This window comes from Zhengella sp. (assembly GCF_041397485.1).
GTDB lineage: Bacteria > Pseudomonadota > Alphaproteobacteria > Rhizobiales > Rhizobiaceae > Zhengella.
Genome location: NZ_JAWKWO010000001.1, coordinates 1,006,219 through 1,060,848, shown reverse-complemented (window position 1 = coordinate 1,060,848; position 54,630 = coordinate 1,006,219). Strand labels below are relative to the sequence as shown.

At 65.1% G+C, this 54,630-nt stretch carries 57 protein-coding genes, 1 tRNA gene and 1 pseudogene (2 of these 59 cut by a window edge); 21 read left to right on the top strand and 38 right to left on the bottom strand.

Annotated elements, in window-relative coordinates; translation table 11 throughout:
- From napA to R3D65_RS05015, 9 genes and pseudogenes are all read right to left on the bottom strand, one after another.
- A protein-coding gene (gene napA / locus R3D65_RS05055; RefSeq protein WP_371274140.1) for a periplasmic nitrate reductase subunit alpha crosses the window boundary here: on the bottom strand, positions 1–2,413 show its 5' portion. It extends 89 nt beyond the left edge of the window; the window shows 2,413 of its 2,502 coding nt (coding positions 1–2,413); the start codon lies at positions 2,411–2,413; its stop codon lies off the left edge, out of view.
- Positions 2,410–2,670, bottom strand: coding sequence for a chaperone NapD (locus R3D65_RS05050; protein WP_371274139.1), 261 nt, complete (start codon positions 2,668–2,670; stop codon positions 2,410–2,412). The genes napA and R3D65_RS05050 overlap by 4 nt, the downstream gene beginning before the upstream one ends.
- On the bottom strand, positions 2,663–3,154 hold the full coding sequence (locus R3D65_RS05045) for a ferredoxin-type protein NapF (RefSeq protein WP_371274138.1): 492 nt from the start codon (positions 3,152–3,154) through the stop codon (positions 2,663–2,665). The genes R3D65_RS05050 and R3D65_RS05045 overlap by 8 nt, the downstream gene beginning before the upstream one ends.
- 9 nt (positions 3,155–3,163) lie before the next feature.
- Entirely contained in the window at positions 3,164–3,349 is a 186-nt protein-coding gene (gene napE, locus R3D65_RS05040) for a periplasmic nitrate reductase, NapE protein (protein WP_371274137.1), read from the bottom strand.
- Between the two features lie 333 nt (positions 3,350–3,682).
- A tRNA-Arg gene (locus R3D65_RS05035) sits at positions 3,683–3,759 on the bottom strand.
- Positions 3,760–3,879: 120 nt separating this feature from the next.
- A complete protein-coding gene (locus R3D65_RS05030) occupies positions 3,880–5,025 on the bottom strand; it encodes an osmoprotectant NAGGN system M42 family peptidase (RefSeq protein ID WP_371274136.1) in 1,146 nt (381 codons plus the stop codon).
- Position 5,026: 1 nt separating this feature from the next.
- Positions 5,027–6,832 carry an N-acetylglutaminylglutamine synthetase gene (ngg, locus tag R3D65_RS05025; RefSeq protein WP_371274135.1) on the bottom strand — a complete coding sequence of 602 codons (1,806 nt, stop codon included), beginning with the start codon at positions 6,830–6,832 and terminating at the stop codon, positions 5,027–5,029.
- Positions 6,829–8,603, bottom strand: a pseudogene (locus R3D65_RS05020) (N-acetylglutaminylglutamine amidotransferase). The gene ngg and the pseudogene R3D65_RS05020 overlap by 4 nt, the downstream one beginning before the upstream one ends.
- Before the next feature lie 191 nt (positions 8,604–8,794).
- Positions 8,795–9,964, bottom strand: coding sequence for a M20 aminoacylase family protein (locus R3D65_RS05015; RefSeq protein ID WP_371274134.1), 1,170 nt, complete (start codon positions 9,962–9,964; stop codon positions 8,795–8,797).
- Between the two features lie 155 nt (positions 9,965–10,119).
- On the opposite strand from R3D65_RS05015, the gene R3D65_RS05010 reads away from it, so the two are divergent.
- Both R3D65_RS05010 and R3D65_RS05005 read left to right on the top strand, forming a co-directional pair.
- On the top strand, positions 10,120–11,328 hold the full coding sequence (locus tag R3D65_RS05010) for a serine hydrolase (RefSeq protein WP_371274133.1): 1,209 nt from the start codon (positions 10,120–10,122) through the stop codon (positions 11,326–11,328).
- Positions 11,329–11,339: 11 nt separating this feature from the next.
- Positions 11,340–12,473 (top strand): GTP-binding protein, encoded by a 1,134-nt coding sequence (locus R3D65_RS05005; protein WP_371274132.1) that lies wholly within the window; start codon positions 11,340–11,342, stop codon positions 12,471–12,473.
- Positions 12,474–12,488: 15 nt separating this feature from the next.
- On the opposite strand, the gene R3D65_RS05000 is transcribed toward R3D65_RS05005, so the two are convergent.
- From R3D65_RS05000 to R3D65_RS04980, 5 genes are all read right to left on the bottom strand, one after another.
- Positions 12,489–12,719, bottom strand: a complete 231-nt coding sequence (locus tag R3D65_RS05000) for a sulfurtransferase TusA family protein (RefSeq protein WP_371274131.1) — start codon at positions 12,717–12,719, stop codon at positions 12,489–12,491.
- Positions 12,709–13,872 carry a hypothetical protein gene (locus R3D65_RS04995; RefSeq protein ID WP_371274130.1) on the bottom strand — a complete coding sequence of 388 codons (1,164 nt, stop codon included), beginning with the start codon at positions 13,870–13,872 and terminating at the stop codon, positions 12,709–12,711. Before R3D65_RS04995 ends, R3D65_RS05000 begins: the two co-directional genes overlap by 11 nt.
- A gap of 195 nt (positions 13,873–14,067) precedes the next feature.
- Positions 14,068–15,018 (bottom strand): acetyl-CoA carboxylase carboxyltransferase subunit alpha, encoded by a 951-nt coding sequence (locus tag R3D65_RS04990; RefSeq protein WP_371274129.1) that lies wholly within the window; start codon positions 15,016–15,018, stop codon positions 14,068–14,070.
- 110 nt (positions 15,019–15,128) lie between these two features.
- Complete coding sequence (locus R3D65_RS04985; RefSeq protein WP_371274128.1) at positions 15,129–16,034, bottom strand: site-specific tyrosine recombinase XerD; 906 nt, start codon at positions 16,032–16,034, stop codon at positions 15,129–15,131.
- The gene (locus R3D65_RS04980) at positions 16,031–16,180 is read right to left on the bottom strand and encodes a histidine kinase (protein WP_371274127.1); all 150 of its coding nucleotides are present in this window, start codon (positions 16,178–16,180) and stop codon (positions 16,031–16,033) included. The genes R3D65_RS04985 and R3D65_RS04980 overlap by 4 nt, the downstream gene beginning before the upstream one ends.
- A 169-nt stretch (positions 16,181–16,349) precedes the next feature.
- Here R3D65_RS04980 and R3D65_RS04975 point away from each other — a divergent pair, with 169 nt between their 5' ends.
- Genes R3D65_RS04975 through R3D65_RS04965 form a run of 3 tightly spaced genes read left to right on the top strand, consistent with a single transcriptional unit; the run spans position 16,350 to position 19,350 of the window.
- Complete coding sequence (locus R3D65_RS04975) at positions 16,350–16,946, top strand: shikimate kinase (RefSeq protein WP_371274126.1); 597 nt, start codon at positions 16,350–16,352, stop codon at positions 16,944–16,946.
- Complete coding sequence (gene aroB, locus R3D65_RS04970) at positions 16,943–18,073, top strand: 3-dehydroquinate synthase (protein WP_371274125.1); 1,131 nt, start codon at positions 16,943–16,945, stop codon at positions 18,071–18,073. Before R3D65_RS04975 ends, aroB begins: the two co-directional genes overlap by 4 nt.
- Positions 18,070–19,350 carry an HlyC/CorC family transporter gene (locus tag R3D65_RS04965; protein ID WP_371274124.1) on the top strand — a complete coding sequence of 427 codons (1,281 nt, stop codon included), beginning with the start codon at positions 18,070–18,072 and terminating at the stop codon, positions 19,348–19,350. Before aroB ends, R3D65_RS04965 begins: the two co-directional genes overlap by 4 nt.
- A gap of 21 nt (positions 19,351–19,371) precedes the next feature.
- Here R3D65_RS04965 and R3D65_RS04960 read toward each other — a convergent pair whose 3' ends face one another.
- Entirely contained in the window at positions 19,372–19,674 is a 303-nt protein-coding gene (locus tag R3D65_RS04960) for a BolA family protein (protein WP_371274123.1), read from the bottom strand.
- 160 nt (positions 19,675–19,834) lie between these two features.
- On the opposite strand from R3D65_RS04960, the gene R3D65_RS04955 reads away from it, so the two are divergent.
- The 4 genes from R3D65_RS04955 (at position 19,835) to R3D65_RS04940 (ending at position 24,429) form a co-directional block, all read left to right on the top strand.
- Positions 19,835–20,446, top strand: coding sequence for a J domain-containing protein (locus tag R3D65_RS04955; RefSeq protein ID WP_371274122.1), 612 nt, complete (start codon positions 19,835–19,837; stop codon positions 20,444–20,446).
- A 71-nt stretch (positions 20,447–20,517) separates the two neighbouring features.
- Complete coding sequence (gene cobS, locus R3D65_RS04950; protein ID WP_371274121.1) at positions 20,518–21,504, top strand: cobaltochelatase subunit CobS; 987 nt, start codon at positions 20,518–20,520, stop codon at positions 21,502–21,504.
- A 13-nt stretch (positions 21,505–21,517) separates the two neighbouring features.
- Positions 21,518–23,434: a cobaltochelatase subunit CobT gene (gene cobT, locus R3D65_RS04945; protein ID WP_371274120.1), complete on the top strand. Its 1,917-nt coding sequence runs from the start codon at positions 21,518–21,520 to the stop codon at positions 23,432–23,434.
- Positions 23,435–23,451: 17 nt separating this feature from the next.
- Positions 23,452–24,429: an esterase-like activity of phytase family protein gene (locus R3D65_RS04940; protein ID WP_371274119.1), complete on the top strand. Its 978-nt coding sequence runs from the start codon at positions 23,452–23,454 to the stop codon at positions 24,427–24,429.
- Positions 24,430–24,435: 6 nt separating this feature from the next.
- On the opposite strand, the gene R3D65_RS04935 is transcribed toward R3D65_RS04940, so the two are convergent.
- Both R3D65_RS04935 and rpmB read right to left on the bottom strand, forming a co-directional pair.
- Positions 24,436–25,062: a queuosine precursor transporter gene (locus R3D65_RS04935; RefSeq protein WP_371274118.1), complete on the bottom strand. Its 627-nt coding sequence runs from the start codon at positions 25,060–25,062 to the stop codon at positions 24,436–24,438.
- Between the two features lie 103 nt (positions 25,063–25,165).
- On the bottom strand, positions 25,166–25,459 hold the full coding sequence (gene rpmB / locus R3D65_RS04930; RefSeq protein ID WP_371274117.1) for a 50S ribosomal protein L28: 294 nt from the start codon (positions 25,457–25,459) through the stop codon (positions 25,166–25,168).
- A 248-nt stretch (positions 25,460–25,707) separates the two neighbouring features.
- On the opposite strand from rpmB, the gene R3D65_RS04925 reads away from it, so the two are divergent.
- From R3D65_RS04925 to R3D65_RS04915, 3 genes are read left to right on the top strand one after another with little or no spacing between them, the layout of a single operon-like run.
- Positions 25,708–26,493 (top strand): DUF3108 domain-containing protein, encoded by a 786-nt coding sequence (locus R3D65_RS04925; RefSeq protein WP_371274116.1) that lies wholly within the window; start codon positions 25,708–25,710, stop codon positions 26,491–26,493.
- Positions 26,494–26,540: 47 nt separating this feature from the next.
- Positions 26,541–27,431, top strand: coding sequence for a DMT family transporter (locus R3D65_RS04920; protein ID WP_371274115.1), 891 nt, complete (start codon positions 26,541–26,543; stop codon positions 27,429–27,431).
- The gene (locus R3D65_RS04915; protein ID WP_371274114.1) at positions 27,428–28,114 is read left to right on the top strand and encodes a lysoplasmalogenase family protein; all 687 of its coding nucleotides are present in this window, start codon (positions 27,428–27,430) and stop codon (positions 28,112–28,114) included. Before R3D65_RS04920 ends, R3D65_RS04915 begins: the two co-directional genes overlap by 4 nt.
- Here R3D65_RS04915 and R3D65_RS04910 read toward each other — a convergent pair.
- Entirely contained in the window at positions 28,097–28,552 is a 456-nt protein-coding gene (locus R3D65_RS04910) for a cupin domain-containing protein (RefSeq protein WP_371274113.1), read from the bottom strand. The genes R3D65_RS04915 and R3D65_RS04910 overlap by 18 nt on opposite strands.
- 3 nt (positions 28,553–28,555) lie before the next feature.
- Complete coding sequence (gene gloB, locus R3D65_RS04905; RefSeq protein ID WP_371274112.1) at positions 28,556–29,323, bottom strand: hydroxyacylglutathione hydrolase; 768 nt, start codon at positions 29,321–29,323, stop codon at positions 28,556–28,558.
- Between the two features lie 104 nt (positions 29,324–29,427).
- Here gloB and R3D65_RS04900 point away from each other — a divergent pair, with 104 nt between their 5' ends.
- The 3 genes from R3D65_RS04900 (at position 29,428) to R3D65_RS04890 (ending at position 32,364) form a co-directional block, all read left to right on the top strand.
- Entirely contained in the window at positions 29,428–30,195 is a 768-nt protein-coding gene (locus tag R3D65_RS04900) for a methyltransferase domain-containing protein (protein ID WP_371274363.1), read from the top strand.
- A gap of 92 nt (positions 30,196–30,287) precedes the next feature.
- On the top strand, positions 30,288–31,400 hold the full coding sequence (gene hisC / locus R3D65_RS04895) for a histidinol-phosphate transaminase (RefSeq protein ID WP_371274111.1): 1,113 nt from the start codon (positions 30,288–30,290) through the stop codon (positions 31,398–31,400).
- Positions 31,401–31,443: 43 nt separating this feature from the next.
- Entirely contained in the window at positions 31,444–32,364 is a 921-nt protein-coding gene (locus tag R3D65_RS04890; protein ID WP_371274362.1) for a prephenate/arogenate dehydrogenase family protein, read from the top strand.
- Positions 32,365–32,373: 9 nt separating this feature from the next.
- On the opposite strand, the gene R3D65_RS04885 is transcribed toward R3D65_RS04890, so the two are convergent.
- Positions 32,374–33,375 carry a DUF2125 domain-containing protein gene (locus R3D65_RS04885; RefSeq protein ID WP_371274110.1) on the bottom strand — a complete coding sequence of 334 codons (1,002 nt, stop codon included), beginning with the start codon at positions 33,373–33,375 and terminating at the stop codon, positions 32,374–32,376.
- 61 nt (positions 33,376–33,436) lie between these two features.
- Between R3D65_RS04885 and R3D65_RS04880 the strand changes: the two genes are divergently transcribed.
- Entirely contained in the window at positions 33,437–33,958 is a 522-nt protein-coding gene (locus tag R3D65_RS04880) for a gamma-glutamylcyclotransferase (protein WP_371274109.1), read from the top strand.
- 8 nt (positions 33,959–33,966) lie between these two features.
- Here R3D65_RS04880 and R3D65_RS04875 read toward each other — a convergent pair whose 3' ends face one another.
- From R3D65_RS04875 to ftsE, 4 genes are all read right to left on the bottom strand, one after another.
- Positions 33,967–34,770: a lysophospholipid acyltransferase family protein gene (locus R3D65_RS04875; protein WP_371274108.1), complete on the bottom strand. Its 804-nt coding sequence runs from the start codon at positions 34,768–34,770 to the stop codon at positions 33,967–33,969.
- Positions 34,771–34,843: 73 nt separating this feature from the next.
- A complete protein-coding gene (locus R3D65_RS04870; protein WP_371274107.1) occupies positions 34,844–35,518 on the bottom strand; it encodes a YdcF family protein in 675 nt (224 codons plus the stop codon).
- 121 nt (positions 35,519–35,639) lie between these two features.
- Positions 35,640–36,683 carry a cell division protein FtsX gene (locus R3D65_RS04865; RefSeq protein WP_371274106.1) on the bottom strand — a complete coding sequence of 348 codons (1,044 nt, stop codon included), beginning with the start codon at positions 36,681–36,683 and terminating at the stop codon, positions 35,640–35,642.
- A complete protein-coding gene (gene ftsE, locus R3D65_RS04860; RefSeq protein ID WP_371274105.1) occupies positions 36,676–37,335 on the bottom strand; it encodes a cell division ATP-binding protein FtsE in 660 nt (219 codons plus the stop codon). Before ftsE ends, R3D65_RS04865 begins: the two co-directional genes overlap by 8 nt.
- Before the next feature lie 198 nt (positions 37,336–37,533).
- Here ftsE and R3D65_RS04855 point away from each other — a divergent pair, with 198 nt between their 5' ends.
- The 3 genes from R3D65_RS04855 to R3D65_RS04845 are packed head-to-tail and all read left to right on the top strand — an operon-like array spanning position 37,534 to position 39,079.
- Complete coding sequence (locus tag R3D65_RS04855) at positions 37,534–38,163, top strand: hypothetical protein (RefSeq protein WP_371274104.1); 630 nt, start codon at positions 37,534–37,536, stop codon at positions 38,161–38,163.
- Positions 38,163–38,705: a hypoxanthine phosphoribosyltransferase gene (hpt, locus tag R3D65_RS04850; RefSeq protein ID WP_371274361.1), complete on the top strand. Its 543-nt coding sequence runs from the start codon at positions 38,163–38,165 to the stop codon at positions 38,703–38,705. The genes R3D65_RS04855 and hpt overlap by 1 nt, the downstream gene beginning before the upstream one ends.
- An 8-nt stretch (positions 38,706–38,713) precedes the next feature.
- Positions 38,714–39,079 carry a response regulator gene (locus R3D65_RS04845; RefSeq protein WP_371274103.1) on the top strand — a complete coding sequence of 122 codons (366 nt, stop codon included), beginning with the start codon at positions 38,714–38,716 and terminating at the stop codon, positions 39,077–39,079.
- 42 nt (positions 39,080–39,121) lie between these two features.
- Here R3D65_RS04845 and R3D65_RS04840 read toward each other — a convergent pair whose 3' ends face one another.
- From R3D65_RS04840 to argH, 4 genes are all read right to left on the bottom strand, one after another.
- Positions 39,122–41,752: a TIGR02302 family protein gene (locus tag R3D65_RS04840; RefSeq protein WP_371274102.1), complete on the bottom strand. Its 2,631-nt coding sequence runs from the start codon at positions 41,750–41,752 to the stop codon at positions 39,122–39,124.
- A gap of 130 nt (positions 41,753–41,882) precedes the next feature.
- The gene (gene lysA / locus R3D65_RS04835; RefSeq protein ID WP_371274101.1) at positions 41,883–43,148 is read right to left on the bottom strand and encodes a diaminopimelate decarboxylase; all 1,266 of its coding nucleotides are present in this window, start codon (positions 43,146–43,148) and stop codon (positions 41,883–41,885) included.
- A gap of 31 nt (positions 43,149–43,179) precedes the next feature.
- Positions 43,180–43,392: a hypothetical protein gene (locus tag R3D65_RS04830; protein ID WP_371274100.1), complete on the bottom strand. Its 213-nt coding sequence runs from the start codon at positions 43,390–43,392 to the stop codon at positions 43,180–43,182.
- Positions 43,393–43,466: 74 nt separating this feature from the next.
- A complete protein-coding gene (gene argH, locus R3D65_RS04825) occupies positions 43,467–44,867 on the bottom strand; it encodes an argininosuccinate lyase (protein ID WP_371274099.1) in 1,401 nt (466 codons plus the stop codon).
- Between the two features lie 32 nt (positions 44,868–44,899).
- Between argH and R3D65_RS04820 the strand changes: the two genes are divergently transcribed.
- Positions 44,900–45,568 carry a TlpA disulfide reductase family protein gene (locus tag R3D65_RS04820; protein ID WP_371274098.1) on the top strand — a complete coding sequence of 223 codons (669 nt, stop codon included), beginning with the start codon at positions 44,900–44,902 and terminating at the stop codon, positions 45,566–45,568.
- A gap of 17 nt (positions 45,569–45,585) precedes the next feature.
- Here the strand turns inward: R3D65_RS04820 and R3D65_RS04815 are convergent, their stop codons facing one another.
- The 9 genes from R3D65_RS04815 to R3D65_RS04775 all read right to left on the bottom strand — a co-directional run bounded on the left by R3D65_RS04815 (position 45,586) and on the right by R3D65_RS04775 (position 53,670).
- The gene (locus R3D65_RS04815) at positions 45,586–46,764 is read right to left on the bottom strand and encodes a carboxynorspermidine decarboxylase (RefSeq protein ID WP_371274097.1); all 1,179 of its coding nucleotides are present in this window, start codon (positions 46,762–46,764) and stop codon (positions 45,586–45,588) included.
- Positions 46,765–46,768: 4 nt separating this feature from the next.
- Entirely contained in the window at positions 46,769–48,019 is a 1,251-nt protein-coding gene (locus tag R3D65_RS04810) for a saccharopine dehydrogenase family protein (protein ID WP_371274096.1), read from the bottom strand.
- A 186-nt stretch (positions 48,020–48,205) separates the two neighbouring features.
- Complete coding sequence (locus R3D65_RS04805) at positions 48,206–49,084, bottom strand: 3-hydroxybutyryl-CoA dehydrogenase (RefSeq protein ID WP_371274095.1); 879 nt, start codon at positions 49,082–49,084, stop codon at positions 48,206–48,208.
- Between the two features lie 177 nt (positions 49,085–49,261).
- The gene (locus tag R3D65_RS04800) at positions 49,262–50,191 is read right to left on the bottom strand and encodes an electron transfer flavoprotein subunit alpha/FixB family protein (protein ID WP_371274094.1); all 930 of its coding nucleotides are present in this window, start codon (positions 50,189–50,191) and stop codon (positions 49,262–49,264) included.
- Positions 50,192–50,217: 26 nt separating this feature from the next.
- Complete coding sequence (locus tag R3D65_RS04795) at positions 50,218–50,967, bottom strand: electron transfer flavoprotein subunit beta/FixA family protein (RefSeq protein ID WP_371274093.1); 750 nt, start codon at positions 50,965–50,967, stop codon at positions 50,218–50,220.
- Between the two features lie 208 nt (positions 50,968–51,175).
- The gene (locus tag R3D65_RS04790) at positions 51,176–51,952 is read right to left on the bottom strand and encodes a rhomboid family intramembrane serine protease (protein ID WP_371274091.1); all 777 of its coding nucleotides are present in this window, start codon (positions 51,950–51,952) and stop codon (positions 51,176–51,178) included.
- 28 nt (positions 51,953–51,980) lie between these two features.
- Positions 51,981–52,562 carry a cob(I)yrinic acid a,c-diamide adenosyltransferase gene (locus tag R3D65_RS04785; protein WP_371274090.1) on the bottom strand — a complete coding sequence of 194 codons (582 nt, stop codon included), beginning with the start codon at positions 52,560–52,562 and terminating at the stop codon, positions 51,981–51,983.
- A 25-nt stretch (positions 52,563–52,587) separates the two neighbouring features.
- Positions 52,588–52,782 (bottom strand): twin transmembrane helix small protein, encoded by a 195-nt coding sequence (locus tag R3D65_RS04780; protein WP_371274089.1) that lies wholly within the window; start codon positions 52,780–52,782, stop codon positions 52,588–52,590.
- Between the two features lie 54 nt (positions 52,783–52,836).
- Positions 52,837–53,670 (bottom strand): SDR family oxidoreductase, encoded by an 834-nt coding sequence (locus R3D65_RS04775; protein WP_371274088.1) that lies wholly within the window; start codon positions 53,668–53,670, stop codon positions 52,837–52,839.
- 72 nt (positions 53,671–53,742) lie between these two features.
- Between R3D65_RS04775 and R3D65_RS04770 the strand changes: the two genes are divergently transcribed.
- Complete coding sequence (locus R3D65_RS04770; RefSeq protein ID WP_371274087.1) at positions 53,743–54,627, top strand: YihY/virulence factor BrkB family protein; 885 nt, start codon at positions 53,743–53,745, stop codon at positions 54,625–54,627.
- Here R3D65_RS04770 and R3D65_RS04765 read toward each other — a convergent pair.
- Positions 54,554–54,630 carry the final stretch of a DMT family transporter gene (locus tag R3D65_RS04765; protein ID WP_371274086.1) on the bottom strand. 820 nt of this gene lie beyond the right edge of the window, so 77 of the gene's 897 nt are visible here — the last part of the coding sequence; its start codon lies beyond the right edge, outside the window; it ends in the stop codon at positions 54,554–54,556. The two genes, R3D65_RS04770 and R3D65_RS04765, sit on opposite strands and share 74 nt — an antisense overlap.

Genomic DNA, 54,630 nt, shown 5'->3' with positions numbered 1-54,630 from the left:
GCTTGGAGGCATCGAACCAGGGCACGAAGACGACACCCCTCGGCATGCGGTTGCGCCCGCGCGTCTCGACGCGAAGCCGCACTTCGCCGCGCCGCGAGATCACGCGCACTTGCGATCCCTGGTTGAGCCCCCGGTCGCGCGCATCAGCGGCATTCATGAACAGCACGGCGCCGGGAACGGCCTTGTAGAGTTCGGGCACGCGCATGGTCATGGAACCGGAGTGCCAGTGTTCCAGCATGCGCCCTGTCACGAGCCAGAACTCATACTCTTCATCAGGGCTTTCGGCCGGCGGTTCGTAGGGCACCGCAAGAATGACCGCGCGGCCATCCGGCCGGCCGTAGAACTGGACGCCGGCGCCGGGAGCGACATAGGGATCGTAGCCTTCGCGGAAACGCCAGCGTGTCTCTTCGCCATTGACGACGGGCCAGCGCAATCCGCGCACTTCGTGATAGACATCATAGGGCGCCAGATCGTGCCCGTGGCCACGCCCGAAGGCGGCATATTCCTCGAACAGGCCCTTTTGCAGGTAGAAGCCGAAATGCTCTGCCTCGTCATTGGCATAGCCGGGATCGACATCGCTCGCGGGGAAGGCATTCACCTGGCCGTTCTCGTAGAGCACCTGGTAGATCGTCTTGCCCCGGTAGTCCGGATTGGCGTCGAGGATTTCTGCCGGCCAGACCTCGTCGGTGGTGAAGCGCCTTGAGAATTCGACGAGTTGCCAAAGGTCGGAGCGGGAGTCTCCCGGCGCATCGACGAGCTGGTGCCAGGCATGGGTGCGCCGCTCGGCATTGCCGTAGACGCCTTCCTTCTCCACCCACATGGCCGCGGGCAGGATGATGTCGGCCGCCAGCGCGGTGACGGTCGGATAGGCATCCGAAACCACGATCAGGTTGTCGGGGTTGCGATAGCCGGGATAGGTCTCGTTGGAGATGTTCGGCGCGGCCTGAAGATTGTTGTTGACCTGTATCCAGTAGAAATTGATTTCGCCATCCTTGAGCTTGCGATCCTGCTGGACGGCATGAAATCCGGATTTCGTGTTCAAAAGGCCATGCGGCAGTTTCCACAGTTCCTCCGCATGGGCCACATGTTCGGGATTGGTCACGACCATGTCTGCGGGCAGGCGGTGGGCGAAGGTGCCGACTTCGCGCGCGGTGCCGCAGGCCGACGGCTGGCCGGTCAGCGAGAAGGGCGAATTCCCCGGCTCCGAGATCTTGCCCGTCAGCAGATGCAGGTTGTAGGCCATCTGGTTGGCCCAGACGCCACGCACATGCTGGTTGAAACCCATCGTCCAGAGCGACATGACCTTGACGTCCGGATCGGCATAGAGTTCGGCGAGTTCCTCCAGGAAACCCGGTTCGACGCCCGAGAGTTCGGAAACATAGTCGAGCGTGTAGGCGGCCACATGCTCCTTGAATGCCTCGAAATCCGACGTCTCCATCAGGCCGGCATTGCCGGCGCCGGTTGCCGCGAGTTCGAGAGGGTGATCCTCGCGCAACCCGTAGCCGATGTCGGTGGCCCCTTTCATGAAGGTGGTGTGGTTGCGGACGAATTCCTCGTTCACCGCGCCTTTCTCGATGATGTAATTGGCAATGTAGTTCAGGATGGCGAGGTCGGTGCCCGGCTTGAAGACGATGGGAATGTCGGCCAGATCCATGGACCGGTGGGTGAATGTCGAAAGCACGGCGCATTTGACGCCCGGCGTGCCCAGCCTCCGGTCGGCAAGGCGCGTCCACAGGATCGGGTGCATCTCGGCCATGTTGGAGCCCCAGAGCACGAAGGCATCGGCGTGCTCGAAGTCGTCGTAACAGCCCATCGGCTCGTCGATCCCGAAGGAGCGCATGAAGGCAGTCGCGGCAGAGGCCATGCAGTGGCGCGCATTCGGTTCCAGATTGTTGGAGCGCAACCCGCCGCGCATGAGCTTTGAAGCGGCGTAGCCTTCCAGCACCGTCCATTGACCGGAGCCGAACATGCCGATGGCTTCCGGCCCTTTCTCGGCCAGCACGGACTTCACCTTTTCGGCCATCACGTCGAAGGCCTCGTCCCAGCTCACCGGCTCGAAGTCACCTTCCTTGTCGAAGACGCCGCCACGCTTGCGCATCAGCGGCGTTGTCAGCCGGTCGGCACCATACATGATCTTGGACAGGAAATAGCCCTTGACGCAGTTGAGGCCGCGATTGACCTCGTGCTGCATGTCGCCATGGGTGGCGACAACCTTGCCTTCCTTGACGCCGACCATGACGCCGCAGCCGGTGCCGCAGAACCGGCATGGCGCCTTGGACCACTTGATCTGGAGCGCGTCCACGCCGCCGCGCACGGGTTGGGCATGGGCGGGCAGGCTCACTCCCGCCGTCGCGGCCGCGACGGCCGCAGCCTGCGCCTTCAGGACGTTGCGCCTGTTCATCGTTTCGCTCATGGCCGCACCTCCTCCTTTTCGGAAAGTTCGAAGACCATGTTTGCCGCGACGACACCGTCCATGACGGATATGGCGTTCAGCCGGTCGCCAAGTTCGCCGGTGCTGTGGCCTTCAATGGTGATGATGATCCGGGTGTCCTCGGCGGCGTGGACCTCGACGCCCTGAACCGCCGGGAGTGCCGCGAGCACGGCCTGCCTGCTTTCGGGCGCCACCGACACAACCGCGCTGGACACATGGTAGGAACGCTTGTCAGGCATGGGCGGCCTCTCTCTTGCGCGTGGTGATGGCACCGGCCGGGCAGGGCGCGATGCAGGCGCCGCAGCCCGTGCAGGCCTGGGCGGCGAGCAGGGGCTGGAAGGGCCGGCCGAGGCGCGGCAGGAAACGGATCGCCTCTTGCGGACAGGCATCGCGGCAGGTCATGCAGGCAATGCCGGCATGCACGAAACAGGCATCCGAAATGGCCGCCACATGCGCCATGACACGGCTTCCGGTGAAGACCGGCTCCGGACAGGCATCTTCACAAGAGCTGCAAAAGGTGCATTCGCCGCCGCTGAAATCGACCGCGACCTTGCCGTTCGCCAATGTCAGGATGCATTCCGGGCAGGCGGCCATGCAGGCTTCGCAGCCCGTACAGGCGTCAAGGGTTGCGGAGGTCACGCCCGGAGGGCGCGGCCGTTCCTGCTCCGGCCGGCCGGCTGTCAGCAATTGCCTGCGATTGAGTTGTCCGGCCGATCCTCCCATGGCCGCGCCTCAATGTCCGGGCGGACCGGGCGGACCGGCCAGGATCTGGTACATCCACACGAGGAAACCGTAGCCGCCGACCACGCCAACGGCGACAATCGGCCAGATTCCGAATGCGAGAATGAAGAAAGTCAGCAATTCCCTGCGCCGCGATGCGCCGGCTGCCTTCCATTCGCCACCTTGTTGTTCGGCCATGTCCTGCCTCTCCGGGGTTGGAACAGATGCTGCACGAGGCATTTCTCGAGGGTAACAAGCCGGTGCCGGCTCACATATCTGAGTTAAAGTACCCGCTAATTCTTGTACGCGCGGGCTTCGCCGGTGTTCCAACGCACGCGAAAAAAAGCGGGTTGAAGGCAAAACGTCGCGCCGGACACGGGAAACCGCGAGGCGTCCTGCCTGGAGAGGATCATCGGAAGGCGCGATTGCCGGGGGCGGTCGCAACCGGAAAGGTCCGATCCGGCGTGAGGATGATGGTGTCAGGGAAGGGCCCATGCACCGGAAACGTGCCTGAATCGGGCAGGATGGCCCTGGTGATCCCGGCAGGATTCGAACCTGCGACCCTCAGATTAGGAATCTGATGCTCTATCCTGCTGAGCTACGGGACCACTGGAGCATCTGATAGCAGACCGCGCGCGGTTTTCAAACGCCAGATTTGCACCAGAAGGCCGTGCGTGAAGGGGCGCTGCCGGCCGGCGGTCTACCCGCCCGTGCGGTTTCGCAAGCCCTCACTTGCCGGCGGGCGTCAACTCCTGTTCAGCCTCTTCGGTCGGCTGGCGGGTGAAGCCCGCCATGTCGGCCGTCTCCTCGAAATCGCGCTTGATGTGGACCGGGCTGACCGCGTAGGCCGTGAGCAGTTCGGCGAGCGACCGCAGGGCGTGCATGTGGATGCGCTCGTAGCCATGCGAGGCATCGACGCCAAATGTCAGGAGCGCGGTGCGCACATCATGGCCGGCCTCGATGGCGGAGGCCGAATCCGAACGGTAATAGCGGAAGATGTCCTTCTGGTAGCGTATGTCGTTCTCGACGCACAGTTCGGCCAGTTTCTTGGTCAGGTGATAGTCAAACGGCCCGGTCTGGTCCGCCATGCAGATCGTCACGCCGAACTCGCTGGAATTCTGGCCCGGCGCCGAGGTGCCATTGTCCACCGCGATCATCGAGGCCACATCGTGATTGACCACGGACGTGGCGCCCACACCCACTTCCTCGGCGATGGTGAACAGGAAATGGATGTCGACCGGCGTCACCACGTCCGCTTCCTGCATGGCTTTCAGCGCCGCCAGTTTCAGTGCCACGCCGGCCTTGTTGTCGAGATGGCGGGAGACGATGAACCCGTTGTCGAGAAATTCGGGCTGCGGATCGACCGCAACGATATCGCCGATCTCGATGCCGAGCCGCTCCAGTTCGACCACGCTGCGGGCAAGGGCATCGATGCGCAGTTCCACATATTGCCAGCCCACCGGCAGCGAATCGACCTCGTCGTTGAAGGTGTGACCGGACGCTTTCAGGGGCAGGATGGAGCCCCGGTAGCCGCCCTTTCGGGAATAGACGGTCACGCGGGCGCCTTCGGCAAAGCGGGCCGACCAGTGGCCGATCGGCACCAGTTCCAGCCGGCCATTGGCCTTCAGCGCCTTGACCTGCGCACCCAGTGTATCGACATGGGTGACGATGGCGCGCGCGCCCTCCGGGCGCTTGCCGGGGCGGATGGCGCGAATGGCGCCGCGCCGGGTCAGTTCCACATCGAGGCCGAGCGCCTTCAATTCGCGCGAGACATGGCGAACGACGGTGTCGGTGTAGCCGGTCGGGCTGGGTATCTCCAGCAGATCCTTCAGCGTGCGGGCGAGATATCCGGTGTCGATGGCGAGGCGGGTCATGTCAACGGTCCTGGACGGTCTGTACGACCTGCCGGGCGGATGCGGGCACCGAAAGCGGAAACAGCAGGTCAATGAACCGTTCGGCGGTTGGCTGGGGTTCGTGATTGGCAAGCCCCGGCCGCTCGTTGGCCTCGATAAAAGCATAGTCGGGCCCGGTTGGCGACCGCACCATGAGGTCAATTCCGGTCACGGGGATCGCGATGGCGCGCGCGGCCTTGACGGCTGCGTCCACCAGAACCGGATGAACAATGCCGGTGACGTCATGGATCGTGCCGCCGGTATGCAGGTTGGCGGTCTTGCGGACCTGGATTTCCCTGCCGTCCGGTGGCACGTCGTCCAGCGCGAAGCCGGCGCGGGCCAGCGCGCGATCCGTTTCGGCATCCAGCGGAATGCGCGATTCCCCGCCCGTGGCGGCGGCCCGGCGGCGGCTCTGCTTGTCGATCAGTTCCTTGACCGTGGAACGGCCGTCGCCGGTGATCATCGCCGGGCGCCGCACGGCCGCCGCCACGACGCGGTAATTGATGACGACGAGGCGCAGATCCTCGCCCTCGACACAGGCCTCGACGATGACATCGTCGGAAACCGTTCGCGCCGCGCCGACGGCATCGTCCACTTCGTCCATCGAGGACAGGCCGACCGAGACGCCACGCCCCTGTTCGCCGCGCGCCGGCTTGACCACCACTTCGCCGTGACGGGCAAGGAATTCCTCGACCTCGGCGCGGCTGGCGCTGGCGGACAACTGGTCGGGTACCACCACACCGGCCTTTTCCACGAAGCGGCGGGTCACGGTCTTGTCGTCGCAGATGGACATGGCCACCGCGCTGGTCAGTTCCGACAGGCTTTCACGGCAGTCGATGGTGCGCCCGCCATGGGTCAGGCGGAAAAACCCGCCGGCGGCGTCCAGCACCTGCACGTGAATGCCGCGGCGGCGCGCTTCCTTGACGATGATGCCGGCATAGGGATTGAGGTCGGCGTCGGTATCGGTGCCGGTGAACAGGGTCTCGTTGATCGGGTTCTTGCGCTTGACGGCGAAGAAATGCACCCGGTGAAAACCCAGCTTCTCATAGAGCTTGATGGCCTGCTCGTTGGAATGGATGACCGAGAGATCCATGAAGGCCGCGCCGCGTGCGGCGTAGTGCTCGGCAAGGCGGCGCACCAGGGTTTCGCCGACACCGGGATGACGGGCCTGCGGATCGACGGCCAGGCACCAGAGCGACGAGCCACGCTCGGGATCGTTGAAGGCGCGGTAGTGGTCCACGCCGGTCACCGTCCCCAGGATCTCGCCCGTGGCCTCGTCCTCGGCCACGAAATAGGTGATGGCGCGGGCATCGCGGCGCGACCAGAAAAACTCCGGCGGCACCGGCACCATGCCGCGCGCGGCGTAGATGCGGTTGATGGCGTCGGCGTCCGACTGGGACGTCAGGCGGCGCACAAAGAAGGTGCGCGAGACTTCGGTCGAGGGCCGGTATGTGGACAGGTCGAGGCGATAGGTATGCGAGGGGTCGAGGAACAGTTCCTGCGGGGCCTCGGCCAGGATCACGTGCGGATCACGGACATAGATGGCGATGTCGCGCCGGTCCGGCAGTTCCTCGCCCAGCGAGGCGACAAGTGCGCCGGCATCTGTAAAGGTCTGGCCGAAGACGAGCCGGCCCCAGCCGCAATTGAGCGCGAAATTCTCCTTCATCGGCTCCTGGCCGCCCTCATGGCTTTCGATGGGCGGCTTGAGACCCTGTTCGCGCAGGCGTTTGAGCCGGTGCTGTCCAGCCTGCCCGCGTGTCCGGCCCTTCTGTCCCTGCGACCTGCTCACAGTGCGTGCTCCTGAAGCCACATTTCCAGAAGTGCCGCCTGCCACAGTTCCGAGCCGCGCAGCGGCGTGATATGCGCCGCCGGATCGGCAAACAGCCGGTCCAGCCATTCCTGCCGGAACAGGCCGCGCTCGCGCGCCGGCCGCGCCGACAGCGTGTCGCGCACCATGTCGAGATAGGGGCCGGCGATGTATTTGAGCTGGGGAACCGGGAAATAGCCCTTCTTGCGGTCGATCACCTCATGCGGCACCACAAGGCGTGCGGCATCCTTCAGCACGCCCTTGCCGCCATCGTTGAGCTTGAACTCGGGCGGTATGGTGGCCGCCAGTTCCGCCAGTTCGTGGTCGAGGAAGGGCACGCGCGCCTCCAGCCCCCAGGCCATGGTCATGTTGTCGACGCGCTTGACCGGGTCGTCCACCAGCATGACCTGGCTGTCCAGGCGCAGCGCCCTGTCCACCGGGTCCTCCGCGCCGTCGGCCATCAGATGGGCGGCAACGAGATCGCGGCTGACATCGCTGTCGGCGATCCATTCGTCGGCAAGCTGGGTCTTCAGTGTCTCGTGGTCGCGGTCGAAGAAGACGCGGGCATAGTCGGAGACGACATCGTTGGAGGATTGCAGCGGGGATACCAATGATAACCGGCGAAGATCTCGTCGGCGCCCTGTCCTGACTGCACCACCTTGATGTGTTTCGATACCTCGCGGCTGAGCAGGTAAAAGCCGATATTGTCGTAGGAGACCATGGGCTCCGACATGGCCCCAATGGCGCCGGGCAGATGCGTCATGAGGTCCGAGGAGGGCACGAAGATCTTGTGGTGATCGGTGCCGAAGCGCTCGGCGATCAGGTCGGAATAGACGAACTCATCGCCCTTTTCGCCATTGGCTTCCTCGAAGCCGATGGAGAATGTCATCAGGTCGCGCTGGCCTTCCTCTGCCAGCAGGCCGGTGATGATGGAGGAATCGACGCCGCCGGACAGCAGCACGCCGACCGGCACGTCGGCGACCATGCGCCGGCGCACCGCCACGCGCAGGGCGTCGAGCACGCGGTCGCGCCAGTCCTCGCGCGTCAGGCCCTTGTCCCCGGCGCGGCGGGCATGCGGCGGGTTCCAGTAGCGCTCTTCCTTGAAATTGCCGGTGGCATCATAGATGCGCATGGTGGCCGGCGGCAGCTTGCGCACACCCTTGAGAATGGTGCGCGGCGGCGGCACGACGGCATGGAAGGTCATGTAGGTGTGCAGCGCCTCGCGGTCGATGCCGGTATCGACATCGCCACCCTTGACCAGTGCCGGCAGGCTGGAGGCGAACCGGATCGCGCCGGGCATTTCGGCAAGATAGAGCGGTTTGATGCCGAAGCGGTCGCGCGCCATGACGGTGCGCCCGGTGTCGCGCTCGGCGATGACAAAGGCGAACATGCCATGGAAGCGCTGCACGCATTCGGCGCCCCAGGCATGCCAGGCCTTGAGGATCACTTCCGTGTCGCCATGGGAGAAGAAGCGGTAGCCCTTGCCTTCCAGTTCGGCGCGCAGTTCCGGATAATTGTAGATGCAGCCGTTGAAGGCGATGGTCAGGCCCAGTTCGGAATCGACCATGGGCTGGGCGGCGCGTTCGGACAGGTCGATGATCTTCAGCCGGCGATGGCCGAAACAAAACCGTCCTTGCTGGACAATCCCGCATCCGTCGGGCCCGCGCGGCGCAAGGGATTCAGTTATTCGAGAGACGGCTTCAGAATTGGCGAATCTTTCATCGAAACGAACTTCCCCGGCTATTCCACACATGTCGGGATGCGATCTCCTGTCTTGTTCTTGCTTGCAGAGAAGTATTTCTCCGATTCTGGGCTTTTTCTTGTTAGCAAGCGATTGCTGCAGCGCAAACTCATAGGGCAGGGCAGCCCGAAAGGCAAACCCTGCCGCTCATAAACGCATCGGCAGCGCTCCGGTTCCCGCCAAACCACGGAAAAAGACGGGGGTCAGCCTTTTGCCGCCAGCACCGTCTCGGCCAGTTTCACCCAATAGGTGATGCCGTGGGCGATCGTCTCGTCGTTGAAGTCGTATTCGGGATGGTGAAGGCCCGCGGTGTCGCCATTGCCGATATACATGAAGCAGCCGGGGCGGGCCTGAAGCATGAAGGCGAAGTCCTCGCCACCCAATGTCGGCGGAACGTCGTCGCGTACCTGCGTGTCGCCGGCAAAGCCACGCGCCACGGATGCGGCGAGCGCGGTTTCGGCGTCATGGTTCACGGTCACCGGATAGCTGGTGACATAGGCGATCTCGGCCGTCGCGCCGTGTGCTTGTGCAAGGCCGGATACCAGTGCCTTCAGGCGGTGTTCCGCAAGGTCGCCCAGTTCGGGCCTGAGGGCGCGCACGGTGCCGGCGATGGTCGCGGTCTGAGGGATCACGTTGTAGGCGTCGCCGGCATGGAATTGCGTGACGGAGACGACGAGGGATTCCACCGGATCGGCATTGCGCGCGGCGATGGATTGCAGCGCGGAGACGATCTGCGCGCCGGCGACGATGGGGTCGACCGTCTCATCGGGATGGGCGGCATGGCCGCCGCGCCCGGTGATGGTGATGTCGAACTCGGCGGTCGAGGCCATGATCGGACCGGGCCGCGTGGCGAAATGGCCAACGGGAACGCCTGGCACATTGTGCAGGCCATAGACGCTGGCGATACCGAAGCGCTCCATGATGCCTTCCTTCACCATGACCTCGCCGCCGCCGCCGTTTTCCTCGGCCGGCTGGAAGATGAGCGCCACGGTGCCTGCAAAATTGCGCGTTTCCGCGAGGTGTTTGGCTGCGCCGAGCAACATGGCCGAATGGCCATCATGGCCGCAGGCATGCATGCGTCCGAGGTTTTGCGAGGCATGGGGCAGGCCGGTGGCCTCGCGAATGGGCAGGGCGTCCATGTCGGCGCGAAGCGCGACGGTCGGGCCTTCGCCGAGGTTGCCGCGGATCAGCGCCACCATGCCCGTCCTGGCGATGCCGGTGTGCAATTCGTCCACGCCGATCTCGCGCAGCCGCGCGGCGATGAAGCCGGCGGTTTCCGGCAGGTCGAATTCCAGTTCGGGAATGGTGTGCAGGTGGCGGCGCCATCCGGCGGCCTCACGGGCGATCTCGGCGGCGCGATTGAGAACGGGCATTTTGGATTTCCTCCTTGGACGTGACGATTGATCACGCCGGTCACGGGATCGTCAATGTTTGGCGCTTTGATTTCACGCCACGGATCGGATACCACGAGATCATGCGATCCGAATGACGCCGATCCCCGCTGCCGAGCCGAAGAAACCGACCCATCATGCCCCTTCGCCTGATCCGATTCGCTGTTGCCACGCTTGCCATCCTGCTGCTTGCGCCCGCCATGGCGCTGGCGCAGAACCCTTACGTTGTGGCCGATGTGGCCAGCGGAGCGGTGCTGGCGCACAACAAGGCGTTCAAGCGATGGTATCCGGCCTCCGTGACCAAGGTCATGACGGCGCGGCTGGCCTTCAAGGCGGTGCGTTCGGGCGATCTGTCGATGAAAAGCCCGGTGCAGATGACAAAACGGGCGGCAAAGGAGCCGCCGAGCAAGATGGGCTATCCCGTCGGCACCGTGCTGACGCTGGATAACGCGCTGAAGATCATTCTGGTCAAGTCGGCCAATGACGTGGCCATGGCTATTGGCGAGGCGGTGGCCGGTTCCGAGATGGAATTCGTCGCCATGATGAACGAGGAGGCGCGCGCGCTCGGCATGAGTGACACGCGCTTCGCCAATCCGAACGGCCTGCCCGATGGCAAGCAATACACCACGGCGCGCGACCTGGCCCTGCTGGCTGTTGCGACCCGGCGCGATTTTCCCGAATTTGCCGGGTTCTTTGCCCTTGAAGGCATCGAGGCGGGCGGCAAGCTGATCCCGAACTACAATATCCTGCTTGGCCGGTTTGCCGGCGCCGACGGCATGAAGACCGGCTATGTCTGTGCCTCCGGTTTCAACCTTGCCGCCTCGGCCACGCGGGGCGGACGAACGATCGTCGCGGTGGTTCTCGGGGCGCTGACCCAGGAGGACCGGGCCGATCTGGCGGCCGATCTGCTGGCGCAGGGCTTTGCCACCGATCCCGCCGGCAAGCCGACGCTGGCGAACCTCCAGCCCTATGGCGAGGATCGCGAACGCGTTGCCGATATCCGCGGATCCATCTGTACGCAGAAGGCCCAGCAGGCGCGCTATGACGGGCGCGACTTCGACGGCAAGCTGGTCTACCGCTCGTCGCATCTGGGGCCGATGAACCGGGAGCCGGTGGCGGTTGCCGTGGCGCCGGGCGGAGCGACTGGACCGGCGGCAGCCAATACCGTGTTCGCTGACGTGCCCGTGCCGACACCGCGCCCGGGCGATGCGCCGGCGATGGCGTTTGCAAGGCAGGGCAGCGCGCCGGGCGAGGCCGAGGAGCCGGCGCGGCCGGCCGTGACCTCGCAATTGCGCGGTGTCCCCGCACCCGGCATACCGGTTCCGACGCCGCGCCCCTCCATCTGACGAGAGACCCGATGCCCGACCAGATTCCCGTCACCGTCGTCACCGGCTTCCTCGGCTCGGGCAAGACGACGCTTCTCAACCGCCTGCTGAAGGATCCGGCGCTCAAAGACACCGCCGTGATCGTGAACGAGTTCGGCGAAGTGGGCATCGACCACCTGCTGGTCGAGCAATCCGCCGATGGCGTGATCGAACTGTCGGACGGCTGCCTTTGCTGCACGGTGCGATCCGACCTGGTGCTGACACTGGCCGATCTCGTCGACCGGGTGCAATCGGGCAGGATCGCTTCCCTCAGGCGCATCGTCATCGAGACGACCGGGCTTGCCGATCCGGCGCCGGTGCTGCAGGCGGTGATCGGCCATCCGGCCCTGCAATGGATGCTGCGGCTGGACGGCGTCGTGACCACAGTCGATGCCGTCAACGGCATGCGCACGCTGGACAATCACATGGAAGCGGTGAAACAGGCGGCGGTGGCCGAGCGGATCGTGCTGACGAAGACCGATCTGGCCGGGCCGGATGCCGTGCCCGCGCTGACGGCGCGGCTTGCGGGGCTCAATCCCCATGCCGCCATTCTCGACGGGCAAGCGGAACCATCCGTTGCCGCGCTGATGGAGTGCGGCGCCTGGAATCCCGAGACCAAGAGCGCGGATGTGCGCAAATGGCTGGCGGCGGAAACGGATGGCGGGCATTCGCACGCCCATCATCACGATCACCACCATGAAGGCGGCGATCACGGCGGGCATCACCATCATCATCACGACGTGAACCGGCATGACGCGCGCATCCGGTCCTTCTCGATCATCCATGACAGGCCGGTCGACAAGCTGGCGGTCGCCATGTTCATGGACCTGCTGGCCTCCGCCCACGGCGAGAAGCTGTTGCGCATGAAAGGCATCGTGGAACTGAAGGACGATCCGGAGCGCCCGCTCGTCATTCACGGCGTTCAGTCGGTCATGCATCCGCCGGTGCGGCTCGACGCGTGGCCGGAAGGGCCGCGCGGAACGCGCATCGTGCTCATCACGCAGGATCTGGGCGAGGATTTCGTGCGGCGCATGTTTGCCGCTTTCACCGACACGCCGGCGGTCGACACACCGGATCGTCAGGCGGTGACGGACAATCCGCTGGCCGTGCCGGGCTTCAGGGGCTAGGCGGCGGCCCGGGTCTTACCCGCGTTCGACAAGAAAACGGTGCCCACCGGCGGCCGTTGCGGTCTCGATGAGGCGGTGGCCGTTTTCCTGGCAGAAGGCGGGTATGTCGATTACGGCCAGGGGGTCGGTCGTTTCCAGCCAGAGCCGGCTTCCCGGTGCCATGGCCGACAGCCGCTTGCGCGCTTTCAGGACCGGAAGCGGGCAGTTCAGCCCGCGCAGATCGTAGATTTCGGGCTCAGAAGACATTCCACCAGCGCCTTTTCCGTGGCGCGGCCGCTTCGGCGGACTGGTCGGGGCGGGCATCGGGAACCGGGGCTGCATCCGGCTGCGCCTGCACTGCCGCGGGCACGGCTGCGGCTGGTGCCGCCGTTGCGTCCTCGACCTCTTCGGGCTTGGGCTCGGGTGCGGGCGCAGGCGCGCGTCGCGGATCTTCCAGGGAAGGCGGTGTGCGCGAGACCTTCTCGCCACGGGCGCGGCGCTTCGACCAGTCGGCGACAAGGCGCGCTTCCCTGATGCCGTCGATGGAGGGGCTGAGCGGACGCGATGCAGCGGCATCGCCGTTCGAGAGCAGGGCGGAGAATGCCTCCTCGTGGTCGCGCTTGAGCGCGTCATAGGCCATGCGCAGGCTTTCAGGTTGCGACATGGCAGGACAGGCCGCGTTCGCACCACGGAAGGACTGGCCTTCGGCCGGCGTCTGGTTGAAGACGTAGCGGCCCTCGCAGACATCCACCTTGGGCGGCACCTTCGTCAGCTCGAAATGGTCGTAGCCCTCCTTGAGCATGCGCCAGAAGCCGATATTCGGATCGTTCGTGTAGCGGGCCATGTTGGCCGGTGTCATGCGGAAGGGAAATGCCTGGACCTGGAACGCGCGCTGGCCACCGCGAAAGGCATCGCGCCCGAAAGCGAAAATCTCCGAAACCTGCTCGTCCGTCATGGAGTAGCAGCCGGACGACGAACAGGCGCCATGCACCATGAGATGCTTGCCGGTGCGTCCGTGCGCCCGGTCATAGGCGTTGGGATAGCCCAGGTTGAAAGCCAGGAAGTAGCTGGACTTCGGGTTCATCTGGTGCGGCCGGATGGTGTAGAACCCTTCCGGCGCCTGCCGGTCGCCCTCGATATATTTGGGGCCGAGCTGGCCGGACCATTTGCAGATGTCATAGCTCGTCACGAGGTCGTAACGGCCCGTATCCTTCTGCTTCCAGACCTCCAGCTTGCCCTCTTCCTTGAAGATGCGGACCATGATGGGCGAGGACTTGCTCATCCCCTTGGCCTTCATGACCCGGACAATGCTGTCGGGAAGCGGGCGTTCTGCCTTGGCGGCGCTGTCAAGCGCATCGTTGCAGCCGGCCAGGGCCAGCGCCGCGGCCAGAACCAATCCCGTGAGTAGCCTTTTCGTCATGGCTTGACCAACCGGTATCCTCATAGATGAACGAAGCAGGCGGCAACCGCCGCCTCAGCCCGACGTATAAGCGTTAACCATTGAAAAACCATTACCGCAAGCGTTCGCCGGCGCGATCACGCAAGCGTCATTGGACTTCGGTCTTGGCAAATTTGTGGCAAGGCGCGGCGCGCTGTTCGCGCGCCGGCGTTCAGCCTAGAGAGAGCGGCCGATGGCAAGGAACTTCTCGCGCCGCGCGCGGCGCAGATCGAGTCCCTCGGCGGAAAGCTCTTCGAGCGCGCTGCCGATCTGCCGGCCGGCTGCCTCGATCACGCTGGCCCGGTTGCGATGGGCGCCGCCCACCTTTTCGGCAATGATGCCGTCGATGATCTTGAGATCGAGCAGGTCCTGCGCTGTGATCTTCATGCCGGTCGCCGCATCGCGGGCGCGCGTCGAATCATGCCACAGGATGGAGGCCGCGCCCTCCGGCGAGATCACCGAATAGATGGAATGTTCCAGCATGTAGACGCGGTTGGCGGTGGCGATGGCAATCGCGCCGCCCGATCCGCCCTCGCCGATGACCACCGAAATGACCGGGACGGTGAGGTTGAGGCATTTCTCGGTGGAACGGGCGATGGCCTCGGCCTGGCCGCGTTCCTCCGCACCGATGCCGGGATAGGCGCCGGCCGTGTCGACGAGGGTGATGACCGGCAGGCGGAACCGCTCCGCCATGTCCATCAGGCGAACGGCCTTGCGGTAGCCCTCGGGGCGCGCCATGCCAAAATTGTGCTTCAGGCGGCTTTGCGTGTCGGCGCCCTTTTCCTGTCCGATCACGCAGACCGCGCGGCCGTCAAAGCGGGCAAGGCCGCCGATGACGGCGTGATCCTCGGCAAAATTGCGGTCCCCGGCCAGCGGCGTGAACTCGGTGAAAAGAGCCTCGACATAGTCCTTGCAATGCGGGCGGTCGGGATGGCGGGCGACCTGCGCCTTCTGCCACGGGGTCAGCGCCTTGTAGACGTCGCGCAGCGCTTCCTGGGAGCGGTTTTCGAGGCGCTTGATTTCCTCGCCCACATCCACGGCCTCGCCGCTTTCCATCAATGCCTTGAGTTCAAGGATCTTGCCTTCGAGGTCGGCAACGGGTTTTTCGAAATCGAGATAATTGTACATGCGCCCCTGATCCCGCGTCTTGCGGCCTGGTCATGGCAAATGGGTGCGGCACGCATCAGCGCAGGGCCGCGTTCCTGCCTCTTCAGGCCCCTCACATAGCGATCACGGCGTCAATCGGCAAGCGGGTGGTGCGTGCGGACCAGTTCGGCAAGGCGCTCTTCGAGGACATGGGTATAGATCTGTGTGGTGGAAATATCGGCGTGACCCAGCAATTGCTGCACGGCGCGCAGATCGGCGCCGTTCTGCAGCAGATGACTGGCAAAGGCATGGCGCAGGACATGGGGCGAGACGGCGGCCGGCTTGAGCCCGGCGCGCGCGGCCAGTGCCTTCAGTTCGCGCGCGAATACCTGCCGGGGCAGGTGGCCGCTCCGGGCGCCCGGCGAGGGGAAGAGATGACGCGAGCCGGACAGTGCATCGTCGCTGTCGCGCGCCGCCAGCCAGGCTGCCATGGCCGCCCGTGCCTTTGGCGACAGCGGTACCATGCGATCCTTGCCACCCTTGCCGCGCACGATGAAGAAGCGTTCGTCGCGCCGGGCAACGGCGACCGGCAGGGCGACCAGTTCGGAGACGCGCAGGCCGGTGGCGTAGAGCACCTCGATGAGGGCATGCAGCCGCATTGCCGCGGGGTCTGCGCCGCGTGCTTCGTGCGCGGCAAGGTCGAGAAGGCGCGTTACCTCGGCCTGCGAAAGCACCTTGGGCAGGGGGCGGGCCTTTTTCGGTGAATCGATCACGCCGGTGGGATCGTCGGATCGCACGCCTTCGCCATAAAGAAAGGCAAAGAACTGGCGCAGCGACGAAAGCCGTCGCGCCTGCGTGGTCACGGCAAAGCCGCTTGCCGCCAGGCCGGCAAGATGGGCCGACAGGTCGTCAGCCGTCGCCCCTGCCAGACCGCCCGGCACATCGGCGGCAGCCTCTTCGAGGTCGCGGCGATAGGCGGCCAGCGTGTTGTCCGCCGCGCCGCGTTCGGCGGCCATCATTTCCAGAAATGCCTCGATCAGCGCAGCCGACGTGCTCATTCGTCCAGTTTCAGCCGGTCGGGCGGTATGCGCTGCTGCATCTCGCCCTTGTTGGGCTTGACCAGTGTCGCGAGCGCAAACATGCCGCCATAGGCAAGCCCGGCAAGAATCCCGATTGTCACCAGAAACCGGAACAGTGTTGGCATCGCGCCGCCCCTCGACCTTTGTTCATTCGTGTCCGCCTGACCCGTTATGGGACGCCCCGCCCGGCATTGCAAGCGCGTGGCGGGCGGGCTGCGCATGTGCGGACGCTTGACCTCGACGCGCTTTTCATGTCGAAACGCGCCAGCTACACCAAAGGCAGGCAATTGCTGCATGACCACGCAAGAGGCCAGACCCGAAACCGACATCAAGGCGCTGCTCGGCGGGCGGTCGATCGTGTTCGTCGGGCTCATGGGCGCGGGCAAGACCGCCGTCGGACGCCGGGTGGCCCAGCTTGCCGGCCTGCCCTTTATCGACAGCGATCACGAGATCGAACACGTCTCGCGGATGACGATCCCGGAACTGTTCGAGGCTTATGGCGAGCCGGAATTCCGCTCGCTGGAGAGCCGCGTGATCCAGCGCATCATCGAGAACGGGCCGCAGGTTCTTTCCACCGGCGGCGGCGCCTTCATGAACGCGCAGACGCGCGAGGCCATCGCCGCCAACGGTGTTTCCGTATGGCTGAAGGCCGATCTCGACCTGCTGATGGAGCGGGTCAGCCGCAAGCAGAACCGCCCGCTGCTGAAAGACCCGGATCCGCGCGGCGTGCTGCGGCGGCTGATGGACGTGCGCCATCCGGTCTATGCGCTGGCCGACCTGGTGGTCGAGTCGCGCGATGTCAGCAAGGAAGACATGGCCATGCAGGTGGTGGCGGCGCTGCATGACCACCTGAGCAATGGCGCAACCGAAAACGGAGCCGGACCGGCATGAGCCAAGACATCAGCGAAACCTCGGCCACGGTCACTGTCGGGCTGGGCGAGCGGGCCTATGACATCCTGATCGGATCGGGCCTCATCGAGGCGGCGGGGCTGGAGATCGCCACGCGCCTGCCGGGCAGCCGCGTGGCCGTCATCACCGATGAAACGGTGGCGGGAATTCATCTCGACAGGCTGAAGAACAGCCTGGGCGAGGCCGGAATCGCCCATGAAAGCCTTGTGCTTCCGGCCGGCGAGAAGACCAAGAGCTTTCCCTATTTCGAAAAGGCGGTCGACTTCGTGCTGGCCGGCCGGTTCGAGCGCGGCGATGCGGTGGTGGCGCTGGGCGGTGGCGTGATCGGCGACCTGACGGGCTTTGTCGCCGGCGTGATCCGGCGCGGGATGCAGTTCGTGCAGATTCCCACCACCCTGCTTTCGCAAGTGGACAGTTCGGTCGGCGGCAAGACCGGAATCAATTCCGATCACGGCAAGAATCTCATCGGCGTCTTTCACCAGCCGCGTCTCGTGCTGGCCGACACGGATGTGCTGGACACGCTTTCGCCGCGCGAATTCCGTGCCGGCTATGCGGAAGTGGCCAAATACGGCCTGATCGACCGGCCCGAATTCTTTGCCTGGCTGGAGGCCAACTGGCATGACGTCTTCGCCGGCGGGCCGGCGCGCACCCATGCCATCGCCACATCCTGCCAGTGCAAGGCGGATGTGGTGGCGCGTGACGAACGCGAGAGCGGGGACCGGGCGCTGCTCAATCTCGGCCACACGTTCGGCCACGCGCTGGAGGCGGCCACACGCTATGACAGCGCGCGGCTGGTGCATGGCGAGGGCGTGGCCATCGGCATGGCGCTGGCGCACCGCTTTTCCGCGCGGCTCAACCAGGCGAGCCCGGATGACGCGGCGCGGGTGGAAGCGCATCTGAAGGCTGTGGGCCTGCCGACGCGGTTGCAGGACGTGCCTGGCGGCCTGCCTTCCGCGGAGCAACTCCTTTCCTATATTGCGCAGGACAAGAAGGTCAGCCGGGGAAGCCTGACCTTCATCCTGACGCGCGGCATCGGCCAGTCCTACATTGCCAGGGACGTGCCGCCGTCGGAGGTTCTGGCCTTCCTGCAGGAGCAAATGGCTTCATGACGACGGAACTCTGGATCATTCTCGGCGCGATCTTCTTCCTGATCCTGCTGTCAGCCACGTTTTCGGGCTCGGAAACGGCATTGACGGCCGTTTCGCGGGCGCGCATGCACTCGATGGAAAATGCCGGAAACAGGCGCGCCGGCACGGTCGGCGCCCTGATCGAGCGGCGCGACCGGATGATCGGCGCATTGCTGATCGGCAACAACCTGGTCAACATTCTGGCGTCGTCGCTGGCGACGTCGGCCTTCCTCACCCTGTTCGGCGATGCGGGCGTGGCCTATGCCACGCTGGCCATGACCGTGCTGCTGGTGATTTTTGCCGAAGTGCTGCCCAAGAGCTGGGCGATCTCAAGCCCTGACCGCTTCTCGATGGCGATTGCGCCGGTGATGCGCGTTTATGTCGCGGTCATCGGCCCGCTATCAAGCGGGGTGAACTGGATCGTCCGCCATGTGCTGGCGGTGTTCGGGGTGCGGCTGGACGAGGGGCAGTCGATGCTCAGCGCGCATGAGGAACTGCGCGGCACGATGGAGGTGCTGCACCGCGAAGGCGCCTTCGTGAAGCAGGATCGCGACCGGCTGGGCGGGCTTCTCGACCTGATCGACCTGGAAGTGTCCGACGTGATGATCCATCGCACCGGCATGCGCATGGTCAATGCCGGCGATCCGCCCGAGAAGGTGGTGCGCGAAGTGCTGGAGTCGCCGCATACGCGCCTGCCGGTCTGGCATGGCAGTACCGACAATATCGTCGGTGTCATACACGCCAAGAGCCTGTTGCGTGCCCTGCATGACGTGGACAACGAACCTGCGCGCATCGATATCACCAAGGTGGCGGTCAAGCCGTGGTTCGTGCCCGACACGACGACGCTGCATGACCAGCTCAACGCCTTCCTGCGGCGCAAGGCCCATATCGCCATCGTCGTCGACGAATATGGCGAGGTGGAAGGGCTGGTGACCCTTGAGGATATCCTCGAGGAAATCGTCGGCGAAATCGCCGACGAGCACGACGTGGAGATGCAGGGCGTGAAGCCGGAGGCCGACGGGTCGGTCGTCGTCGACGGCGCGGTGCCGATCCGCGACCTGAACAGGGCGCTGGACTGGAACCTGCCGGATGACGAGGCGACGACGATTGCCGGGCTGGTCATCCATGAAACGAAGCTGATCCCGGAGGAGAAGCAGGCCTTCACCTTCCATGGCATGCGCTTTGTCGTGCTCAAGCGCGAGAAGAACCGGATCACCAAGCTGCGCATCCGGCCGGTGGAGCCGGCGGGCAAGGGGTGAGGCGGTCCGGCCGGTCCGCCTTCAGCGCCGCGCCGGTTCGCCGGGTGCGCGCGCCTCGACCGCCAGCGCATGCACCGTGGCAGCCAGTTCGTCCGCAAGGACGGCGTTGACGGCGCGGTGGCGGTCCAGCCGGCTCATGCCGGCAAAGGCTGAAGCGGCGATGCGGATGCGGTAATGGGTCTCGCCTTCGCCGGAAAAGCGTTCATCGTCCGGACGGCCGGTCTGATGGTGGCCGGCATGCAGGCGGCTTTCATTGAGGACTTCCAGATGGTCCGGCGAAAATGCCTCGGTCAGCTTGTTCCTGATCCTTTCATCCATGGACATGATGGCGTGCCTTTCCCATATTCTGCGCAGTCGCGGGGTGAATCGGCCCTTTGACAGAGATAATTCCCGTCTTGTCAATTCTTGTATCCCCTGCCGAAGCGCCCATAATCATGCGTTCGCAACGAAGCGCCCGCAACAGAGCAACCGCAACAGCCGCACGATGAAGCCCTATTCGAAATATTTCGAGCGTATCCGGGTTCGGCCGGACCCGCAGGCCGAGGCCAAGGCCGCCGCGCCCTCGTGCCAGTGGGATGGCTGCGAGGCAGCCGGCACGCACCGCGCGCCGGTGGGTCGCATGGCGGAAGGCGAGTATTTCCACTTCTGCGTCGATCATGTGCGCCAATACAACAAGGGTTACAATTATTTCTCCGGGCTGTCGGATTCGGAAGTGGCGCGCTACCAGAAGGAAGCGCTGACCGGCCACCGCCCGACATGGAAGCTGGGAACCAACAGCCAGACCTGGACTTCCAGCGACGCGCGCTCCGGCTCTGCGGCCTCGCGGTCGCGGCTGCGCGATCCGCACGGCCTGTTCGGACAGAATGCAAACCGCCCCGACATGACCCGGCAGCGGCGGCTCAAACCGCTGGAGGCCAAGGCCTTCGAAACCCTGGGGCTGGATGCCAAGGCCACCGGAAAGGACATCAAGACACGCTACAAGGAGCTGGTGAAGCAGCATCACCCGGACGCCAATGGCGGCGACCGCGGCTCCGAGGAGCGCTTCCGCAACGTCATTCAGGCTTACCGATTGCTCAAGCAAGCCGGTTTCTGCTAAGCCGCACTGAACCGTATATTTGACCGGCGGGCAAACCGGAGAAATCCGGCTTGCACGTCGTTGGAGGCATGATGAACAAGGTCGATCGCGACATCGCCAATCTCCCCGACACGACCGTGCCGGTGAAGGAAACATTCGGCTTCGATTCCGGGATGGTCGTACCGGCCTTCTCCGCGCCGGACCCCAATGTGCCGGATGTCGATCCGGACTATCTCTTCGACAAGCAGACCACGCTGGCCATCCTGGCAGGCTTTGCCTACAACCGCCGCGTCATGGTTTCCGGCTATCACGGCACCGGCAAGTCGACCCATATCGAGCAGGTCGCCGCACGACTCAACTGGCCCTGCGTACGCGTCAACCTCGACAGCCATGTCAGCCGTATCGACCTGGTCGGCAAGGACGCCATCGTCATCAAGGAAGGCAAGCAGGTCACGGAATTCCGTGACGGCATCCTGCCCTGGGCCTATCAGCACAACGTGGCGCTGGTCTTCGACGAATACGATGCCGGGCGCCCGGACGTGATGTTCGTCATCCAGCGCGTGCTGGAATCGTCCGGCCGCTTGACGCTGCTCGACCAGAGCCGCGTGATTCGCCCGCATCCGGCTTTCCGCCTTTTTGCCACCGCCAACACGATCGGCCTGGGCGATACGACCGGCCTCTATCACGGCACCCAGCAGATCAACCAGGCGCAGATGGACCGCTGGTCCATCGTCACGACGCTGAACTACCTGCCGCATGACAAGGAGGTGGAGATCGTGCTTGCCAAGGCGCATCACTACCGCAACGAGCAGGGCCGCGACATCGTGGACCGGATGGTGCGGCTGGCCGGAATGACGCGCGCCGCCTTCATCAATGGCGACCTGTCGACCGTCATGAGCCCGCGCACGGTCATCACCTGGGCCGAAAACGCCGACATCTTCAAGGATGTGGGCATGGCGCTGCGCCTGACCTTCCTCAACAAGTGCGACGAACTGGAACGGCCCATCGTGGCCGAGTTCTATCAGCGCTGCTTCAATGCCGAACTGCCCGAGAGCGCGGCCAACATCACGCTGAGCTGAGCGCGGCATCGTCATGGCGGGACCAGGAGACAACCAGCGCGCGCGCAAACAGCAGCAGGCCGAGAGCGAGGCTTTCCGCCGTTCGATCACGGCGACGGTGCGCGCGCTTGCCGGTGACAACGAGCTGGAAGTCTCCTTTTCCAAGGACAAGCCGTCGCTGACAGGCAAGGCGGCACGCCTGCCCGACCTGCCCAAGCGCCCAAGCGCGGCGGATGTCGCCATCACGCGCGGCACGGGCGATTCCATGGCGCTGCGCAAGGCCTGCCACGACGGACGCATCCACATGCGCATGGCGCCGGACGGACGGCAGGCGCGCGCCATCTATGACGCCGTGGAGCAGGCGCGCTGCGAGGCCATCGGCTCCAACCGCATGTCGGGGGTGGCCGCCAATATCGCAACCATGCTGGAGGACAAGTACCAGCGTTCGAACCTGGCCGCGGTCACCTCGCGTGAGGAGGCGCCGCTGGAGGAAGCGGTCGCCATGATGGTGCGTGAACGGCTGACCGGTCAGCCGGTGCCGCCCTCCGCCGAAAATCTCGTCGACCTCTGGCGCGACTGGATCGAAAGCAAGGCCGGCGGCAATCTCGACGATCTTCTTGCCAGGCTCGACGACCAGCAGGCTTTCGCCCGTGCCGTGCGTGACATGCTCGTCAGCATGAACATGTCGGACGAATACCAGGACGAGGACCAGCAGGAAGAAAGCGAGGAGAGCGAGGAACAGGAGCAGGAGCCGCAGGACCAGGGCGAGGACGGCCAGGAGGAAAGCGACGGCAGCGAGCCTTCGCAATCTGAAGAGGAACAGGCCTCGGACGAGGAACAGCAGGCCGGCGAGATGGAAAGCGCGGACGCGACGGCCGACGATTTCGCCGAGGACGACAACGAGGCCGAGACGCCCGGCGAAGCGCAGCGCAAGGACGACCCCTTCACGCAGATGACCGCCGAACTCGACTACAAGGTCTTCACGACCGAGTTCGACGAGATGGTGGGCGCCGATGAATTGTGCGACGCGGAGGAACTGGAACGGCTGCGCGCCTATCTCGACAAGCAATTGTCCAACCTGCAAGGCGTGGTCGGGCGGCTGGCCAACCGGCTGCAACGCCGCCTGATGGCGCAGCAGAACCGGTCGTGGGATTTCGACCTCGAAGAGGGGTATCTCGACCCGGCGCGGCTGCCGCGTGTCGTCATCGACGAGATGAAGGGCACATTCGCCTCGCTGTCCTTCAAGCGCGAGCGCGACACCAATTTCCGCGACACGGTGGTGACGCTGGTGCTCGACAATTCCGGCTCGATGCGCGGCCGGCCGATCACGGTGGCTGCGACCTGTGCCGATATCCTGGCCCGCACGCTGGAGCGGTGCGGCGTCTCGGTGGAAATTCTCGGTTTCACGACACGGGCGTGGAAGGGCGGACAATCGCGGGAAAAATGGCTCAAGGACGGCAAGCCGGCCAATCCGGGGCGCCTCAACGACCTGCGCCACATCGTCTACAAGTCCGCCGATTCGCCCTGGCGGCGGGCGCGCAACAATCTCGGCCTGATGATGCGCGAGGGCCTGCTGAAGGAAAACATCGACGGCGAGGCGCTGCTCTGGGCGCACAAGCGCCTGCTCGGGCGGCCCGAACAGCGCAAGATCCTGATGATGATCTCGGATGGCGCGCCGGTGGACGATTCCACGCTTTCGGTCAATCCTGGCAATTACCTGGAAAAGCACCTGCGGGCCGTGATCGACCTGATCGAGACCAGGTCGCCGGTGGAACTGCTGGCCATCGGCATCGGGCATGATGTGACGCGCTACTATCGCCGCGCGGTAACCATCGTCGATGCGGAGGAACTGGCGGGGGCGATGACGGAGCAGCTTGCCGCGCTGTTCGAGGAACAGGGCGGGCGTGAGCGTGGCCGCGGTGGCGGCCGAGGCATGCGCCGGGCGGGATGAGGCGCAGGTCCGCCATCTTGGGGCTTGCCGCCCTGCTGGCGCTGTCCGGATCGGGCGCGGCGCCAGCCGGCGCCATGGATGCCCCGATCACCGCCAATCCGCTTTCCTCCTTCCAGATCGGGTCTGACGCGCGCCGTTTCGGACCGCTGACCTTTGTCGGCGGGCTGTCGCTTTCCTCCAGCCAATGGCATTTCGGGTCGCTTTCGGCATTCCGCTTTCTTGAGGCCGGTTCCCGTTTCCTCTCCGTCTCCGACAATGGTTTCTGGTTCGGAGGCACCATCGCGCGCAACGAGGCGGGCGTGCCGACCGGCATATCCGGCGGATGGATGAGCGAGATCCTGGGTCCGGAAGGCTTGCCACTGGAAAGCAAGTATGAAGCCGATGCCGAAAGCCTGTCGCTGCGCGGCGGGACGGCGACGGTGGGCTTTGAGCGCTATCACCGAATCGCCGAATACCGCCTGGTGGACGGGCGGCCCGGCGGGGCCGGCGGCACCGTGGATTTCATTGTTCCCGGTCACGAATTGCGCACCAATCGGGGTTTCGAATGCGTGGCCCATTCGCCTGAAGGCGGCCCGCTTGGCGGCGCGCGGGTGGCTGTCACGGAAAAGAGCCTCGACCGCAAGGGCAACATTTTCGGAGCCGTGCTGGAGGGGCCTAGGCGCGGCATCTTCACGGTGGCGAAATCCGGCGTCTTCGATGTGACCGACTGCGCGTTCCTGCCTGGCGGTGACATGCTGCTTCTGGAACGGCGCTATTCGCTGGGAACCGGCGTGGGGATGCAGATCCGGCGGGTGCCGGGCGACAGGATCGGCGCCGGCGCGCTGCTCGACGGCGAGATCCTGTTTTCCGGCGGCATGGATTACCAGATCGACAACATGGAAGGCATGGATGTCTGGCGTGCCGGTGACGGGACGCTGCGCCTGTCGCTGGTTTCCGACGACAACAAGTCGCTTTTGCAGCGCACGCTCTACCTGGAATTCATCATTGCCGAGTGAAGCCGGTCAGGCGGCTTCCGGCGAAACCGGCTTCAGGCGGGCAAGCAAGGCGCCATAGGGTGCAAGCATGACCACGCCGACCGCGATCTTGACGCAGAAGTCGCCCAGGGCAAGCGAGACCCAGAGCGGCACCTCCGTGCCCATGAAGGCAACGGGAAAGGCCAGCGAGCCGTCTTCCATGCCGAACGATGCGTCGATGAAAGCGAACGGGGCGGCGAATGCGATGCCGAAGAAGATCACCGTGTCGATGGCCGAGCCGAGCAGGGTGGAGACGAGTGGCGCACGCCACCATGCCATGCGGCGCAGCCGGTCGAAAACCGCGGTATCGAGCAATTGAGCGACGAGGAAAGCCGAGCCGGATGCAATGGCGATGCGCGGCGTGGCCAGCCAGACCGACAGCGCGACAGCGAGCACGAAACCGGCCAGCACCACCCTGCGGGCAGCGGCGACGCCGAAGCGGCGGTTGGTCAGATCGTTGACGAGAAAGGCGACCGGATAGGTGAAAGCGCCCCATGTCAGGATCTCGCCAAGGCCGAAATGGGCGAACGGATACTGGACGAGGACATTCGAGACGGCAACGACAGCCGCCATGGCTGCCACGAAAGGCAGAAGGGAACGTATTGTCATACGCATTTTTTTATCCTGGGTGATGCCACCAGCTTGCCGGGCGAACCCGGCGGCGAAGGGAGCGGGAACCGGCAGGCGCCAAGACCTGCCGGGCCGTTGCGAAAAGGGATCAGGCGGCCTGCTCGGCCATCTTCTTTGCAATCTGCTTCTTCAGCACGCGGGCGCGCTGCGAGAGGTCGTTGGAAGCGGCCTTCATGAGGAAGGCATCCAGGCCGCCGCGATGCTCCACGCTGCGCAGGGCAGCAGCGGAAATGCGCAGGCGGTAGCTCTGCCCGAGGGCTTCCGAAATCAGCGTCACCTGCACCAGGTTGGGCAGGAAGCGGCGGCGGGTCTTGTTGTTGGCATGGCTGACATTGTTACCGGTCAGGACAGCCTTGCCGGTCAGTTCGCAAGCACGGGACATTGGATCACCTTTTGGTTCGTGTCTTTCGCGGCCAAACCGGCAGAACGCCACGACGGTTCGCATGAACCGCGTCTTGTCCCAAGGCTGACCTCGTGGAAAAATCCCGCGTTCAATAGTGACAATGGCCGGTGGCGTCAAGCCGCAAATGCCCGGCGCAGCCGTGGCGTGCGGCGGGGTGGACCACAACTTCGCCGGAATCGGCGTTCAGGAAAGCGGAAGGGACGCCATTGCCAAAGAGACCGAATGTGATGATCCGATTGTCAACCGCCGCACTCGCAGCCGCCCTCGCCGTCATGCCCGCCGGGGCCGATGCGCTGGATGCGGGGCAAACCTTCGTCACCGAATACGCGTTTTCGCTGCTTGGCCTGCCGCTTGGCGTATCGCATTTCGAAAGCAGCGTACAGGGCGACCGCTTCACCGTAGAGGGGACGGTGCGCAGCGCGGGCCTGGCGCGCCTGTTCGACAGCACGGTTGCGCAGTCGCGCGTCGAGGGGCGGCTCACCGGCGACGGGCTGGCGCCTGAAACCTATGCCATGAGCTATGTTTCGGGCGACCGGAAACGGTCGACGGAACTGACCTTCAGGAACAGCGATGTGGTTGCCACGCGGCTGATCCCCAAGCCACCGCGTGGCGAGCGCCTCGTGCCGGTGACGGCGGAGCACCTGAAGGCAGTCAGCGACCCGATGACGGCGGGGATCGTGCGTGCGGCAAGCCCGCAGGCGGTCTGCCAGCGCAGTTTGCGCGTGTTCGATGGCCGGATGCGCATGGATATCGTCCTGTCCGATCCGAAGCCGGAGCAAGTGGATGTCAGCGGCTATCGCGGGCCGGCGGTGACGTGCAAGGCCAGGTTCATTCCGGTGGCGGGCTACAGGAAAGGCAAGAAGGCGATCGAGTTCCTGCGCGACAATGACGATATCACGGTCACCTTCGCGCGCAGAGGCTCGACAGACATCTATGCGCCGGTTAAGGCGTCGGTGCCGACCATGATCGGGCGGTTGAGGATTTCCGCGACCCGTTTCGGGCCGGCGGAGTGACGGACCGGACCGGGTCTCCATGACCGGCTGCCGGCCGGGAGAGACATGTGGGACGCGCGACTTTCATCGGATTTCTTGCCGTGGTGCTATGGGCGCTGCTGGCGCTGTTCACCGATGCATCGGGCGCGGTGCCGCCGTTCCAGCTTGCCGCGATGAGCTTTGCCGTCGGCGCGCTGGTGGGGCTGGGCGCGCTGCATGTGCGCGGAAAGCCGCTTTCGGCGCTGAAGGTGGAGCCGCGCGCCTGGATGGTGGGTGTGGCCGGGCTGTTCGGTTATCACTTCTTGTACTTCACCGCGCTCAGGAACGCGCCGGCCGTGGATGCCAGCCTGATCGCCTATCTCTGGCCGCTGTTCATCGTGGCCGGTTCGGCGCTGATGCCGGGTGAGCGGCTGCGTGTCCACCACGTCATCGGCACGCTGATGGGGCTGGCCGGCACGGCGCTGATCGTCACCAAGGGCAACGGCTTCACCTTCGATCCCGCCTTCGGCTTCGGCTATGCCATGGCCTTTGCCGGGGCATTCGTGTGGTCGGGCTATTCGCTGCTGTCGCGGCGTTTTGCCAGTGTGCCGAGCGATGCGGTGACGGGTTTCTGCGCGGCGACCGCCCTTCTGGCGCTTGGCTGTCACCTGATGCTGGAGGAGACCGTGTGGCCTGACACCATGCTGCAATGGCTGGCGGTGGTGGGGCTCGGACTGGGGCCCGTGGGGGCTGCCTTCTACTTCTGGGATCATGGCGTCAAACAGGGCAATATCCAGGTGCTCGGCGCATCGAGCTATGGCGCGCCGCTGCTGTCCACGCTGGTGCTGATCGCCGCCGGCTTTGCCGACGCGACGGTGATCGTGCTGGCGGCCTGCCTGCTGATCACCGGCGGCGCCGTCCTTGCCGCCTGGCCGATGCTGACATCCGGACGCTCTCCGGCGGGCGAGGCCCCGTCGTGACCCTCCTTCCCTGGCCTGGCGGCCTTGGCGCCACGGAAAACGGGCTGCTGCTGCTTTCCGTCATCGCCGCCATTCTCTATGCGGTGATGCTGCCGCAACCGGTCTCCTGGCGGCGCACGGCGGCCAAAACGCTTTCTACCGCGCTGCTGGCGCTGATCGCCTATCATGCCGGCGGCCCCTGGCTGCTGGTGGCGGGGCTGGCGCTTTCCGCGCTCGGCGATTTTTTCCTCGCACACCATGACGACCGCTCCTTCATGGCCGGCCTTGGCGCTTTCCTGGCCGCGCATCTCATCTTCACGGCGCTGTTCGCGCTGCACGATCCGGCATCGCAATCGGCGCTTCCGATTGTGCTGCTGCCGCGCTGGGCGGCCTTTGCGCTCATCGGGGCGGTGGGGCTGTGGGCGCTGTTCCTGGCGCGGCGGCTGATGCCGGCGCTGGCTGCGCCGATGCGCGTGCCGGTTGCGGTCTATGTCATGGCCATTGTCGCCATGGCGGCGGCGGCGTTCCTGTTTCAGCCACCTGGCGTCATCGCCGGTGCGCTTCTGTTCGTCGCCTCGGATTCGGTGCTTGCCGTGGAGCGTTTTATCATGGCGGAGAACGATCTGCGCCAGCGGAGCGCGCATCTTTTCGTCTGGTCCAGCTATTTTGCGGCGCAGGCCGCGTTCCTAGTCGCGCTCACCTGACGGAGCCCAGCCCGGCGGCGCCATCTCGAAGCGTTCGAAGAGGAAGCCCGGGGCCACGGTGCAGCCGACGAGCGTCCAATGCCCGAGGCTGCGCGCGGATTGCCAGCAATTGGCAGGGACAACGACCTGCGGGCGCTGGCCGGCCGCCACGTCCATGCCAAGCACCTGCCTCGCTGTCATCCTGCCATCGGCGGACAGCCCCAGCTCCAGCGGCGCGCCGGCATGCCAGTGCCAGATTTCGGCAGCATCCGTGACGCGGTGCCAGTGCGAGCGTTCGCCGGCTTCAAGAAGGTAGAGAATGGCGGTGGAATGGCCGCGCGGGCCGCCGTCCGTGTCGCGGAAGGTTTCGACATACCATCCACCTTCGGGATGGCGCTGCATCGCAAAGGCCGTGCGGATGGTTTCCGGCGTCAGGTCGGGACCGGTCGGGGATACCATGCCTCAGGCCTTGTCCTTGCGCTTGCGCACTTCGGCAAGCACTTCCCAGTCGGCTGCGTCCGTCATGCCCAGATGTGCGCGGATCGCCGGGTCGCCCCAGCGCAGGAAGGGATTGGTCTCCAGTTCCCGGCCGATCGTGGTCGGCAAGGTGGGCCTGTTTTCGGCACGCAGGGCCTCGACTTCCTTCAGGCGGGCCGCCAGCGCCGGGTTTTCCGGATCGACCGTCACGGCGAAGCGTGCATTGGCCAGCGTGTATTCATGGCCACAATAGACCACCGTTTCGGGCGGCAGGGCGGCCAGCTTCGACAGGGAAGCGAACATTTCCTCCGGCCCTCGCTCGAACAGGCGGCCACACCCCATGGCGAACAGGGTATCGGCGGTAAAGACTACCTTGTCCTGCGGGAAATGATAGCAGATATGGCCGGCGGTATGGCCCGGCGTGGCGATCACCTCGACCGGATGACCGGCCCAGTCGAAGCGGTCGCCGCCGCCGACGAGGCGGTCCAGTCCATCGATTTTTCCGGCTTCTTCGGCCGGACCCGTCACTTCGCAGCCGAAGGCGGCTTTCAGCGGTGCTATGGCCTCGACATGGTCGCCGTGATGATGGGTGACGAGGATATGCGTCAACTGCCAGCCCTTTTCGTCGAGGCGTTCGCGGATGGGGCCTTCCTGCGGTGCGTCGATGGCGGCGGTGCTGCCGGTTTCCGGGTCGTGCACGAGGACGCCGAAATTGTCGCTGCGGCACATGAACTGTTCGATCTGCAATGGCATGGACTGTCTCCCTCGTTTCGCCGCGAAGCCTATTGGAGGCGCGGCGCCATGTCACCCGGCAAGGGCGGTTGCGCTCGGACGATTGCGCGCTTACCGTCCGGCCCATGTATGGCGATATCGTCGACTTGCGAACCTTTTACGCGTCCACGCTGGGCCGTCTGGCCGAGCGCTCGATTGCCCGCGCGCTGACCGCCGTCTGGCAGCCGCTGGCCAATGAGCGGCTGGTCGGGCTCGGCTATCCGCTGCCCTGGCTGGACCGGTTCGCGCCGGACACCGAGCGCACCTTCGCGTTCATGCCGGCCGGGCAGGGCGCGGTGAACTGGCCGCCGGAGGGGCCGGGCGCGGCGGCGCTCGTCTTCGATGAGGAATTGCCGCTGCCCGACAGTTCCATCGACCGGCTGCTGATGGTGCATCTGCTGGAGCATTCGGAAAGCCCGCGCGAGACGCTGACGGAGGCCTGGCGGGTGCTGGCGCCCGGTGGGCGGCTGATCGTGGTGGTGCCTAACCGGCGCGGCGTCTGGGCGCGGTTCGAGCATACGCCATTCGGGTCCGGGCGGCCGTTCTCGCGCGGGCAAGTGACCATGTTGCTGCGCGATGCGAATTTCACGCCCGGCGCCTTTGCCGATGCGCTCTTCTTCCCGCCGCTGCGCAAGCGCTGGCTGATCCGCGCCGCGCCGACGCTGGAACAGGCGGGCCGGCGATTCTGGCCGGTCTTTGCCGGGGTCCTGGTGGTGGAGGCGCAGAAACGGCTCTACCAGGGACGCCCGGTCGCGCAGCGCGCCTCGCGCCGCGTCTTCGTGCCGGTGCTGGCGCCGCAGGCGGCCTCGCGGGTGCCGGGGTGCAATCGCGATGCCCGCGAGGCAGGAGCATAGCCGACCGCCTCGACATTTTGCCTTGCGGCCTGTATGTCGGCGCGTGGCCGCGCTTTCGCGGCCATGCCACTTTTCATCCAGGGGTTTCCTTCATGGACAAGAGAGCCGATCCGAACCGTCCCGTGCCCAATCCCGGTGTCATGGACATTGCCGCCTATGTGCCCGGCCGCGAGACCGTGCATGGCGTTGAGAAGGTCTACAAGCTCTCTTCCAACGAGACGCCGCTGGGTTGTTCGCCCAAGGTGCGCGAGGCCATGGAAGGCGCGCTGTCGCGGCTGGAAATCTATCCCGACGGCCAGTCAGAGGAATTGCGCCAGGCCATCGCCGAGGTGCATGGCCTGAACCCCGCCAATATCGTCTGTTCCAACGGTTCCGACGAATTGCTCGGGCTGCTGGCCCATGTCTACCTGGGCGAAGGCGACGAGGCGATCTATACCGAGCATGGTTTCCTCGTCTACCGCATCCAGATCCTCGCCAATGGGGCGACACCGGTGGTGGCGGCGGAAAAGGACGAGACGGCGGATGTCGACGCCATCCTTGCCTGCGTCACGGAGCGCACCAAGGTGGTTTTCCTCGCCAACCCCAACAATCCGACCGGCACCTATGTCCCCTATGAGGACGTCAAGCGCCTGCGCGCCTCGCTGCCGGCCCATGTGCTGCTGGTCCTCGACGCGGCCTATGCGGAATACGTGCGGCGCAACGACTACGAAGCCGGCATGGAACTGGTGGCCAACAATGACAATACGGTCATGACGCGCACCTTTTCCAAGATCTACGGTCTTGCGGGGCTGCGCATCGGCTGGATGTATGCGCCGGCTCATATCTGCGATGCGATCAACCGGGTGCGCGGTCCGTTCAATGTCAATGCGCTGGCCATCCGGGCCGGGGCGGCGGCGATCCGCGACCGCGGTTTCATCGAGCAGGCCGTTTCCCACAATGATGAATGGCTGGCGCGGCTGACGGAGGCCTTGACCGGGCTTGGTCTGCGCGTCACGCCGTCGGTCGGCAATTTCGTGCTGGTCCATTTTCCGGAGAATGATCCGGTGCATACGGCGGAGGCGGCCGATGCCTTCCTGTGCGCGCGCGGTTATGTGTTGCGCCGGGTGACCGGCTACGGCTTTCCCAATGCGCTGCGCATGAGCATCGGCACGGCCGAAGCCAATGAGGGCGTGATCGCCGCGCTGACGGATTTCCTGAAAGGATAGGATCGTGGCCGGCAACAACGGCAAGGTGGCGGCGCGCGCGCCGATGTTCGCGCGCATCGCGCTGATCGGCATCGGGCTGATCGGCTCGTCGCTGGCGCATGTGATACGCCGCGAGGGGCTGGCCGGCGAGGTGGTGGTTTCCAGCCGCAGCGCGCAGACGCTGAAGCGGGCGGAGGAACTTTCGCTTGGCGACCGGTATGAAGCCGATGCGGCGGAAGCCGTGCGTGGCGCCGATCTCGTCATCGTGTCGGTTCCGGTCGGCGCGTCCGGCGCGGTGGCCGCGGCCATTGCCGGGACGCTGGAACCGGGCGCCATCCTCACCGATGTCGGTTCGACGAAGCGCACCGTCATCGAGCAGATGACGCCGCATGTGCCTGCCGGCGTCCATCTGGTGCCGGGCCACCCGATAGCCGGTACCGAGCGCTCCGGCCCGGACGCAGGCTTTGCCGAGCTGTTCGAGGGGCGCTGGTGCATCCTGACGCCGCCGGAAGGCACGGATGAAACGGTGATTGCCCGGCTGGGCGCCTTCTGGGAGGCATGCGGCTCGCGCGTCGACACGATGGATGCCGACCACCATGACCGCGTGCTGGCCATCGTCTCGCACCTGCCGCACATCATCGCCTACAATATCGTGGGAACGGCGGACGATCTCGAGACGGTGACCAAGTCCGAGGTCATCAAGTATTCCGCCTCCGGTTTCCGTGACTTCACGCGCCTGGCCGCATCCGATCCGACGATGTGGCGCGACGTCTGCCTGCACAACAAGGACGCGATCCTGGAAATGCTGGCGCGTTTTTCCGAAGACCTGTCAGCGCTGCAACGGGCCATTCGCTGGGGCGACGGGGACAAGCTGTTCGACCTGTTCACGCGCACGCGCGCCATCCGCCGCTCCATCATCGAGGCGGGGCAGGACACGGCGGAGCCGGATTTCGGCCGCCACGCCGATCACGCCCACAAGGCCTGAGCCATCCGGTCAGGGCAGGCGCGGCAGCGGCTGCAAACGGACGAAGCCCAGGGTGGGGACGCCATCGCTCACGCGAACGGGTATCGCCGGGCTGCCATTCGCGCCGCCAAGGGCCGTCAGCGCGGAGAGTGCTGTGTCGATCGTCTTTTCCTCGCCCGGATAGAGCCGTTTCGCCAGGGCGGCGAGTTCGGCCGGATTGCGCAGCGTGACGGTGAAGTCGCCGTTCAGCCGGCCCTCGCGATCCACGCTAAACGGGCCGGTCAGGCGCGCGCCCGCCGAGCCGCCGATATCGAGCGAGAGGTCGCGCAGCGTGCCTTCGATCCCGCGCAGGGAGCGTTTGCCCGCCGCTAGGTGAAGCGCGCCGTCGCGGATGGTGGCATCGCCTGAAAGCGCCAGCGGGGGCAGGGCCTCGCCGTTCGTCATTCCGGCAGGCAGGTCAAGGCCGGTCAGCGTGGCGGCCAGGTCGATGGAGCCCTGGACGGTGCGCATATGCGCCTGGACATCGCCGGCCGTGGCGACCACCGGCGCGTGGGCCGAGCGGACGGAGAGGCGCGCGTCCCTGATCTGAACAGAGGCGCGCAAGGGCAGGGGCTTGCTGGCGCGGATGCTGGCCTGCAGGCTTTCCCAGTCTGCCGAGAGCGGAACGACGCCCGGCAGGTCGATTTCGGCCGGCCCGTCCACTTCCGCGACAATGTGACCTGGCGCGTAGACTTGCGCGGCGCTGCGCAGGGCGCCGGCTTCGATGGCGATGCCCTGTCCGGGGCGCCGCCATGCCGTGGCATCGCAGAACAGGCCGATGCGGAAGGGGTAGCCGTGCGCCCGTGCGCCGGCGCATTCGGTTTCCACGCCGCGTTCGGCCTGTCGGCTGATCGCATGGGCGGTTTGCTCTTCCAGCCGGCCGGCGATATAGAACCAGCCGGCCGTGTAGAGCGTGATGGCTGCGACAATGGCCAGGGCAAGCCAGAGGAAACGGCGCGCATTGCGCGGAGGGGAACTGACCGGTCGGGACATGGTTGAGAACAGCCTTTCACTATCGCAATCGGATTCCGGCGCGCCGGGCACTGACGCCGGTATGGGCGATTTTTGGGTTTTCGGCTACGGCTCGCTGATGTGGCGGCCGGGTTTCGATCATCTGGAGCGCCACCGGGCCCATCTTTTCGGCTTTCGCCGGGCGCTTTGCGTGCGCTCCTTCGTGCATCGTGGAACGGAACAGCGGCCGGGCCTCGTGCTGGGCCTCGACAAGGGCGGCTCCTGCATTGGCGTCGCCTTCCGCGTCTGCGATTCCCGTCGGGCCGAAACGATCAACTATCTGCGCGAACGCGAACTGGTCACCCATGTCTATCGCGAGCGCTGGCTCAATATCGCGCTCGACGACGGGCGGCGTGTGCCGGCGCTGGGCTATGTGGTGGACCAGCATCACCGGCAATATGCCGGGCGGATGGGTGTTGAGGAAGCCGCGCGCCATGTTTCCGGCGCGCATGGGCAATCGGGGCCGAACGAGGAATATGTCGCGAACACGGTGGAGCATCTGCGCCAGATGGGTATTCGCGACCGCTGGCTGGAAGCCGTGGCCCATCACATGCACCACCGCTGAATGTCCTGTCAGCGGCGCGGCAGGCCGGCGGTGTCCACGCCCAGTTCCTCCAGCCGGCGGATGGCCGTGGCCGGCATGGGCGGCGGGTTGGGACCGGTGGCCGCTTCGACCAGATAGGCATCGCAGGCCGCTTCCGTTTCGGCCTGCAAGCGCGCCTGGAATTCCTCGCGCGGCAGGCCTGCGGGGATGGGGGGCAGGAATCGCGCATGGATCGTGCCGGGATAGCGCAGCATCTTGCGCCGTGGCCAGAACAGGCCGGCACTGTGGGCGACCGGAACCACCGGCACATTGAGCTGCACGTAGAGCTCCACGATGCCGTATTTGTAGGCCGGCTCCGCGCCCGGCGGCCTGCGCGTTCCCTCCGGGTAGATGATGAGCTGGCGGCCGTCGGCCATCCTGGCGCGGGCTTCCCTGACCGCCTTCTTGAGCGCGACGGAGCGTTTGCCGCGGTCGATCGGGATCATGCGCATCTTGGCGACGTACCAGCCGAAGAGCGGAATCCACATCAGCTCGCGCTTGAGGATGTAGAGCGCATCCGGGATCCAGGGCAGGAAGGCGAATGTGTCCCAGGCGGACTGGTGCTTGGGAGCGATGATATAGCCGCCCGCCGGCAGGTTTTCCTGGCCGGTGATGACCGACTTCACGCCACCGATCCGGTGCAGCAGCCACATGTTCACGCGCGCCCACGACTTCGGCACCCACCAGGCGGCGCGGCGCGGGGCGAGGAAATAGAAGGGCGTGTAGACGACCATCTGGACGAAGGTCGCGATGTAGAACGCGGCGTTGAACAGGAGCGAGCGCAGGAGGATCATGGACTATCGGAACCGGTCTGTGAGCACAGCCAACCGGCTTACACGATGCGGCATGAAAGGCAAAGGCGAAGGGTCAACGGGCCGCCGCGCTGATCGTCGGCCCCTGCTCGGGGGCAGGCAGAAGACCGCGTGCCAGCGCGGCGACATATTTGGCATATTCGGTGAACAAGACGCGCAGCGCCGCCGGTTTCATCATCCAGCGGCCGTCATCCATGGGCGTGTTGACCACCGGCCATGGCACGATATCGACATTGCCCGCCGTGCGCTTGAGCTCCATGATCGAACGCGGCATGTGATAATTGTTTGTGACGAGAATGACGCTCTTGTATCCGTTGCGGGTCAGCCATTTGGCACTCTCGGCGGCATTGCCGATCGTGTCGAGCGCCTCGATGTCGATGTCGATGCAGCAATTGAACACATCGGTCTGCGCGCCGGTGGCCTGGCGCAGCGTGCCACGGCTCGTCACGGGATTCACGCCGGATATCAGCAGGCGCTTGCCCTGTCCGTTTTCCAGAAGGGCCACGGCGGTGTCGATGCGGTGATAGCCGCCGGTCAACACGATGATCCCGTCGGCCCGGCTTATGCCAGGAGGCGGCGCCATGCGGCCGACCGTATCGGCGAAAAAGGCAAACCCGGCAACAAAAGCGGCAAGAAGCACAAGCGTGCCCAGGAACCCGTACCGCCAGAGGCGGCGCAGACGGCGGATCGCCGCGGGACGGTCCGCCTGTCCCTGTGTCGACGCGGTCACTGCCGTTCCTGCGGGTTCCTCGTTCGCGTTCATGGCATTCCGATACATGGCAATTGCGGCATTGAATAGCCGGAAAAACGGCAATTGCGGCATTCCCGCCGCGCTCGTCCTGGGCCGCGTTTCACTCTTCTCCCGTTGTGTCGAGATCGCTCAGAAAGGTCAGCACGGTGTAATGCGTGGTCAGGGCCGTCAGCAGGGCAATGAGGATGACGACGGCGATAACGCCGAGATAGCCGGCAAGGCCTATGCCGAACGTGCCGAAAAGCGCGGCGGCCTGATCGGCCTCGGGCGTGGCGAGATTGCTGGCCGACCACCACGACCCGAGAAGAAAGACGGCGACGGCGAGAATGCCGCCAATGGCCGCGCCCTTCATGCCGACAGCGAGGAAATGGCGGCGGAACTCCACCGCGATGAAGCGGCCTTCAGCGCCGACGAAATGCAGGACCTCGATGATATGGCCATTGCCGGCCATGGCGCCGCGCGTGGCGAACACCACGGTCAGGATCGTCGCGGACAGCATCAGCACAAGGACCGCCACGCCGATGGTGACCGTGGTGCGGGCCATGGAAACCAGGCGGTCGACCCAGGTCCGGTGATCGTCGAGCGAAAGGTTGGCAATGGCGCCGGTCAGTGCCGTGCGCATGGCGGCAAAGTCCGGCGGGTCCGTTTCGTCGATGGTGACGATGACGAGGCGGGGAACGGGCAGTTCCTCGATGTCGAGACCGCTGCCGAGCCATGGCTCCAGCAGCCGTGCGGTTGCGTCCGGGTCCAGCACTTCGGTTGAACGGACACCCTCGAAACCGCCTGCAATTGCCGCGGCCTGCGCCAGTGCCGCTTCCATGTCGAGGGTTTCGGAGGGCCGGATCTGGATCGTCGCCTCGCGGGCGATCTGGCTCTGCCAGCCTGCGGCCGTGTCACGCACCAGGGTGACGGCGCCCAGCGTCAGGCAGGACAGGAAGGTCATGATCGCGATGACGAAGACCAGCGCGCGGCCGGCTACATTGCCCGAAGGGACGATGGGCGTGGGCCGGCGGGCCGTGCCATTGAGAACCCGTGGAATGGCGCGGCCCGGCAGGTCCGGCAATTTCGGCAGGCGGGTTGCCGCGCCGGACGGCTTGCCCGAGACGCGGCCGGGGCGGATCGCCGCTTTCGCCTTGTCAGTCATAGATGTCCAGCCTCCCGTCCGAGAGGATCATCCGACGGGCATCGACCTGGTTCATCAGGGAAAGGTCGTGCGTGGCGATGAGCACCGCGGTTCCCGAGCGGTTCAATTCGATGAACAGGCGCAGCAGACGCCGCGCCATGGGCGGATCGACATTGCCGGTCGGTTCGTCGGCGAGCAGGATTTCCGGCTGTTCGATGAGGGCGCGCGCTATGGCCGCGCGCTGTTTCTCACCGCCCGAAAGGACCGGTGGCAGGACATGCATGCGATCGCCGAGACCCACCCATTTGAGCAGTTCAGTGACGTCGTTGCGATAGGTCGCTTCCTCGCGCCCGCGGATGCGCAGGGGCAGCGCCACGTTCTCCCACGTGGTCATGTGGTCGAGCAGGTGGAAATCCTGGAAGACCACGCCGATCCGGCGGCGCAGATGCGGCAGTTCGGCGCGCGTGATGCGGGCGCGGTCTTTGCCGAAGACCGTGATGAGGCCGCGCGTGGGCTTCAGCGACATGAACAGAAGGCGAAGCAGCGTGGTCTTGCCGGCACCGGAGGGGCCGGTCAGGAACTGGAACGAACGCTCCGGCAACTGGAAGGAGACATCGCGAATGATCTCCGGCCCCATGCCATATCTCAAGCCCACGTTCTCGAAACGGATCACGCCGCTGGTTCCCCTTGCCGGACCATGCCGCGGCTGCACGCAAGGGCCGCCGGGCAAATCACTTCCTCGTCTTGGTTAACGGTCCCTTGCGGGAGGGGTCAAGAATCCTGTGCCAGCATGGCCGTTTTGAGGAGGCGTTAACCATTTCTTGACCGGGACGCGACAACACATGAGACAGTGGAAAGACGAGCGCAAGTGATGCAGGACCGGACCAGGCATCTGCCGCTGGATGGCGAAATCCTCGACGCGGGTCATGCCGGCGGCGCAGCCGGCGCGCATGCGTTGCGGTTAAATGCCGAGATCATCGGATATGAAACGGTGGAAACGGGTTGTCAGCCTGCCGCAACGGCACCCCTTCGAGCGCCGGTGCGGGCTGCGTCGGACGGCCTTGCCATGCTGCGCACGGCCCGGCTGCCGGAGCATGGGGACAGGCGGCCGGAACCGCTTGCGGGACGGCTGCTCAAGGTCACCGGGTTCATCGTCGCCGGCGCGGCATTCTGGATCAATGGCGGGCATGCGCTGTTTACCGGCGGTGCCGGTGCCGACCTGTTCATTGCCGAACTCAATTCACGCATGGAAGTGCGGGGCGGGGAAACCATGCTGCGGGTCGACACCAGGGTGGAGAACCGCGGCGGACAGTCCGCGCGCCTGCCCGCAATCCTGGTCTCGGTCCGAGGCAAGGACGGGTCGACCGCGCAATACAAGCTGGGGACAAGCCGCGCGGGCCTTGAGCCAGGCGGCAGCCACCTCTTTTCCGGCCATGTTGCAGCGCCTAGACTGGGCGTGGACCGGGTGTCGGTGCGCCTGGACAGCAAAAGGGACGGATGATGCAGACGGTCAGGGGCAAACAGATCGAGGTGCTTTACAGCGCGTCGACCATCGCGAGGCGCAATCTGGAACTGGCCAAGGAAATCGCCGAGCGCGACCTGAAGGACCTGCTCGTGATTTCGGTCCTGAAGGGGTCCTTCATCTTCGCGGCAGACCTGATCCGCGCCATGCATGATGTCGGCGTGGCGCCGGAGGTGGAATTCATCATGATCTCATCCTACGGCGCGGGGCGGACCAGCGGCGAGATCAAGGTGTTGCGCGACATCGACAATGACGTCACCGGGCGCGACATCCTGCTGATCGACGACATCCTGGAATCGGGCAAGACGCTGAAATACACGCGCGACCTGATGCTCTCGCGCGGCGCGCGCTCCGTTTCCATCGCGGTGCTGCTCGACAAGCGCATGCGCCGGACCAATGACATCGATGCCGATTTCACGGGATTTGACTGTCCCGACTATTTTGTGGTGGGCTACGGCATGGATGCCGGGCACGCCTTCCGCGAACTTCCCTATGTCGGATTTATCAAGGACGAGGCTTGAGAGACTGAATGGCCAGGATACTGCTCGTTGAAGACGACGATTCCGTACGCGCGTTCACGGCGCGGGCGCTTGGCGTTGACGGCCATGAGGTGGAAACCGCCGAGGACGGGGAGATCGGCCTTTCCATCCTGTCGGACGAACCCGGCGGTTTCGATCTGGTGCTTTCGGATATCCGCATGCCGGTGATGGACGGCATCGAAATGGCCAAGACGGCGGCCCGCGACTTTCCCGGCCTCAAGATCCTGTTGATGACCGGCTATGCCGAGCAGCGCGAGCGGGCATCGGACCTGAGCCAGGTCATCATCGATGTGGTGCCCAAGCCCTTCACGCTCTCGGAAATCCGCACGGCGGTTGCCGGCGCGCTGGCCGCCTGAGCGCAAGCCTTTCCACTGCCTGTTGCCGGCCGATGCGGCGCCTCATTGCAGATCAAGCAGGCGTTCGAGATATTCCTTTTCCAGTTGCGGCGACAGCGCATTGCCGAGCCGCTCGCGGATCGCTTCCAGGATTTCACGGGCCCGTTGCGCGTCGATCTCATCGGGCACTTTCACGGTATCGCCGAAATCCGGTCCGGTCGTGGCGCGCGGCCGACCGAGCGGATCGCGGTCGTCGGCCCGGTTGTTGCCGCCGGGTTCCGAGCCACCCTGACCGTTTTGCTGTGCCTGCTGCTGCATCTGGTTCATCATGTCCTGGGCACCCCGGCGCAGGGCTTCCAGCGCCTCGCCCTGCCGGCCGACCGCCTGCTCGCCGTCAGCATCGCCAAGCGCACGGCCAGCCTGACCCATCCGCTCCCCGGCCTCGCCAAAGCCTTCGCCGGGTTCGATGCCCATGCCGCGCAGATCTTCCATCAATTGACCCAGTTCACCGCGCAATTGCCCCTGGCCTTCCTGCAAGCCGCGCAGGGCCTCTGCCAGTTCCTCGGACGTCATTCCTGATCCCTGGCCAGGCTGCTGGCCGCCTTGTCCCTGGCCAGGTTGCTGGCCGCCTCGCCCCATGCGGCCCTGCTGTTGCCCCTGTTCACCTTGCTGACCCTGCTGACCCTGCTGCCCGCGCTGGCCCTGGCGCTGCTGGCCTTCCTGCCCCTGCTGGCCGCGCTGCATCTGATCCAGGCGGAAGGTCTCGTTCATCATTTCCTGCTGGCGGCGCATCAATTCGCCAAGCCGGTTCATCTGCTCGCGCATCTGACCCTGCTGGCCTTGCTGGCCGTCCTGCTGGCGGCCGGCCTGCAGGTTGCGCATCATGTTTTCCAGTTGGGAAAGCAATTGCTCGGCTTGTTCGCGCTGTCCGGACTTGGCAAGATCCTCCATCTGCTGGAGCATGCGGTCGAGGTCGGACTGGCTCATCTCCTGCATGTCCTGCGGCATCTGCTGTGCCATGTTCGGATCCTGCTGTGCGCGCTCGGCGAATTCGCGCAGGAACTCGTTGAGCGCTTCGCGCAGTTCCGCGATGCGGCGTTCGATCTCCTCGTCGCTGGCGCCATTTTCCAGTGCCTCGCGCAGCGCCTGCTGGGCATCACGCAGGCGGCGCTCGGCGTCGGTCAGATCGCCATCCTCGATCTGGACGGCCAGTTCCCACATGTAGTCGACCGTCTCGCGCAGGGCGTCGTCCGTTTCTGCCATGTCGAGGCGCGAGCGCAGCGCCATCAGCCCGAGATAATGGGACATGTTGGAAAACGTGTCTTCCGGACGCAGCGTCACGGAATCGAGGAGCAGCAGGACACGTGGCTTACGGTTCGCGTCGAGCGCCAGCATGCGCCGCTGCTCGATGACAGCCTTCGCCAGCGGATTGGTGAAGACCCGTTCCGGCATGGTGATGGAAAGCGGTTCGGAAATGCCTTCCTGGCCGGCTGCATCGGTGACCTTCAACCGCATCCGCGCGCTTGCGCCTGCCCACGGATGCTCGGCCATGACGGTGGTGGTCCGGGCCTCGCCCTCGCGCTCGCGCGGCAGGGAGAGCGGCATTTCCGGGGCCTCGTAGAGCGGCCGGGCATCCGGCGCCCGGTCCTCGGCCAATTCGAACAGGGTCTCGCCGGACCGGGCGCCATAGTCGTCCTTCACCGTGTAGGTGAGGGTGAAGGAGCCGTTCGGCTCGCGCTTGGGGTCGCCGTCCAGCGCGATTTCCGGCGGCTGGTCGGGGATGACGGTGAAACGCCAGTCATTGACGGCCGTTTCCTGTGTGGCCAGCCGGAGATTGCCATCGCCTTCAAGCGTCAAGGAAAACTGGCGCGCACCGGCCGGGGAGGAATTCGTGGAGGCGCGATCGGGGAGGGTGGCCATGTCCGGCGCAACGGGGCTTGCCGCCGGTTCACCTGACGGCTGAAAGCTCAGTTCCTCGCCACCGGATCCGCCTGTCACGCGAACGACCACCGTGGACCCTTGCGGGACGGTGAAGGCGGTCTCGGCACGGTTGGCTTCGGCGGTGAGGAAGACCGGTGCGCGGCCGGTATAGGCCGGTGGCGTAACCCATGCATCGACACGCGGCGGGATGACGGGAGCGCCGCCGCGGGCGGAAAAGGCATCGGTGAGCGTGCCGCCGCCGGGGCCGAGGGAAAAGGCGAAGGCACCGGCCAGGAGCAGCGCCGGAATGGCGCGCAACGCCCAAGGGTCGCGTGCCGGAACGCCGGTTGCCGGCGAGCCGGGTGACAAGCGGTCGAGACCGGCGGCCAGGCGTTTCTGGTGTTCGCGCCACAATGCTTCGGCGAAGGGGTCGCGGCTGACCGCGGCCAGCCGGTCGGACTGCGTCGTGACAGGCCGGTGCAACAGGGCGTTGGCGCGCTCGATCCGATGGTCGATCTCGGCGCCGCGCGGCCAGCGCATGCGCGACAGCGGGAAGAGGGACGCCACGGCTGCCAGGGCAAACGCGCCGGTGAGCGAAAGCCGCGCCCAATCCGGCATGACACGGAAGAGGCCGAACCAGGAAACCACGGCAAAGAGGGCCGCCAGGATGGCGAGAGGAAGCAGAAGCGGCCAGAGGCGCTCGACGATCAGGACGAGACGCACGATCGAGCGCGTGCGTTTCAGGCGTTCCAAGAGGCCGGTTGTGGTCTCCATGCCGTCCTTCCGCTGCCGGCGCCGGCGGGCCATCCGCCGATCCATGGAACGCAAGGATAGCGGAAATTGCGCCAAAGGCGAGGCCGATGCACGCAAACGTGAAGGCCTGCCTTTTCCCCTGCCTGCGGGATCAGAGCCAGTCCGGCACCGAATCGAGGCCGATCAGGGCGTCCAGGGGCAGGCGCGGCCGGACCACGTGGAAGCGGTCGCCATTGACCAGCACTTCCGGAACCAGCGGGCGCGAATTGTAGGTGGAGGCCTGGACAGCGCCATAGGCCCCGGCGGATCCGATGGAGAGCAGGTCTCCGGCGGACACGCGCGGCATTTCCCGGTCATGGGCCATGTAGTCGCCGGTTTCGCAGACCGGGCCGACAATATCCGCCGTGATGCGCGAGGCGGTGGCCGCCTTCTGCTCGACGGGATAGATTTCGTGATGGGCGTCGTAGAGCGTCGGGCGAATCAGGTCGTTCATGCCGGCATCGACGATGACGAAATTCTTCGCGTCGCCTTCCTTCACGTAGACGACCTCGGTGACCAGGATTCCCGCATTGCCTGCAATGAGACGTCCCGGCTCGAATATCGCCTTCAGGCCCAGTTGCGTGACATGCTTGCGCACCACTTCGGCATAGTGCTCCGGCAGGGGGGGCGGATTGTTGTCATCCTTGTAGGGAATGCCGAGGCCGCCGCCCAGATCGACATGCTCGATCTCGTGGCCGTCCTGGCGCAGGGTCTGCACGAGTTCGGTAAGCAGGGCGAAGGCATCGTCGAAGGGCTGCAATTCGGTGATCTGGCTGCCGATATGCATGTCGATGCCCGAAACCCGGATGCCGGGCAGGGTGGCTGCCTCGGCATAGACCGCGCGGGCGCGCTGCCAGGGAATGCCGAACTTGTTTTCGGCCTTGCCGGTGGAAATCTTCCTGTGCGTCTTCGCATCGACATCCGGGTTGATGCGCAGTGAAACATGGGCCTGCCTGCCGAGTGCGGCCGCGCGGGCCGAAAGCAGTTGCAGTTCCGGTTCGGATTCGACATTGAAGCAGCAGATGCCGGCTTCGAGGGCAAAGTCCATTTCGCGGGCGGTCTTGCCGACGCCGGAAAAGACAATGCGGCTGGCGGGAATGCCGGCGGCCAGCGCGCGGCGCAATTCGCCTTCGGAGACCACGTCGGCGCCAGCGCCCAGGTTTGCCAGCGTCTTCAGGACAGCCTGGTTGGAATTGGCCTTCATGGCATAGCAGACCATGGCATCGAGACCCTCGAATGCCCTGGCGAAGACCTGGTAATGGCGGGTCAGCGTGGCCGTGGAATAGATGTAGACCGGCGTGCCGACGGCGCGCGCGATCTCCGGCACCGACACGTCCTCGGCGTAAAGCACGCCGTCGCGATATTGAAAGTGGTTCACGGGTGTAAGGTCCTGGGTCCCTGAAAAAGGATCACTCGATCAGCGGATCGAGAATGAACGGCTTGTCGGCCACCGGTTTCTCCGGTGCGGGCGCTGTCTGGCCGCCCTGGCGGGTCTCCTTGGCCTCGCGCACCGACGCCTCGTATGGCGTGTCCAGCGCGCCGCGGCGGCCGCAAGCAGAGGCCATGGTGGCGATCATGATGAGGCAAAGCCCGGCGGTCAGCGGTTTCTTGAGGACGGTCATCGCTCTTCCGTTCGTGTGATCGAGGTGTCCTATAGCCGATTGTGCGTGCAATTGCACCCGCGTTTGCAACCCTGTCACCCCCTGGAAAGGCGCTTTTTCCAATAGCGCACCTGCTTCTTCACCTGAGCCGGCGCGGTGCCGCCAAAGGAATCGCGGCTCTTTACCGACTGGGCCACCTGGAGCACCGGGAAGACGGCGTCCGTGATGGCCGGATTGATCGCCTGAAGGTCCTTCAGCGGCAGCTTTTCCAGTGCGCAGCCGCGCTCCACCGCCAGGGCGACGGCGCGTCCGGTGACATGATGGGCTTCGCGGAACGGCAGGCCCACCTCGCGCACCAGCCAGTCGGCAAGATCGGTGGCGGTGGACATGCCGGCGCCGGCGGCCTTCTTCATCGCGGCCACGTTGACGTCCATCTCGTCGAACATGCCGGTCATGGCGGCCAGCATCAGGTCCAGCGTCTCGGCAGCGTCGAAGACGGCTTCCTTGTCTTCCTGCATGTCCTTCGAATAGGCCAGCGGAAGACCCTTCATCACGGTCAGCAGGGCGATCAGGTCGCCATTGATGCGGCCGGTCTTGGCGCGAATCAGTTCCGCGGCGTCCGGGTTCTTCTTCTGCGGCATGATGGAGGAACCGGTGGAGAAGCTGTCGGACAGCTTCACGAAACCGAATTGCGGCGTCGACCAGATGACGATCTCCTCGGCCATGCGCGACAGGTGGGAAGCGCAGATGGCGGCGACGGAGAGGAACTCCAGCGCGAAATCGCGGTCGGAAACGGTGTCCATCGAATTGCGGGTGGGCTCGCGGAAGCCGAGCGCTGCCGCCGTCATGTGGCGGTCGATCGGATAGCCGGTACCGGCCAGCGCGGCGGCGCCCAGCGGGCATTCGTCGAGGCGCGCGATGGCGTCGGCCACGCGGGAGCGGTCGCGGGCGAACATTTCCACATAGGCCATGCAGTGATGGCCGAATGTCACGGGCTGGGCCGTCTGCAGATGGGTGAAGCCCGGCATGACGGTGGATGCATGGGCCTCGGCCTTGGCGAGCAACACCTCCATCAGGCCCTTCAGCGCGGCGTGGACGCGCTGCAATTCCTCCTTGACCCAGAGGCGGAAATCGGTGGCCACCTGGTCATTGCGCGAACGGGCAGTGTGCAGGCGGCCGGCGGCGGGGCCGATCAGGTCGGCGAGCCTGGCCTCCACGTTCATGTGGATGTCTTCGAGCCGGGTGGAAAACTCGAATTGTCCGCTCTCGATCTCTGACAGGATCGTGTTCAGGCCGTGAACGATCTTGTCATGGTCTTCCGCCGAAATTATGCCAGTTTCCGCGAGCATGGCGGCGTGGGCCAGCGAACCGCGAATGTCCTGGGCGTAGAGTTTCCGGTCGAAGCCGATGGAGGCATTGATGGCTTCCATGATGGCGGCCGGGCCGGAGGCGAAACGTCCGCCCCACATCTGGTTGCTGGTCTTGGTGTCGCTCATGGCCCTGTTCACACTTGCGGAGTGGTTCTCGAATGGCTGACGGAAAGACGTCCCTGTCCTTCAAATGGATTGCCGGCGCGGCGCTTGCCGCCGTGATTGCCGGCGCCGGCGCGGTATACGTGACAAACGCGCCCTCTGGCAATGGCGGGACAGGGGTCGCACAAGCGCAATGCGAGGCCAGTCCCGAACGCAAGGCAGCCATCGATGCGGCGGCAAAGGGAGAAGTGGCGGCATTTCTTGCCACCGATCCGGAAGACCTGACCGCTGTCGCCTTCCAGGGGCCGGACGGCACGCCGATGACGCTGGGCGATTTCAAGGGCAAGACGATCCTGGTGAACCTTTGGGCAACCTGGTGTGCGCCTTGCCGCAAGGAAATGCCGGCGCTGGACGGGTTGGAGCAGCAGCTTGGCGGCGACGAGTTCGAGGTGGTCGCGGTCAATATCGACACCGGCGAGCCGGCCAAGGCCGAGCAATTCCTGGGCGAGGTGGGCGTGACGACGCTGGCCCATTACCGGGACCCCTCGATGGGCATTTTCAACGAGTTCAAGCGACGCAGCCTGGCGCTTGGCCTGCCTGCCACTGTGCTTGTCGATCCGCAGGGTTGCCTGATGGGCAAGCTGAACGGTCCGGCGGAATGGAACAGCGAGGACGCCATCGGGCTGATCGACGCGGCGATGGAGCGTCAGACGCCTTCCGGTTGAGGCGGGGGCGGGCCGGTTCAGCCCAGCCGGGTCTCGAACTCCTCGTAGCCGAACCGTTTGGCGACCGTGGTCTCGCCCGTTCGGCTGTCCCAGATGACCAGCGCGGGCAGGGGCGTGCCATTGAACGTGCTCGCCTTCACGCCCGTATAGTAGCCGAGGTCGAGGAAGACGAGCCGGTCGCCGATGTCCGGCATGCGGTCGAAGCGGTAGGTGCCGATGGTGTCGCCCGCCAGGCAGGTGGGCCCGCCGACGCGCGCCACGTTCGGGTCGTTGACGTCGCGCGGTTTCAGATCGCGCGGCAGCGCCGTTGCGCCCAGGCATTCGGGCGTGAAGGGCGCTTCCAGCACGTCCGGCATGTGGCATGTGGCGGAGGCATCGGTAACGATGACGGGCGCACCTGTGACGCCGACGTCGAGCACTTCCGCCACGACCGCGCCGGCATGCAGGGCAATGGCCGTTCCCGGTTCGAGATAGACGGTGAGGCCGGTGCGCTCGCGGAAGCCGCGCAGGAGCGCGATCGCCTCATCGACGGGAAAGCCGTCATCGGTGAAAAGAACGCCGCCGCCCAGGTTGATCCAGTCGATCGCAGGGAAAAGATGGGCAAACCGGGTCTCGACCGCTTCGAGATAGCGGGCGAAGGGTTCCAGCCCGTGATCGCAGAGCGCGTGGACGTGGACGCCGGCAAATGGCGCCATGTCGTCCGGCGTGAGGGACGCGGCGTCGATGCCGAGCCGCGACCATGGGCCGGCGGGATCGTAGAGCGGGTTGGCGACTTCGCGGTGATGGGGGTTGAGCCGGAGGCCCAGTTCGGGCCGTGCGCGGCCTTCCAGCATGGGCGCGAAACGGCGGTATTGCGTCAGCGAGTTGAAGATCAGGTGATCGGAATGGCGGCAGATTTCGTCCACGTCTTCTGCCTTCAGTCCCGGCGCGAAGGCATGCATCTCGCCGCCAAAGCGGGTCTTTCCGAGCCGTGCCTCGTAAAGCCCGCTGGCAGCCGTGCCGTCAAGATATTTTGCGATGATGTCGGCCACCGCGAAAGCGGAAAAGGCCTTCAACGCCAGGAGCACCCGGACGCCGGCCGCGTCGGCGATGTGGCGCAGGATGCGGCAATTGTGCTCGATCCGGGCGCGGTCGATGACATAGGCCGGACTGGGAAGGTCCGCCGTTTCCAGCATGTGGAAATAGCCCGGCTGCATCGGGTCACCGGCCCCAGGGCCAGGAACCGTCCAGCGGCAGTTCGCTGACTTGCCAGCCAATGCCGGTTTCGGGCATGAGGCTCAGGAATGGATCGGGATCCAGTTCCTCCATGTTGACCATGGAGCCGGGGTTCCAGGCACCATTGGCCAGCAGCCTCGCTGCCGTGATGACGGGAACGCCGGTGGAATAGGAAATCGACTGGGCGCCGACCTCGCTGTAATTGTCGGCATGGTCGCAGGTCGACCAGATGAAGAAACGCTTGTCCTCGCCATTCTTGCGGCCGCGAATATCCACGCCGATGCAGATCTTGCCCGTGTAGTCCCTGGCAAGACTGGCCGGATCCGGCAGCAGCGCCTTGACCAGACGGTTGGGTGCGACCATGACGCCGTCCACCTCGACGGGAATCGAGGAGGTGAGGCCCAGTTTGTCGAGCACCTCGAAGACCTTGAGATAGTGTTCGCCAAAGCCCATCCAGAAGGTGATGCGCGGCGTGTCCGGGAAATTCACCGCCAGCGACTGCAATTCGTCATGGCCCATGGAATAGACGCGATGGGTGCCGACCTCCGGCAGGGTGACGTCCATCCATTCGGAATGGTGGGGCATGGTGCGCCAGGCGCCGCCCTCCCAGGTGATCACGTCTTCCTTGATCTCGCGCAGATTGACATCCGGGTCGAAATTGGTCGCGAAATAGCGCCCGTGGCTGCCGCCGTTCACGTCGATGATGTCGATGGAAGCGATCTCGTCGAGCAGGTGCTTGCGGGCATGGGCACAGAAAATGTTGACGACACCGGGGTCGAAACCCATGCCCAGAAGCGCGTTGACACCCCTTTCGGTGAAGGCCGGGCGGCGCGGCCATTCGTGGTAACCGTACCAGTTGGGCTGGATGTTCTCGACATGCTCGTCTTCGGCCAGCGCCGTGTCGATGTAATGCGTGCCGGTTTCAAGGCAGGCATCCATGATGGCGGGGTTGCAATAGGGAGAGGCGACATTGACGACGATATCGGCGGCCGTCTGTCGCAGCATCGCCACCGTTTCCTGCGTGTTTCGCGCGTTGACCCGGACCGGCTCGATCAGCCGGTTCTCATTGGCGGCGGCCCAGCGCGCATGAACGGCATTGGCCTTGGCGGTCAGCTTTTCCAGCGACCGGCTGGCCCAGTAGATGTCGCCGAATTCCTTGCGGAACTGGACAGCCTTGTTGGCCGCCACGTCGCCGACGCCACCGGCGCCGATGATGACAAGATTGGGTTTGCCCATCAGGCCGTCTCCCGTTCAGTTCACATCGTGACCCGTCGAGGGGCGGACCCTGAGGCGGGTCCCTGTCGCCATCATCAGTGGCGTGATGCGATGCTCGTTGCACTCCGGTTTGTGGAAGGGCTAACTAGCGGCGAAAGCGCCGCGGGGAAAGGGGAAAAGCCCGCCGGTGCGGGAATTTCCCGGGCCCTAGCGTGTCGGAACGGGCGTTTCGCCGCGATAGTCGTAGAAGCCGCGGCCGGTCTTGCGGCCGAGCCAGCCGGCTTCGACATATTTCACCAGCAGCGGGCAGGGGCGGTACTTGCTGTCTGCCAGCCCGTCATAGAGCACCTGCATGATGGAAAGACAGGTATCGAGGCCGATGAAATCGGCCAGTTGCAGCGGACCCATCGGGTGGTTGGCGCCCAGCCGCATCGCGGTGTCGATGGCCTCGACCGAGCCGACGCCTTCATAGAGCGTGTAGATTGCCTCGTTGATCATCGGCAGGAGAATGCGGTTGACGATGAAGGCGGGGAAATCTTCGGCGACGGTGATGGTCTTGCCGAGCCGGTCGACGAAATCGCGCGTGGCGACGAAGGTCGTTTCGTCGGTGGCGATGCCGCGCACGACTTCCACCAGTTTCATCACCGGCACGGGGTTCATGAAATGGATGCCGATGAAGCGCTCGGGCCGGTCTGTCTGCGCCGCCAGGCGGGTGATGGAGATCGAAGACGTATTGGTGGCCAGCAGGGCCTCCGGGTTCAGGACCGGGCAGAGCTGGGCGAAGATCTTGCGCTTGATCGTCTCGTCCTCGGTGGCCGCCTCGATGACAAGATCGCAAGCGGCCAGATCGTCGAGCTTCGGCGCCGGCTTGATGCGCGAAAGCGTGGTGGCGCGGTCTTCCTCGGAAATCTTGTCGGACGCGACCTGGCGGGCCATGTTGCCGTTGATCGTTGCCAGGCCCTTTTCGATGCGCTCGCCTGAAATGTCGTTGAGCATCACGTCATAGCCCGCCAACGCGCTGACATGGGCGATGCCGGCTCCCATCTGTCCCGCGCCAATGATGCCGATGGTCTTGATACCGGTCATGATTTTCGTACCCGCCTTGTTGTCCCGCTACAAACCGATAGGCCGTATCAGGCCCGTATTGCGGTGCACATTACGGCAGGAACGCGACAGTTGGAATAATCAATGTGGCTGGCCGCGCCGGGAAAAAAGCCGGGGCATCTTCTCTGCCCCGGCCCGGTGTCGGCGACGGATTGGCGCTCAAAGCGCCTTTTCGAGTTCCGGCAACGCCTCGAAGAGGTCCGCCACGAGGCCATAATCGGCCACCTGGAAGATCGGCGCTTCCTCATCCTTGTTGATGGCGACGATGACCTTGGAATCCTTCATCCCGGCCAGGTGCTGGATGGCGCCGGAAATGCCTGCCGCGATATACAGTTCGGGCGCGACGACCTTGCCGGTCTGGCCGACCTGCCAGTCGTTGGGCGCATAGCCGGCATCGACGGCGGCGCGCGAGGCGCCGACTGCGGCACCCAGCTTGTCGGCCACGGGCAGGATGACTTCCTGGAACTTCTCTTCCGAGCCGAGCGCGCGCCCGCCGGAAATGATGATCTTGGCGGAGGTCAGTTCCGGGCGGTCGCTTTCCGAGAGCTTGTTCCCGACGAAGCTGGAGAGCCCCGGATCGGCAACGGCCTCGACCGTTTCGACGGAAGCCGAACCGTCCTGGCCGGCGGCCTGGAAGGAGGCGGTGCGCACCGTGATCACCTTCCTGGCGTCAGTCGACTGAACGGTCTGGATGGCATTGCCGGCATAGATCGGGCGCTGGAACGTGTCGGCGCTTTCCACCGCCACGATCTCGGAGATCTGCATGACGTCGAGCAGGGCCGCGACGCGCGGCATGACGTTCTTGCCCATGGTCGTGGCCGGGGCGACGAAGGCGTCATAGCCCTCGGCAAGCGCGACGACCTGGGCCGCCGCCGGCTCGGCGAGACGCTCGGCGAGCGCGTCGGATTCGGCCAGAAGCACCTTGCGCACGCCCGACAGCTTCGCAGCGGCGTCGGCGGCCGCCTTGGCGTCCTTGCCGGCAATGAGAACGTCCACGTCGCCGCCCATCTTCAGGGCAGCGGAGAGCGCCTTGGCGTTCTGGTCGGACAGGGAAACGTTGTCGTGATCGGCAACGAGAAGAATGGCCATGTGTGTGTTCCTTTCCTTGCCTGTCCTTACAGGACGCCCGCTTCGTTCTTCAGCTTGTCGACGAGTTCGGCGACCGAGCCCACCTTGACGCCCGCCTTGCGGCCTTCCGGCTCGGCGGTCTTGAGCACCTTGAGGCGTGGCGCGGTGTCGACGCCATAGTCGGACGGCGCCTTCTCGTCGAGCGGCTTCTTCTTGGCCTTCATGATGTTGGGCAGCGAGGCATAACGCGGCTCGTTGAGGCGGAGGTCCGTGGTGACGATGGCCGGCATGTTGATTTCGATGGTCTGCAGGCCGCCGTCGACCTCGCGGGTCACGGTGGCCTTGCCGCCATCGATCTTGACCTCGGAGGCGAAGGTGCCCTGCGACCAGCCCAGCAGCGCCGCCAGCATCTGGCCGGTCTGGTTGGCGTCGTCGTCGATGGCCTGCTTGCCGAGAATGACCAGTTCAGGCTTCTCCTCGTCGACGATGCCCTTGAGGATCTTGGCCACGGCGAGCGGTTCGACCAAATCGTCGGTCTTGACGAGAATGCCGCGGTCGGCGCCCATGGCAAGCGCGGTGCGGATGGTTTCCTGGCACTTCTGCTCGCCAATCGAGACGGCGACGATCTCGGTCGCCACGCCGGCTTCCTTCAGGCGGATAGCCTCTTCCACGGCGATCTCGTCGAAGGGGTTCATCGACATCTTGACGTTGGCCAGCTCAACGCCCGAGCCGTCAGCCTTGACGCGGATCTTCACGTTGTAGTCTACGACCCGTTTGACCGGTACCAGGACTTTCATGCACATGTCCTCTCTAGAGTTGGATTTTGTGGGCGGAAACTAAGCGCCTGAAACGGCGCAGGCTAGCCCCGCAGCGTAATTTTCGCGTCCGGATTCGACGCATCCTCCCCGGCGACCTTTCAGCAGCCTGAAACATACCGCGCGGTATGTAGCCTGTCTTGTTCTCAACATCAATTGTGTGCGGCGCAAAAATGTGCCCAGGCCATCGCTATTGGCGGCCCCAGCGGCGGCCCATGCCGCCGCGATCGGGCTTGTCCTCCGGCAGCGGCGGCGGTTCGGTCACGACGGCCCTGGGCGTGACAATGGCCCGGTCGAAAAGCGGAACGCCGGGCCGGCGCAGCACGAGCAAAAGCAGCGCGCCGGCGGCTATTCCGCCCAAATGGGCCGCCCAGGAGACCTCATCCTCCCCCGAAGCAAGGAACATGAAGACCTGCAGGCCGATCCACAGGAGAAGCGGGATGAAGGCTGGGATTCGCAACGGAATGCGGCCCAGCGCCAGAACCCAGACCTTCACGCGCGGATGGAGCAGGAGATAGGCTGCGACGATACCCGCCACAGCCCCGGACGCACCGATCAGCGGCGTTTCGGATGCCGGATCCATGAAGCCGTGCAGCCAGGCCCCGGCCGCCGCGCAGGCCAGATAGAAGATGACATACTTGATGTGACCCAGGGCATCCTCGACATTGTCGCCGAATACCCAGAGGAAGAGCATGTTGCCGCCAAGGTGCATCAGGTCGCCATGCATGAAGGCGTAGGTGACGTAGGTCAGTTCTTCCGGAACGCGAACGAGGTCCGGCGTCAGTTCGTTGATGTCATGGACCACCGAGGGCACGTAGCCGTAGCCCAGCGCGTCGGCGATGAGCGCCTGCTGTCCGTTGAAACCGGTCAGCAGGAAGACGGCGACATTGATCGCGATGATTGCGATGGTGACATATTGCGCCCGGATATGGCGCAGGCTGTTGGCATCGTGCAACGGAATGAACATCGAAACCCGCCGTCCCCTGCCGCCTGTTTCAGCGGTTCGCCCCCGGAACCCATAGCACGTCGGCGGCGCCGTTGTCATTGACCACGCGGGCGGCGACGAAGAGCAGGTCCGAAACCCGGTTCATGTAGCGGATGGTCTCCGGATTGACATGCTCGCCAGGCGTTTCGGCCAGTTCCACGATCAGGCGCTCGGCGCGGCGCGCCACCGTGCGCGCGAGGTGCAGGGCGGCCGCGGCAGGCGATCCGCCTGGCAGGACGAAAGATTTCAACGGCTGCAATGCCGCGTTCAGCGCGTCGATGTCCCGCTCGATGCGTTCGACCTGGTGATGGACGATGCGCAGGGGCTCGTAACCCAGGTCCTCGCCGAGATCCGGCGTCGCCAGGTCGGCACCGAGGTCGAAGAGATCGTTCTGGATGCGCGACAGCATGGCGTCGAGCTCCGCATACCCGCCGGCGGTGTGGAGCCGGGCCATGCCGATGCAGGCATTGGCCTCGTCCACCGTGCCATAGGCGTCGACGCGCGGATCGAACTTCATGCGCCTTCCGCCGGCGGCAAGGGCGGTCGTGCCGTCGTCGCCGGTGCGCGTGTAGATCTTGTTCAGCTTGACCATGACATCCCCTCCTGTGCCTGCCGCTTCAGCCCGGGCGTGCGAAATAGAGCGCGCCGACGATGAGCAGAATGGCGATGAACTGCAGGAAGACGCGCGCCTGCATGAGCTTGTTCGATGTATTGGCGTCGCCCGCCCGCATCATGTTGATCAGCCCCCTGACGAGGACGAAGGCCACTGCGGCCATGGCGATCATCGCCAGAAACTTGAAAACGGTATCCATTGCCTGCTTTCCCGATGGTCCGGCACGGGCCGGCCCGGTTGTCCTTGTGTTGCGTCATCCTTGCCCGGCGGTGATGCGGTAGGCAAGCGCCGGGGGAAGAAAACGCTTGATGAATACGCCGGCGCGCGCCGGCAGGGTCATCACATAGTGCGGTTTCGGCCGGGGACTATTCAGCGCATGGCGCAGAACGCGATGGACGGCGTGCGGCCCCGGCTTCCAGCGCGACACCGACCCGCCGGCTTCCATGCGGGCCAGTTGCGCCTCATAGGCATCGCGGTGGGGCGAGCCCTCGATGTCGACATGTTTCAGGAACCAGGGCAGGCCGTTGGCCGCGATCTTCGAGACCACGGGACCGGGCTCGATGAGCGAGACCTTGATGCCGGTCGCGGCGAGCTCGGCGCGCAGGCAGAGCGTCAGGCCTTCCAGCGCATGTTTCGATGCGGCATAGGCACCGCGATATTTCACCGGCACCAGACCGAGAATGGACGAGCAATTGACGATGCGGCCGTACCCTTGGGCGCGCATGACAGGCACGATGCGCCGCGTCAGGTCGTGCCAGCCGAAAAAATTGGCCTCGAACTGGGCGCGCAGGGCCGCAACGGGCAGGTCTTCCACAGCGCCGGCCTGGGCATAGGCGCCATTGTTGAAAAGGGCGTCCAGCCTGCCGCCCGTACGCGCCAGGACATTGGCGACGAGCGCCTCGATGGAGGACGGTTCGCAATAGTCCAGGTAAAACGCCTCGATGCCATCGGCCTCGAGCGCGGCCAGATCGTCCGGCTTGCGGGCCGTGGCGAAGACGCGCCAGCCTTCCGACCTGAGGGCGCGGGCGCAATGGGCGCCGATGCCGGAGGAGGCGCCGGTGACGATGATGGTGCGTGCGGCGGGCATGCGAAAACACCCTTTCTCGATAGCCTGCATTTCCCATATACAAAGGCAGCGCGCAACCAGAAGGACAGGCTGATGCCAAGATACATCGCGGCAAGGCGGATCCTGGGCGATGCCTTCGGGCATTTTTCCCGCGATGACGGCTGGGCCATGGCCAGCCATGTCGCCCTCTCGACATTGATGGCGCTGTTTCCCTTTCTCATCTTCGCAACGACGCTGGCTGTCTTCCTGGGGGCCGATGCCTTCGCGGATTCCGCCGTACACCTGATTTTCGACACCTGGCCGGAGACGATTGCCGCGCCGCTGTCGCGCGAGGTCAACAGCGTGCTGACGACCCAGCGCGGCGACCTCCTGACGATCGGCGCCGTGCTTGCCCTCATCTTCGCGTCCAATGGCGTCGAAGCGCTGCGAACATCGCTCAACCGCGCCTACCGGCAGGTGGAGGGGCGCTCGGTCATCCTGTTGCGCGCCCAGAGCCTGGGCTTCGTGGTGCTGGCCACGGTCGTGCTGGTTGTCGTCAGCCTGCTGCTGGTGGCGCTTCCGGTGATCGTGCGCCAGATCACGCTGCGCTTCCCCGTGGTTTCGGAATGGTATGGCAGCTTCGATGCGCTTCGCCTTGGCGTGGCGGCGCTGGTCCTGACGGTCGGGCTGGTGTCTGCGCACAAATGGCTGCCCTGCGGGCGGCGCACCATTCGCGACATCCTGCCGGGCGTGGTGCTGACACTCGTGTTCTGGATCGTCGGATCGTCGGGCTTTGCCGCCTATCTCAACAGTTTCGCCAATTACGCGTCGACCTATGCCGGTCTGGCCTCGATCATCATCGCACTGGTGTTTCTCTACATGATCGCGGCGATCTTCATCATCGGTGCCGAACTCAATGCCGCGATCATGCGCTACCGGTCCTTGCGGGAGCAGGTTTCGCGTTTGCCATCGTCGCCAGAGCCACGCCGAAGCTCGTGATGG

What these genes read in the sequence shown, in the direction of transcription:
- cobT (WP_371274120.1), top strand. Translation starts at nt 21,518, where the DNA reads ATGGCGGGACCAGGAGACAACCAGCGCGCGCGCAAACAGCAGCAGGCC.
- R3D65_RS04985 (WP_371274128.1), bottom strand. Translation starts at nt 16,034, where the DNA reads ATGAGCACGTCGGCTGCGCTGATCGAGGCATTTCTGGAAATGATGGCC.
- R3D65_RS04955 (WP_371274122.1), top strand. Translation starts at nt 19,835, where the DNA reads ATGAAGCCCTATTCGAAATATTTCGAGCGTATCCGGGTTCGGCCGGAC.
- R3D65_RS04845 (WP_371274103.1), top strand. Translation starts at nt 38,714, where the DNA reads ATGGCCAGGATACTGCTCGTTGAAGACGACGATTCCGTACGCGCGTTC.
- R3D65_RS05030 (WP_371274136.1), bottom strand. Translation starts at nt 5,025, where the DNA reads ATGACCCGCCTCGCCATCGACACCGGATATCTCGCCCGCACGCTGAAG.
- R3D65_RS04925 (WP_371274116.1), top strand. Translation starts at nt 25,708, where the DNA reads ATGATCCGATTGTCAACCGCCGCACTCGCAGCCGCCCTCGCCGTCATG.
- R3D65_RS04795 (WP_371274093.1), bottom strand. Translation starts at nt 50,967, where the DNA reads ATGAAAGTCCTGGTACCGGTCAAACGGGTCGTAGACTACAACGTGAAG.
- R3D65_RS05005 (WP_371274132.1), top strand. Translation starts at nt 11,340, where the DNA reads ATGCCCGACCAGATTCCCGTCACCGTCGTCACCGGCTTCCTCGGCTCG.
- R3D65_RS04995 (WP_371274130.1), bottom strand. Translation starts at nt 13,872, where the DNA reads ATGACGAAAAGGCTACTCACGGGATTGGTTCTGGCCGCGGCGCTGGCC.
- R3D65_RS04855 (WP_371274104.1), top strand. Translation starts at nt 37,534, where the DNA reads ATGCAGGACCGGACCAGGCATCTGCCGCTGGATGGCGAAATCCTCGAC.
- R3D65_RS04770 (WP_371274087.1), top strand. Translation starts at nt 53,743, where the DNA reads ATGCCAAGATACATCGCGGCAAGGCGGATCCTGGGCGATGCCTTCGGG.
- R3D65_RS05010 (WP_371274133.1), top strand. Translation starts at nt 10,120, where the DNA reads ATGCCCCTTCGCCTGATCCGATTCGCTGTTGCCACGCTTGCCATCCTG.
- R3D65_RS04935 (WP_371274118.1), bottom strand. Translation starts at nt 25,062, where the DNA reads ATGCGTATGACAATACGTTCCCTTCTGCCTTTCGTGGCAGCCATGGCG.
- cobS (WP_371274121.1), top strand. Translation starts at nt 20,518, where the DNA reads ATGAACAAGGTCGATCGCGACATCGCCAATCTCCCCGACACGACCGTG.
- R3D65_RS04865 (WP_371274106.1), bottom strand. Translation starts at nt 36,683, where the DNA reads ATGACTGACAAGGCGAAAGCGGCGATCCGCCCCGGCCGCGTCTCGGGC.
- R3D65_RS04980 (WP_371274127.1), bottom strand. Translation starts at nt 16,180, where the DNA reads ATGCCAACACTGTTCCGGTTTCTGGTGACAATCGGGATTCTTGCCGGG.
- R3D65_RS04975 (WP_371274126.1), top strand. Translation starts at nt 16,350, where the DNA reads ATGACCACGCAAGAGGCCAGACCCGAAACCGACATCAAGGCGCTGCTC.
- R3D65_RS04900 (WP_371274363.1), top strand. Translation starts at nt 29,428, where the DNA reads ATGTATGGCGATATCGTCGACTTGCGAACCTTTTACGCGTCCACGCTG.
- napE (WP_371274137.1), bottom strand. Translation starts at nt 3,349, where the DNA reads ATGGCCGAACAACAAGGTGGCGAATGGAAGGCAGCCGGCGCATCGCGG.
- R3D65_RS04780 (WP_371274089.1), bottom strand. Translation starts at nt 52,782, where the DNA reads ATGGATACCGTTTTCAAGTTTCTGGCGATGATCGCCATGGCCGCAGTG.
- R3D65_RS04990 (WP_371274129.1), bottom strand. Translation starts at nt 15,018, where the DNA reads ATGTACAATTATCTCGATTTCGAAAAACCCGTTGCCGACCTCGAAGGC.
- R3D65_RS05000 (WP_371274131.1), bottom strand. Translation starts at nt 12,719, where the DNA reads ATGTCTTCTGAGCCCGAAATCTACGATCTGCGCGGGCTGAACTGCCCG.
- R3D65_RS04815 (WP_371274097.1), bottom strand. Translation starts at nt 46,764, where the DNA reads ATGCAGCCGGGCTATTTCCACATGCTGGAAACGGCGGACCTTCCCAGT.
- R3D65_RS04790 (WP_371274091.1), bottom strand. Translation starts at nt 51,952, where the DNA reads ATGTTCATTCCGTTGCACGATGCCAACAGCCTGCGCCATATCCGGGCG.
- R3D65_RS04960 (WP_371274123.1), bottom strand. Translation starts at nt 19,674, where the DNA reads ATGTCCATGGATGAAAGGATCAGGAACAAGCTGACCGAGGCATTTTCG.
- R3D65_RS04775 (WP_371274088.1), bottom strand. Translation starts at nt 53,670, where the DNA reads ATGCCCGCCGCACGCACCATCATCGTCACCGGCGCCTCCTCCGGCATC.
- R3D65_RS04890 (WP_371274362.1), top strand. Translation starts at nt 31,444, where the DNA reads ATGTTCGCGCGCATCGCGCTGATCGGCATCGGGCTGATCGGCTCGTCG.
- R3D65_RS05050 (WP_371274139.1), bottom strand. Translation starts at nt 2,670, where the DNA reads ATGCCTGACAAGCGTTCCTACCATGTGTCCAGCGCGGTTGTGTCGGTG.
- R3D65_RS04820 (WP_371274098.1), top strand. Translation starts at nt 44,900, where the DNA reads ATGGCTGACGGAAAGACGTCCCTGTCCTTCAAATGGATTGCCGGCGCG.
- R3D65_RS04785 (WP_371274090.1), bottom strand. Translation starts at nt 52,562, where the DNA reads ATGGTCAAGCTGAACAAGATCTACACGCGCACCGGCGACGACGGCACG.
- R3D65_RS05015 (WP_371274134.1), bottom strand. Translation starts at nt 9,964, where the DNA reads ATGCCCGTTCTCAATCGCGCCGCCGAGATCGCCCGTGAGGCCGCCGGA.
- R3D65_RS04805 (WP_371274095.1), bottom strand. Translation starts at nt 49,084, where the DNA reads ATGACCGGTATCAAGACCATCGGCATCATTGGCGCGGGACAGATGGGA.
- R3D65_RS04875 (WP_371274108.1), bottom strand. Translation starts at nt 34,770, where the DNA reads ATGATCCTCCTGCGCTCGCTCCTGTTCAACGCCGCGTTCTACATCGCG.
- R3D65_RS05045 (WP_371274138.1), bottom strand. Translation starts at nt 3,154, where the DNA reads ATGGGAGGATCGGCCGGACAACTCAATCGCAGGCAATTGCTGACAGCC.
- R3D65_RS04965 (WP_371274124.1), top strand. Translation starts at nt 18,070, where the DNA reads ATGACGACGGAACTCTGGATCATTCTCGGCGCGATCTTCTTCCTGATC.
- argH (WP_371274099.1), bottom strand. Translation starts at nt 44,867, where the DNA reads ATGAGCGACACCAAGACCAGCAACCAGATGTGGGGCGGACGTTTCGCC.
- R3D65_RS04840 (WP_371274102.1), bottom strand. Translation starts at nt 41,752, where the DNA reads ATGGAGACCACAACCGGCCTCTTGGAACGCCTGAAACGCACGCGCTCG.
- hpt (WP_371274361.1), top strand. Translation starts at nt 38,163, where the DNA reads ATGCAGACGGTCAGGGGCAAACAGATCGAGGTGCTTTACAGCGCGTCG.
- gloB (WP_371274112.1), bottom strand. Translation starts at nt 29,323, where the DNA reads ATGCCATTGCAGATCGAACAGTTCATGTGCCGCAGCGACAATTTCGGC.
- R3D65_RS04830 (WP_371274100.1), bottom strand. Translation starts at nt 43,392, where the DNA reads ATGACCGTCCTCAAGAAACCGCTGACCGCCGGGCTTTGCCTCATCATG.
- R3D65_RS04800 (WP_371274094.1), bottom strand. Translation starts at nt 50,191, where the DNA reads ATGGCCATTCTTCTCGTTGCCGATCACGACAACGTTTCCCTGTCCGAC.
- R3D65_RS04810 (WP_371274096.1), bottom strand. Translation starts at nt 48,019, where the DNA reads ATGGGCAAACCCAATCTTGTCATCATCGGCGCCGGTGGCGTCGGCGAC.
- R3D65_RS04910 (WP_371274113.1), bottom strand. Translation starts at nt 28,552, where the DNA reads ATGGTATCCCCGACCGGTCCCGACCTGACGCCGGAAACCATCCGCACG.
- R3D65_RS04880 (WP_371274109.1), top strand. Translation starts at nt 33,437, where the DNA reads ATGGGCGATTTTTGGGTTTTCGGCTACGGCTCGCTGATGTGGCGGCCG.
- rpmB (WP_371274117.1), bottom strand. Translation starts at nt 25,459, where the DNA reads ATGTCCCGTGCTTGCGAACTGACCGGCAAGGCTGTCCTGACCGGTAAC.
- aroB (WP_371274125.1), top strand. Translation starts at nt 16,943, where the DNA reads ATGAGCCAAGACATCAGCGAAACCTCGGCCACGGTCACTGTCGGGCTG.
- hisC (WP_371274111.1), top strand. Translation starts at nt 30,288, where the DNA reads ATGGACAAGAGAGCCGATCCGAACCGTCCCGTGCCCAATCCCGGTGTC.
- R3D65_RS04885 (WP_371274110.1), bottom strand. Translation starts at nt 33,375, where the DNA reads ATGTCCCGACCGGTCAGTTCCCCTCCGCGCAATGCGCGCCGTTTCCTC.